We start from the raw sequence: 54,219 nt of genomic DNA, 5'->3' as shown, positions 1-54,219 counted from the left end.
CGCCTTTCTGGCGCAGGGCTGGATCAGTCGCGGTCCGATTGACCTTCTCTATCTGTTGCCGGTGATCGTCAGCGCCAGTCTTTACGGATTTCGCGCCGGTCTGATCGCCGCGATTGCTGCCGGGATCGCCTATAACTTCTTCTTCCTTCCACCGTTCTACACCGTCATCATCTACGGACCTGCGAATATCATCACGGCTGTCTTGCTCGTGGTCGTCGCGATCATCACCGGGCAGCTTGCGGCACGCGCCCGCGCTGCCGCCGCTCTTGCCATGCGCAGCGCTCGTGAGAATGCGGGCCTTGCCCGGTTCGCCACACGGCTCGGGGCCGCAAGCAATACGCAAGAGACAGCGCAGCTCATCCGCGATGAATTGCGATCCTTGCTGGCGGTGCAGACCATCGTGCTGCACCCCTCCGCCGACGGCGTGACGATATCGGCTTTTGGTCAGACAAAGCCACAGCTGAGCCCGGTGGACCGCGCTGCGGCGGAATGGGTGATGGATCATGGCGAGGAGGCTGGCATCGGCACCAATACCCTCACCGCCAGCGCGTGGCAGTTCCGCCCGCTCAAGACCTCGCTCGGGACCCTGGCGGTCCTTGGGTTTCGTGGGCCACATGGCCGTGATCCCATCCCGACCGAGCGTGCGGCGCTGGCCGAAAGCCTGATTGATCAGGCCGCTCTTGCCCATGAGCGCCTGAAGCTGGAGGCCGACATGCGCGATATGGAGGTGGTCCGTCAGCGCGACAACCTGCGCGCGGCCTTGCTCGCCTCGCTCAGCCATGACCTGCGCACTCCGCTCACCGCCGTGACGGCAGCGGCCGAGGCGCTTTCGGCAACAGGCGATGAGGCCGAATTGGTCGAGACGGTGCGCAGCGAGGCGCGCAGGCTGAATCGCTTTCTGTCGGACCTGCTGGACCTGACCCGGATCGAGGAAGGCGCGGTCACGCCTGATCTTGTGCCCACGGATCTGACCGATGTGATCGCCTCTGCGCTGGGCGACCTGAGCAAAAGCCTGACTGGGCGAAAGGTGCTGACCTCGATCGACCCGAACCTGCCACTGGTGCGGGCCGACGCGGTTCTCCTCAACCATGCCTTGCTCAATCTGGTCGACAACGCGGCCAAGTATTCGCCGCAGGACGCACCGATCGAGATCATCGCGCGGATGGGCCGGCGCGGGCCGGTGATCGACGTGCTCGACAGCGGGCCCGGCATTCCACAGGGCAGCGAACAGCGGATCTTTGACCGCTTTGCGCGCGGCGAGACATCGGATCGCACCGGCGGCTCGGGGCTGGGCCTTGCCATCGTCAAGGGGTTCGCCGCAGCGATGGGCTTTACCGTCGAAGCGGCGCGGCGTCAGGGGGGCGGATCGCGCTTCACGATCCGCATCCCGTCGACCGCAATCATACAGGTTTCACTGGAGGATATCGCATGACCGGGCCAGTCCTGATCGTCGATGATGAAATGCCAATCCGGCGTCTTCTGCGCGTCGCGCTGGAGCGCAGCGGCTATGCAACCGTCGAGGCCGAGTGTGCCAAGGCCGCGCTTGCTGCGCTCAGGACGCCCCTGCCTCAACTCGTTCTGCTTGATCTCGGTCTGCCTGACCGCGACGGGCTCGAGCTGATCGGCGCGTTCCGCGAACAAGGCGTGCCGATCATTGTATTGACCGCCCGTGATGCGTCGGTTGAGAAAGTCGCGGCTCTCGACCTTGGCGCGGATGACTATGTCACCAAACCGTTCGACAGCGAGGAATTGCTGGCGCGCATCCGGTCCTGCCTGCGTCGGACGGATCAAACGATGGGCCGCCTGCGCAAATTGACCGTCGGGCCGGTGCAGGTCGATCTCGACGCACATGCCGTGTCTAAGGCGGGCATCGAGGTAAAGTTGACCCCCAAGGAGTTCACGCTTCTGGCGGCGCTTGCCAGCCATCCCGGCAAGGTTCTCACCCATACCCATCTGCTGCGAGAGGTCTGGGGGCAGGCGCATACCGACCACGTCGAATATCTCCGGGTCACGGTGCGGTCGTTGCGAAAGAAGCTTGAGCAGGATCCGTCAAGCCCGGTTCTCATCCAGAACGAGCCCGGTGTCGGGTATCGGTTCCATGATCCCGGCGGTGCTGTGCCTGCACCCACGTAAAGCCGCCGCACGACGTCTCTGACCGTCCAATGACTGCTCCGCGTTTGGCAAGGTGCCGTCACGATCAGGCAGTTTCAGGCCCAGACCGGTCGGCATGCAGATATAGCAACGCCAGCAGTCGGTGACCAAAGGGTCTTTTATCCTGAAAGATCCACCGCAGGTTTTTCAACTGTAGCGGCAGTGAAGCGATGCGGGATGGTCAATTCAGCCTGTGGGACTGCAATGGTGGTCTTATCTGCTTTCAAACACGCACCAGACGCAGTAGGCATCCCAATCTTTGAAGATTTGGGACACGTCATGGCGCAGAATGCCACCATCTATAAAGTTGAGTTATCGGTCTCTGACATGGATCGTCACTATTATGAGACCCATAAACTGACCATTGCCAAGCATCCCTCGGAGACCGAGGAGCGGCTTATGGTGCGCATCGTTGCGTTTGCGCTGAATGCCCATGAGCATTTGGAAATGACCAAGGGCCTATCAACGGATGACGAGCCGGACATATGGCAGAAAAGCCTCAGCGGCGAGCTCGATGTGTGGGTGGCCCTTGGGCTTCCCAGCGAAAAGGTGATGCGTCAATCCTGTAGCAAAGCCGCCAAGGTGATTGTCTATCCCTATGGCGGCAGGACAGCCGAGATGTGGTGGGACAAGGTCAAGAACAGCACCACCCGTTTTGACAATCTTCAGGTGATAAGTTTTTCCGAGAAGGACACCGGCGACCTGGCAAAACTGGCAAGCCGCGCGATGAAGCTTCAGATCAATATTCAGGACGGCGATGTGATGGTCAGTGTTGGGGACAGTGTCGTTTATGTGACGCCGCTGAACTGGAAGACTGCGGCGTAAGTCACGGCCGCCCGGGCGCTACGTCGCCGAGCCGCCCACCGTCAGCCCGCCGATCAGCACCGTCGGCTGGCCGACGCCCACCGGCACCCATTGGCCCTGTTTACCGCAATTGCCCATGCCGGGATCAAGCGCCATGTCATTGCCCAAGCCGCGGATCTGCTGGAGCGCAGTTGCGCCATCGCCGATCAGGGTAGCGCCCTTGACCGGCGCACCCACCTTGCCGTCTTTGACGCGGTAGGCCTCGGTGCAGGAAAAGACGAATTTGCCGTTGGTGATATCGACCTGACCGCCGCCAAAGCCCACGGCATAGATGCCGTCCTTCAACTCGGCCACCAGATCATCCGGCGTGGCCTCCCCGCCCATCATATAGGTGTTGGTCATGCGCGGCATTGGGGCATGGGCATAGCTCTCGCGGCGTCCGTTGCCGGTGGGGGCGACACCCATCAGGCGGGCGTTCTGACGGTCCTGCATATAGCCCACCAGAATGCCATCCTCGATCAGCACATTGCGGCCTGAGGGCGTGCCTTCGTCGTCGATGGTGATCGAGCCGCGCCGGTCGGGGATGGTGCCGTCGTCGAGCACGGTGACACCGGGGGCGGCAATGCGCTGGCCCATGAGACCGGCAAAGGCGGAAGAGCCCTTGCGGTTGAAATCGCCCTCAAGCCCGTGACCGATGGCCTCGTGCAGCAAAATGCCGGGCCAGCCGGGGCCAAGCACCACATCCATCATGCCCGCAGGGGCCGGTTCGGCCCTGAGATTGACCAACGCCACGCGCAGCGCCTCGCGGGTCTTGGCCTGCCAGTCGGCGGGGTCAAGAAGACCGTCCAGCCCGACGCGCCCGCCTCCACCGGCGCTGCCATTCTCGCGGCGGCCATTCTGTTCGACAATCACCGACACATTGACGCGGGTCATGGGGCGCGTATCGCTGACCTCGGTGCCATCGGGGCGCAGGATCACCACCTCTTGCAGGGAGGCGGCGATCGAGGCTGTGACCTGCACGACGCGGGGGTCGAGATCGCGGGCAAAGGCATCCATCTCGCGCAGGGTGTCGAGCTTGACCGGAAAGCTGGCCCCGGCGATGGGGTCGGCATCGGTGTAGAGGCGGCGATTCGTGCGCAAGGGACCGTCGGCAAGCGTGCCGCCGCCCGCGCCCACCGCGAGCCGTGCCGTTTCCACCGCGCGCTTGAGGGCCGCGTCGGTCACCTCTGAGGAATGGGCATAGCCCGTGACCTCGCCACGCACCGCGCGCAGGCCAAAGCCCTCGGAGGCGTCATAGGAGGCTGTCTTGACCCGGCCATCGTCGAACATCAGCCCCTCGGCGCGGCGGCGTTCGAGAAAAAGCTCGCCATCGTCGGCGCCCTCGGTGGCATCGCGCAGGCGCGAAAGGGCGGTTGCGCGGTCGAGCAGGGTCTCGAAGGGACGAAAAGATGTGTCGGTCATTGGGTTCTTTCTCTGCGGCGCGGTCTCGGACGGGCCTAAATTTGATTTAAATCAAAAAAGCGTCCGTTTGCCGCAATGGTCTTTCTTGTCGTTTCAGGCAGAATATGGTTTTAGACGACACCGAGACAATGGGATTCCGCCCGGTGGCGGGGTGTCCCTCGCAAAAAGACATGAACCGCTTCAACCGATCAGGGTGTAAAATGCGACTAACTTCCAGCCTTACGGCGGCTCTGACCGCCTTCTTCACCCTTCCTGCCATGGCTCAAGAGGGCCTCGAGATCGTAGGGAAACCTGTGCAGGGCAAGATGGGCTTTCAGCCAGCGGCGACCGAGCTTGCGCGGGATTTGCAATGGCTGGACGGAACGATCAACGTCATCATCATCGCCATCGTGCTGTTCGTGACTGCGCTGCTCGCGATTGTTGCGGTGCGGTACAGTCGGCGGGCGAATGCGAATCCGGCGACCTTTACCCATAATTCGCCGGTCGAAATCGCTTGGACGATCATCCCGATTGTGATCCTTGTGTTCATCGGCGCGTTCTCGCTGCCGATCCTGTTCAAGCAGCAAGAGATCCCTGAGGGTGAGATCAACATCAAGGTCACGGGTTATCAGTGGTACTGGGGCTATGAATACACCGACCACGATTTCGCCTTTGACAGCTATATGATCGGCGCACCGGCGACGGGCGGCGAGAACCGGATGAGCCCCGAGGTCGAGGCGCAATTGGTCGAGGCCGGGTTCAGCAAGGATGAGTTTCTGCTGGCGACCGATACCTCTGTTGTCGTTCCGATTGGCAAGACCGTGGTCATGACCGTGACCGGGGCCGATGTGATCCACAGCTGGGCCATGCCCGCCTTTGGCGTGAAGCAGGATGCGGTGCCGGGACGTCTGGCGCAGCTCTGGTTCAAGGCCGAGAAGGAGGGCATCTATTTCGGTCAGTGTTCGGAACTCTGCGGTCAGGCGCATGCCTATATGCCAATCACCGTCAAAGTGGTGAGCGAAGAGGCCTATGCCGAGTGGCTGGATGGGGCAATCGAGGAATATGCCGGAACGCCGCGCAGCGTTGACGTGGCGCAGGCTGACTAAGACGAGAGCGGTGCGCGGTCCCCGCGCACCCTATCCAGCAAGTCCGGGGTGCGCAGATCCTGCGCATCGTGGCGGGAGACCGAAATGAGCGATGCGAGCCTGAATACAGCCAGCCCCGTAAGCCACACCCAAGAGGGTGAGGCAGGCTTTGGCGATTTCTTTGCCCTGCTCAAGCCGCGCGTGATGACGCTGGTGGTGTTCACAGCACTGGTGGGCCTCTTGGCCGCGCCGGTGGGGGTGCATCCTGTGATCGGTTTTGCCGCAATCCTGTTCATTGCCGTGGGCGGGGGCGCCTCGGGCGCGCTCAACATGTGGTGGGAATCCGATATTGATGCGCTGATGAAGCGGACGCAGAAGCGGCCCATTCCGGCGGGCAAGGTCACGCGGGACGAGGCCTTTGCCTTTGGCATCACGCTGGCGGTGATGTCGGTTGTGATGCTGTGGCTGGCCACGAATGCGCTGGCCGCAGGCATCCTTGCCTTTACGATTTTCTTCTACGTGGTGATCTACACCATCGGGCTCAAACGCTGGACGCCACAGAATATCGTGATTGGCGGCGCGGCGGGCGCGTTTCCTCCCATGATCGGCTGGGCGGCGGCGACGGGCACGGTAAGTCTTGAATCGGTGCTGATGTTTGCGCTGATTTTCATGTGGACACCGCCGCATTTCTGGGCGCTGGCGCTGTTTATGCGCGGCGATTACGACAAGGCGGGTGTTCCCATGCTGACCGTGACCCATGGGCGTCGCGCCACGCGGGTGCATATCCTCGTCTACACGGTGCTTTTGGCGGCGTTGGCGATTGGCGCTGCGTTCACAGGCATCGGCGGGCCGGTTTATCTGGCGGTTGCGGTGATCTTTAACGCGCTTTTCCTGCGGGACGCGATTGCGATCTGGCGGCGCGATGAGGATCAGGCGGAGGCGGATAATTACCGGGTTGAGAAGCGGGCGTTCCGGCTGTCGCTCTGGTATCTCTTTGCACATTTCACCGCCATTCTGGCCGAGGCGGCGCTGAGCGGTCTGGGCCTTGGGGGATGGACATGAGCTTTCGCGAGGAACATGAGCTGCACAAGCGCCGGTTTGGCCGCAATCTGGGCCTTGGTCTTGTGCTGGCAGGATTTGTGGCGCTGGTGTTCGGGATGACGATTGCCAAGGTCTCAAACGAAGATTTCGCGGTGCCCAAGATCGAACAGGGGGCGGACTGATGGCGTTGGACCCAAAGCTCAAGACGGTAACCCAAACCGTGGGTGTGGTTGTGCTGATGGGCGGCCTCGCTTGGGCCTCTGTGCCGTTCTATGACTGGTTTTGCCGTGTGACCGGCTTTGGCGGGGCCACGGGCGTATCGGAAGTGGCAAGCGACGATGTGCTGGAGCAGACCGTCAAGATCCGGTTCGACGCCAGCAAGGAACGCGGCATGCCGTGGGAGTTCAAGCCGATGGAGCGCCAGATGGAGCTGCGCATCGGCGAGACCGGGCTGGCGTTTTACGAGGCGTATAACCCGACCGACCGTGTCGTGGCCGGATCGGCCAGCTATAACGTGACACCTTACGAGGCGGGCGGCTTTTTCACCAAGATCGACTGTTTCTGTTTCGAGCAACAGGTGCTACAGCCGGGTGAGCGGGTGCAGATGCCCGTGACCTTTTACGTTGACCCCGAGATTGTCAGCGACCGTGAAGGACAGTATGTCCACACGATCACGCTGTCCTATACGTTTCACGAGATTGACCTGCCCGAGGAGCAAGCCGCTCTTGAGCAGGGGACCAACAATGATAAAAACCTGAACTGAGCCTTCGACGAGGGATAAGATAAAGATGGCACACGAAAAGAACCACGATTACCACATTCTGCCCCCCTCCGTCTGGCCGCTGCTGGGCGCGCTGGCGGGGTTCGTTATGCTCTTCGGGGCTGTCCTGTTTTTCCATGACCACGGGCCCTGGATGCTGCTTGCTGGCGTCGTCGGCGTGATCTACGTCATGTTCGGCTGGTGGTCCGATGTTGTGAACGAGGGTCAAACCGGCGATCACACGCCCGTCGTGCGGATCGGCCTGCGGTACGGCTTCATCATGTTCATCATGTCCGAGGTGATGTTTTTCGCCGCGTGGTTCTGGAGCTTTTTCAAGCATGCCATGTACCCGATGGGTGAAAACTCACCGATGGTCGATGGGGTCTGGCCGCCCGCCGGGATCGAGACCTTTGATCCCTGGCACCTGCCGCTGATCAACACGCTGATCCTGCTCTGCTCGGGCTGTGCCGCCACTTGGGCACACCATGCGCTGGTGCATGAGAACAACCGGCAGGACGTCAAGCGCGGCCTGATCATCGCGATTGCGCTGGGCGCGATCTTTACCGTGTTCCAGGCCTATGAATACAGCCACGCGGCCTTTGGCTTCTCCGGCAATATCTACGGTGCCAACTTCTTTATGGCGACCGGGTTCCACGGCGCGCATGTGGTGATCGGCACGATTTTCCTCTTTGTCTGCCTGCTTCGGGTGATGAAGGGGCATCTCACGCCCGAGCAGCATGTGGGCTTTGAGGCGGCTGCCTGGTACTGGCACTTTGTCGATGTGGTCTGGCTCTTCCTCTTTGCTGCGGTCTATATCTGGGGCAGCTAACCAGTGTTCTGAGCAAGATCAGTGCTCGGCCCGTCCGAGGATTTGAACCAAGAAGAAGATGCGGGGGGTTTCCTTTCCCCGCATTTTCCTTTTGAGAGTGAAACATGCGGAAAAGCATTCTGATCCCCCTGATCTTTGGCATCGCCGGTGTGGCGGTGCTGATTGGCTTGGGTAAATGGCAGGTCGAACGGCTGGCGCGGAAAGAGGCTATTCTGGCCGATATCGCGGCGCATATCAGCGCGCCGCCGGTGGCCTTGCCAGACGCGGTAGAGCCTGAGGCGGATCGCTATCTGCCGGTCGCGGTGACCGGTCAGATTGGCGACGCGGCGCTGCGGGTGCTGGTCAGCCAAAAGCAGATCGGTGCAGGATATCGGGTGATCTCCGCGCTCGATACAGACACGCGGCGGGTACTGTTGGACCGGGGGTTCATCAGGGTGAGCGCCGATATTCCGGCCCCGCCCGCAGGCGAGATCACCGTGACCGGCAATCTGCACTGGCCTGATGAGCGGCTGAGTTCAACGCCGGAAAATGATGTGCCGGGCAACATCTGGTTTGCCCGCGACATCGAGCAGATGGCGGAGGTGCTGGAGACCGAGCCGGTGCTGATCGTTGCGCGCGCCCTGTCGGTGCCAGAGGTGGGCGTGTCGCCCTTGCCGGTAGACACCAGCGGCATTCCGAACGATCACCTCAGTTACGCGATCACATGGTTTTCGCTGGCCGCCATATGGGCCGCGATGACCGGGGTTTTCATCTGGCGGCAGGTCAAGGGGGGCCGAGCGGCATGAATGAAAACTTAACGGATGGCGGGCGCGCGCTGGAGATCATCGAGATTCGACTGAATGAGATGATCATTATGGGCATGATGGCGTTTATCGTTTGCCTGCTCTCGCTTGGTGTGCCGATGGTCCGGCGGACACTTGATACCTCCGAGGTAGTCCTTTTTTGTTTCGGAACGGCACTGGGTGCCGCGTTCATCGCTGTAGCGATGCGAACGCGCTACATGGTCATCGATGACGATGCGTTGACATATTACCCGGCGGGGGCGTCGATCCTCTTCGCGGATGTCACGCAGATGCTGCCCCCAACCTTTGACAGTATCCAACGGCAGCGTGACATTCGGCTGGAAATGAAGCAAGCGAGCCTTCGGTGGTATCCGCTGCGCTATCACAGTCTTGGAAAAACTTTGCATATCGGCCTGTTTGGCGTGGACAAGGCGGCGCTCTATCGTGCGCTTGAAACGCGTCTTGGCAAGGCGAGCGAATAGAAGGGCAGGGGCATGAAATACATCTCGACACGGGGCCGCGCGCCCACGCTTAGTTTTGAAGAGGCGATGCTGACCGGGCTTGCGCGCGATGGCGGGCTTTACCTGCCCGAAAGCATTCCGCAGATGAGCCATGAGGACATCCGCGCGCTGGAAGGGGTGAGCTATGAGGAGGCCGCGTTCCGAGTGATGCGGCCCTTCATCGGCGATGCCTTTACCGACGACGAATTTCGCGGGATCATCGCGCGGGCCTATGAGGGGTTTGGCCATGCCGCGCGGGCACCCTTGAAGCAGTTGGCACCGGGGCATTTCCTCCTCGAGCTGTTCCACGGCCCGACGCTGGCGTTCAAGGATTTCGCCATGCAGCTCATCGGGCAGATGTTCGAGTTTTCGCTCAAACGTTCGGGCAATCGGGTGAGCATCGTGGGCGCGACAAGCGGCGATACCGGCTCTGCGGCGATCGAGGCGTTTCGCGGCTTGGATGCGGTGGATGTGTTCATCCTCTATCCGCATGGCCGCGTATCAGAGGTGCAGCGGCGGCAGATGACGACGCCGGCTGAGAGCAATGTGCATGCGCTGGCGATTGACGGGCATTTCGACGACGCACAGGCGCGCGTCAAGGATATGTTCAACGATTTCGAGTTCCGCGACGGGGTGCGTTTGGCAGGGGTCAACAGCATCAACTGGGCGCGGGTTCTGGCGCAGGTGGTGTATTATTTCACCTCTGCCGTGAGTCTCGGCGCGCCCGACCGCAAGGTGAGTTTCACCGTGCCCACGGGCAATTTTGGCGACGTCTTTGCGGGCTATATCGCCAAGCGGATGGGGCTGCCGATTGACCGGCTGGTGGTGGCGACCAATCAGAACGATATTCTGCACCGCTGTCTGAGCACCGGCGACTATCGGCCCGATGGGGTTGCCCCCTCGATCAGCCCCTCGATGGATATTCAGGTGAGTTCCAACTTTGAACGCGCGCTCTTTTATGCCTATGGGCAGGATGGCGGCGCTGTGGCGCAGGTGATGGACGAGTTGAAGGCGGGCGGATTCACCGTGAGCCAGGGCGCGCTGGAGGCGCTGCGCGAGACATTCGATAGCGGGCGTTGTGACGAGGACGAGACCCGCGCCGCGATCCGGCGGACTTGGGCGACGAGTGGCGAATTGCTCTGCCCGCATTCCGCCGTGGGCGTGCATGTGGCAGAGGCAGAGCGTCGCGCGGGCGTTCCGATGATCACGCTGGCCACCGCGCATCCCGCCAAGTTTCCGGCGGCGGTGGAGGACGCAAGCGGTATTCACCCCCCCTTGCCCGAGCGTATGGCGAACCTGTATGAGCGGGATGAGCGCGTGACGCGGGTCGCCAATGACCTCGACGCCATTGAAACATTGATCAAGGAACGGATTGCCCATTGAGTGTCCAACTGACCACCCTGCCCAACGGGTTTCGCATCGTCTCGGAGTATATGCCCGGCCTGCAATCGGCGGCGATTGGCGTCTGGGTGCTGGCAGGCGCGCGCCATGAAGAGGCCAGCCAGAACGGCATCGCGCATTTTCTGGAGCATATGGCCTTCAAAGGGACCAAGCGGCGCTCGGCCTTGCAGATTGCCGAGGCGATCGAGGATGTGGGCGGCTATATCAACGCCTATACCTCGCGCGAGGTCACGGCCTATTACGTGCGCGTGCTCAAGGAGGATGTGCCGCTCGCGCTCGATGTGGTGGCGGATATCCTGCGCAATCCGGTGTTCGACCCGCGCGAGATCGAGGTGGAGCGCGGCGTGATCCTGCAAGAGATCGGGCAGGCGGCGGATACGCCGGACGACATCATTTTCGACTGGCTACAGGAAAAGGCCTATCCCGATCACCCGCTGGGACGCACCATTCTAGGGGCGGAAGAGCGCGTGCGCGGCTTTGACCGCCCTGATCTGGAGCGGTTTGTGGATCAGTATTACCGGCCCGGTCAGATGGTTCTGTCGGCGGCGGGAGCGGTGGATCACGAGGCGCTGGTGCGTATGGCCGAAGGCATGTTTGGCGATATGATCCCAAGCGATGCGATTGAGCCGCCCGTCGCACGGTTCGCGGGCGGCGAGACGCGGCACGTCAAGGATCTGGAGCAGGCGCATTTCGCGCTGGCGTTCGAGAGCCCGGATTACGCGCATCCCGATATCTATACCGCGCAGATCTATGCCTCTGCCCTTGGTGGGTCGATGTCGTCGCGGTTGTTTCAGGAGATCCGCGAGCGGCGGGGCCTCTGCTATTCGATCTATGCGCAGGCCGGGGCCTATTCCGACACCGGGATGATGACGATCTACGCAGGCACTTCGGCCGAGCAACTGGGCGATCTGGCAGGGATCACGGTCGATGAGATGAAGCGTGCCGCCGACGACATGAGCGTGGCCGAAGTCGAGCGGGCGCGGGCACAGATGAAGGCCGGGTTGCTGATGGGGCTGGAGAGCCCGAGCAACCGCGCCGAACGTCTGGCGCGGATGCTGCAAATCTGGGGCCGGGTGCCGGACCTGCCCGAGGTGGTGGAACGGATCGACGCGGTGACGCTGGCGGATGTCAAGCGGCTGGCCGAGAGCACAGTGGCGCGTGCCCCCTCTGCTTTGGCGCTCTATGGCCCGGTCGAGCAGGCCCCGACACTGGCCGCGCTTGATGCGAGGCGCGCTGCCTGATGATGCTCTTGCCGCGCCGCAAGCTCAGGATCGAGACAGAGCGTCTAACCTTGCGGCAGCCGGTGATCGGTGATTTTCGCAACTGGAGCAGTTTGCGGGCAGACAGTGCGGATTTCCTCACCCCGTGGGAGCCGCTCTGGGCTTCGGATCATCTGGCGCGCAAGGGGTTTTCCAATCGGGTCTGGTGGGCGCAACGCTCGATTGCCAGCGGCAGTGCAATGCCGCTCTTTTTGATCCGACGCGAGGATCAGGCGCTTTTGGGAGCAATCACTCTGGACAATATCCGGCGCGGACCGGCGCAGGCGGGCACGCTGGGTTATTGGATCGGACAGCCCTTTGCGCGGCAGGGCTATATGCAGGAGGCCATCGCAGGGGTGGTGCATCATGCCTTTGATCGGCTGGATCTGAGCCGGATCGAGGCGGCCTGTCTGCCGGAAAACCAAGCGTCGCGGGCGCTGCTGGAAAAATGCGGGTTCAAGTACGAGGGCGTCGCGCAAAGCTATTTGCAGATCAACGGGCGTTGGCGGACGCATGTGCTCTATGCCGCGTTGCGTGCGGATCGGCGGGGGCGGACAGATGTGGGGTGATTTGACCTTGAGCGGGCGTTGGCCCCAATCATCAAAGCGCGGAATCAAGGTGCCATAGGCACCGCCGCGCGGCGCCCGACCGCCCCCCGGGCGGGTGCCTTTGCAACGTATCAACATACGTATAACGCGGGAGTGTTTTGCTGGCATAAAGTGCCATCCTTCACCGCTTCAGCACCCTCCCGCGGACGGGCACCGCGCGGCTCATCGCACAGGTCCATCCGTCCCCTTCAGGCCAATAGCGGCTGATTTTCCAGCAGCGTCGATCCCGTCCCGCCGCGTTTCGCCGCCAAACCCCTGACCGCGCGCCAATCCGTGCTATCTTCCCCTCCACAAAAGGGAGGAGTGCCGATGATCCGACTTGTCTTGTTTGTCCTGGTGCTGGCCGCACCCGCTACCGCGCAGGACCGCCGCCCGAGCCATTGCATCGCCTTGGCCGATGCGACGCCGGGGCTGGAATATCTGCACCGGGCCAGTTTCCGCGCGCCCTTGCCCGAGTATACCGTGCGGCTGCGCTATATCGCCCATGCCTCGTTTCTCATTCAGGCGGGCGGGTATAATGCGATCACGGATTTCACCGGATTTATTGGCAGTGCCGATCTGATCCCCGATATCGTCACCATGAACCATGCCCATGACACCCATTGGACCGCCTTTCCCGATCCGGCGATTCCGCATGTTCTGCCGGGGTGGGGCGCGTATGGCGAGGGGATCGAGCATCACCTTGATCTGGACACGCTCCTCGTGCGCAATGTCTCGACCGACATCCGCTCGGGCGGTGGGGTCGAGGCCAAGGGCAATTCGATTTTCGTGTTCGAGGCCGAGGGGCTCTGCATCGCCCATCTGGGCCATCTGCATCACGAGCCGTCGGATGATCAATATGCAGCACTTGGCCGGATGGATGTGGTAATGGCCCCGGTCGATGGCGGGTTCACGATGAATATCGCGGATATGATGAGCGTGCTGAGGCGGGTGAAGGCCTCGATTGTTTTGCCGATGCATTGGTTTGGCGACAGCACGCTTGAGCGGTTTCTGGCGGGGATGGAGGCGGATTTCGCCATCGCGCGCCCCGGTGTGAGCGATATTGAAGTCTCCTTGCGCACCCTGCCGGACCGACCCACGATTGTCGTCCTGCGCCCAGCGTGGCTGCGGGATAACGAATGAGGCTCAGGCCGGTTGACGCAGGATGCGGGGCACCGTGAACTCAACCGTTTCCTGCGCGGTTTCGATCACCTCGACCGAGATACTGTGGTGGCGCGGGGAACACGAATTTGGGCTATTGGTTGGTGCGGTGGTGTGTGTCTGATGTGCGGACTTTGCTGCCGTTCAATGGTGCCGTCTGAATGGCCGCTACCGGACCATTGAGATAGGTAAGCTTTGCGGAGTAATGAGTTGACTCCAACTCATCGCAAATCCAATCTAGTCAGATGTTTAGGATATTCATGTCGGTATGTTTGGTTTTCGTTGCGGCTCCGAGCCTGACCAGGGCGGATCTCGATTTGCCAACGCCGGACGTTGTCGACTGTTTAAAAGCCATTGAGCCTCTAGATTTGCGTTACCGTGGTTGGATGCAGCAGCACTGTGTAGTTGTCGCGGGAGACATTTGTATAGCTGTGGACAAAGGAACTGGCTCCTGTCTGTCTGACGTCGTGGCCTCAATGCGCACTTTTTATGAGGAGTTACTACCGCTTTTGCCGCCAACGATAGAAGGAAACGGTTATGCACCTAAAGGATACGAACGCGCCTTGGAGCGAGCCGTTGATACGTTCGAAAACGTTCCTGAATGTTCTGGGCTGAACGGCTATGAACTCACGACATGCGAATATGTACAACTTGGTGTCGCAACATTGGATTTGTTTTATCGGGCCAGACTAGCGAACGTTTCCCTGCCTTAAGTAAGGGTGCAGTCTTGGCCCCCAAGGTAGTGACTGAAATGAGTAAGACGACATTCGTTTACTGCGCAGCATCCGCCGCTCAGGGCTCAAACCGACCATCCGACACGTCACCCAATCCCCCTCATACCTTCTCCCGCAGCACCCTCGGCACCTTGAACTCAACCGTTTCCTGCGCGGTTTCGACCTGTTCGACGGTGACGTCATAGCGGGCGTGGAAGGCGTCGATCACCTCGTTGACCAACACTTCCGGCGCAGAGGCCCCGGCGGTAATGCCGATAGAGGCGATACCGTCCAGCGCGCGCCAGTCGATGTCGGTGGCGCGTTGCACGAGCTGGGAGTACGTGCAGCCCGCCCGCGCGCCGACCTCGACCAGACGTTTGGAATTCGACGAATTGGGTGCGCCCACGACCAGCATCGCCTCGGCCCGTTCCGCCATGGCCTTGACCGCCTCTTGCCGGTTGGTGGTGGCGTAACAGATGTCTTCCTTATGCGGGCCGACAATCGCCGGGAACCGCGCCTGAAGCGCCGCGACCACCTCGGCAGTGTCATCGACCGAGAGGGTGGTTTGAGTGACAAAGGCAAGGCGGGCCGCGTCGCGCACCGCAAGCGTGGCGACATCGGCGGGGGTCTCGACCAAGAGCACCTCGCCTGTCGGCAATTGCCCCATGGTGCCCACGGTTTCGGGGTGCCCGGCATGGCCGATCATCACAATTTGCAGCCCGTTCTCATGGTGCCGCTCTGCCTCGATATGCACCTTGCTGACCAGCGGGCAGGTGGCATCGACATAGAGCATCTGGCGCGCTGCGGCCTCCGACGGGACCGATTTCGGCACGCCATGGGCGGAAAAGATCACCGGTCGGTCGGTAGGGCACTCATCCAATTCCTCGACGAACACCGCCCCCTTGGCGCGCAGGTCATCGACCACGTATTTGTTATGCACGATCTCATGGCGCACATAGACCGGCGCCCCCCATTTCGCGAGGGCCATTTCGACGATCTTGATGGCGCGGTCCACACCGGCGCAAAAGCCGCGCGGCGCGGCGAGGTAGAGGGTGAGGGGGGGCTTGGTCATCGCGCGTCTCCTGCTTGGGTCTAGAGGTAAGGCAGGGGAGGCGGCAGGTAAAGGGTGAGGCGGGAAATTGCGGGGTGTCCGCCGCCGCCTCATTCGCCCCAGTTACCCCAGCAGCCGACGCGCGATCACCTGCGCCTGAATCTCGGCCGCGCCCTCGAAAATATTGAGAATGCGCGCGTCACAGAGAATCCGGCTGATGGTGTACTCCAGCGCAAAACCGTTGCCGCCATGGATCTGCAATCCGTTATCCGCCGCAGCCCAGGCCACCCGCGCCCCCAAGAGCTTGGCCATCCCCGCCTCAAGGTCACAGCGCCGCCCGTGATCCTTTTCCCAAGCCGAGAAATAGGTCAATTGCCGCGCCACCATGATCTCGACCGCCATCATCGCCAGCTTGCCCGACACACGCGGAAACTCGATCAACGCGCGGCCAAACTGCTTGCGGTCCTGCGCATATTTCATCGCCACATCGAGAGCGGATTGCGCGACGCCCACGGCGCGGGCGGCGGTCTGAATGCGAGCAGACTCAAAGGTCTCCATCAACTGCTTGAAGCCCTTGCCTTCTTCACCGCCCAGCAGGTTCTCGCCCTTGATGTGAAAATTATCGAACCCCAGTTCATATTCCTTCATGCCACGATAGCCCAGAACCTCGATCTCGCCGCCGGTCATGCCGGGGGTCGGGAATGGTGCGTCATCGGTGCCGGGGGTTTTCTCGGCCAGAAACATCGACAGCCCCCGGTGATCGGTGGTGTCGGGCACGGTGCGCGCCAAGAGCGTCATCACATGGGTGCGCGCAGCATGGGTGATCCATGTCTTGTTGCCCGTGACTTTCCAGTCGCCAGCCTCGTCCTTGACAGCGCGGGTGCGCAGACTGCCCAGATCCGATCCGGTGTTGGGCTCGGTAAAGACCGCCGTCGGCAGGATCTCGGCGCTGGCCAGCTTGGGCAACCAATGGGCCTTTTGTTCCTCAGTACCACCACACAGGATCAACTCGGCGGCAATCTCGGACCGGGTGCCCAGAGAGCCCACCCCGATATAGCCCCGGCTCAACTCTTCCGAGACCACAACCATCGACGCCTTGCTCAACCCAAAACCACCGAATTCCTCGGGAATGGTCAGGCCAAAGACGCCCATTTCCGCCAATTCCTCGATGATCTCCATCGGAATGAGCTCATCCTTGAGATGCCACTCATGCGCATAGGGCTCGACCTTCTCGACCGAAAACCGCCGGAACTGCTCGCGGATCATTTCCAGCTCATCATCCAGCCCTGTCCGCCCCACCGTGATCTCGGCGGACCGCTCCTGCATCAAATCCACCAACCGGCTGCGGGCGGCTTGGGTATTGCCCGCCTGCATCAGCATTGTGGCGGCGGGGTCCATCATCAGATGTGCATCGTCGGGGCTCAGGCCCAGATCCTGAAGCCGCACCATCTCGCCCTGATTCATCTGGATGCCACCCGCGATCTGGCTCAGATATTCTCCGAATGCGATTTGCAGGATCAGTTGCTCGACCTCGCCAAATTGATCCTTTTCCTCGAGCCGCGTGGCCCAGGCCTGCATTTGCCGTAGCGCCTCGACATAGGTGGCCAACCACGCCAGCCCATGTGCTGCGGTCTGATGCGCCTCGATGGCTGCCCCCGACACGCGCCCCTCGACAGTGACCAGCGCGCGCACGGCGTCAGTGGCCCGCTCCAGCAAGGCTTCGGTCGGGGCAAGTGCCACACTGGTCAAGGCCAGAAGGTCGCCCAGAATAATCGGCTGTGCCATCGCAAGATCCTGTCCGTCATGTGCCATGAATCGCATCCTTTTCCTGATCTGGTGCCTTTTATCTATTATGCAGGTGCAGCGCAACTATTATGCTTTTTGTCGCAGGGTTTTGTTCTAAAATTGCGTGTTGAAATACTGCACTGCGGCGCTATGCCCCACAGCGCCTGGTTTCAGACGGCACCTGTCCCTGCGTGTTGCCAAAAATGCCTTCAATCCCGCACGCCGCAACATTTCCCTGTTTCGCGCGATTCCGGAAATACCCTAAGACGGTTCCATGGAAGCGTTTTTCGACATAGACCCAATGTGGGGTTGGGCCATGGCCTTTACCGTGGCGGTCTGCGCCGGGATGGTCAAGGGGGTGGTGGGCTTTGCCATGCCCACGGTGATGATCGCGGGTCTCAGCACGATGATGCCCCCCGAACTGGCGCTGGCAGGGTTGATCCTGCCGACGCTGGCGACAAATCTCTGGCAGGCGCTGCGCCAAGGTGCTCTCGCCGCCCTCGCCTCGATCACACATTTCCGGGTGTTCCTGATTGCAGGTGGCGTGATTATGGTCTTTGCGGCACAGCTGGTGCCGGTGCTGCCGCCCTCTGCGATGTTGCTCTTCATCGGCCCACTTATCACGCTTTATGCGGTCTCCACGCTCATGGGACGCGGATTGCGTCTGCCGCCGGAGCCGGGGATCAAGGGTGAGGCGGGCATGGGGGCGCTTGCCGGTCTTTTCGGCGGCCTCTCGGGGATCTGGGGGCCGCCCACCGTCGCCATGCTGATCGCGCGCGGCACCGAGAAAACCGACCAGATGCGGGTGCAGGGCGTGATCTATGGTTTGGGTGCGCTGGTGCTGCTTGGCTCGCATATCGGATCGGGCGTCTTGCGCGCCGAAACGGTGCCGCTCTCTCTGGCGATGGTCGCCCCGGCGCTCTTCGGAATCTGGATCGGCTTTCGCCTTCAGGACCGATTCGATCAGGCGACCTTTCGCAAGATCACCCTCTGGGTGCTGCTGATTGCGGGGCTCAACCTGATCCGGCGTGGCGTCATGCTGCTCTGATCCAGAAGACCTTACAAAACTCGGCCGAAACCTTACAGAGCTTACAGGCGCCTCAGCCCCGATTGACCCGCGCCGCCATGCGCGCGACGAACCTCTCGCGCGCCTCGGGCAGCGGCTTGTTTCTCATCTGCGGTGCCAGATGGGTGCGCAAAAAATGGCCCGTGACCGTCAAGCCTTGCAGGATTTCGGCATCCGGTGCGGGCCCATGTCCCATCAGACAGGGCGGCAATGGCAAGAGCTTGTCCACCCATTCCCCCGCCCCAGCCCGCGACACCGCACGCCCGGTCCTTGGTGATATGTAGCTGAGATCATTTGCCTTTTCCCCCATCACCGCACAGGTGCTCAGGTCCAGACCAAATCCCAGATCCTCCAATAGCGCCAGTTCCCAATGCAGATAGGCTAGGGGCCAGACCTCGGATTCGGCCAGAAGATCGAGCAGAGTCTCTGTGCGCTCATAGAGTGCACCATGCGCTTCGCGCTCGGGCAGGGCAAAGAGCAACAGCGCACAAACGGCATTCAACCCCGCCAAGGTCAGCGGATTCCCCAAAACCCCCGCCCGGGATCGAACAGGTTCCACCCTAAAAGTGCCGATATGATCCTCCAACCGCGCCCGCCATTCCAGATCAAGCTGCGCGCCGGGTTGCAGGATCGGGGCCATTTTGCGCGATGCACCACCGCGCACAACGCCTGCGTGACGCCCGCGCTCTGGCGTGAAAACTTCAATGATTACAGCACTTTCCCCGTGGCGGCGGCTGCTCAGAAGGATACCCTGATCGCGCCAATCCATCGGTCTCTCACGCCTCCAGCCCGTCTTGATCAAGCAGGTGACGACCCTCCCGGTCCTCCACCTCGATCACCCAGAGGTCGGGATCATAGCCCCGCTGCCGGCGAATTGCGGCATCGACACCAGCCTCGTCCCCCTCGGCCAACACAACCCAAACCCGCGCGCCGCTCATCAGGTCAAACGACCGCTGCCAGACCCGCGCCTGACCGTTCAGCGTGTTGAGCTTGACCAGAACTGCGCCGCCGGTGTCATCGCCATGCGCCACCACAAAGGCGGGAATCTCCGCCAATCTGAGCCGTGCCAGATAGGCATCAACCCAGAAGCGCGCGGTCAGCCGGGCCATGCGCCCTCGGTTTCCGCCCCTGCTGCGCGGTTGGATTTGAGTACTTTATCCAAGAAAAGCAGAAACATACGCCTAGTTTCCGTCCTTGAAATCCAGCCCCATTTCGGAATAGCGCTCGGATTCTTCCTGCCAGTTCTCGCGAACCTTGACCTGTAGGAAGAGATGAATGCGGCGGCCAAGGAATTCTTCCAACTCCTCACGCGCCGCCTTGGAGACAGCCTTGATCGTCTCGCCCTTGTTGCCCAGAACGATGCCCTTGTGCCCGTCGCGCATCACATAGACCACCTGATCAATCCGGGCCGAGCCATCCTTGCGCTCTTCCCAGTGATCGGTCTCGACGGTCAATTGATAGGGCAATTCCTGATGCAACCGCAGCGTCAGCTTTTCGCGCGTCATCTCGGCGGCGATCATCCGCATCGGCAGATCGGCGATCTGATCCTCAGGATAAAGCCATGGTCCCGCGGGCACTTCACCCGCCAGCCAGTGCCGCAGATCATCGACGCCATGCCCCTTCTCGGCGGAAATTAAGAACGTCTTTTCAAAGGCAAAGCGCTCGTTCATGTCCTTGGTCAGCGCCAGCAGTACCTGCGCTTGCACGCGGTCGATCTTGTTGATGGCGAGTGCCACCTTGCGGCCCTTGGCAATGCCGCTCAACCCGTCCAAGATGCGCTCCACACCTTCGGTCACGCCGCGATGCGCCTCAATCAGCAAGATCACCACATCGGCATCCGCCGCGCCCCCCCAGGCGGCGGCGACCATCGCCCGATCCAGCCTGCGGCGTGGCTGAAACAGGCCCGGTGTGTCGACGAACACCAGCTGGCTCTGCCCCTCCATCGCCACGCCCCGAATGCGCGCGCGCGTGGTCTGTACCTTGTGGGTGACGATGCTGACCTTGGCCCCCACCATGCGATTGAGCAGGGTGGATTTGCCCGCATTGGGCTCTCCGATCAGGGCAATGAAGCCGGCGCGCGTGGTCATGGATTGGGTCTCGACTGTTGTGATTGACAGGCTCTAGCCGATTTGCCGCGCCACGACCAGAGCCGAGCGTCAGTTCCCACAGCCAAAGGAAACAAAGGTGTGGCCACAGCCTCATTCATGACCATCAGGTGGGGCCGTCGGCAAACGCGTCGTCTTGCAGGATTTGGGGTAGATACCGCGCTGTGCGACACGTTCCCAGGTGATCTCGGCACGTTTTTCTGCGGATGCCGAGATCGCAGCCCCGCGTAGGGTCTCAATCGGTCTGCAGCCGGGCCAAGAGCGCCTTGGCTGCCGTTTGCTCAGCCTGCCGCTTGGAGCCGGCGGTTGCCTCGGCGCTTTCACCGCTCTTCAACTGAGCAGAAATAGTGAAAACCGGCGCGTGATCCGGTCCCTTTCGGCGCAGCTCAATGTAGTCGGGCGGCGGAAGGCCCCGCGCTTGCGCCCATTCCTGAAGTGCTGTCTTGGCGTCGCGCGCGTCATCCTTGACCTCGCCGATCCGCGCCCCCCAGAGCCGGAGAACAACCGCGCGCGCCGCGTCAAATCCGGCGTCGAGATAGATCGCGGCAATCACCGCCTCCATCGCATCACCCAAGAGCGCCTCTTTGCGCCGCCCGCCAGAAAGCATTTCGGAGCGCCCGAGCTTGAGCACAGCACCAAGGTCGATCTCGCGCGCCACGTCGGCGCAGGCCTCCTTGCGCACCAGTGCATTGAATCGCGGCGCAAGTTGCCCTTCGGTCGCGCCTTTGTCCTGCGACAGCAGCGCCTCGGACATCACCAGCCCAAGCACGCGGTCGCCCAAAAACTCCAGCCTTTGATTGTCATCACGGTTGGGCGTGACCATCGACGAATGGGTCAGCGCCCGAATGAGAAGTTCAGTCGCAGTGAACTCATGCCCAAGCCGCGTCTGAAACGCCTTTATCTCGGCCGAAAGCTTCAATCCAACCTCTTGAAGAAGCGGTCGCTGCGCCATGTCCAAAATGCCAACATGGAACGGCCTGCCGATGAGAACACCACCCGATTGGCCCGCCCGATCAGGTTCTCGTAGGGAACAAAGCCCACGCCGCCCACCGCCTGCGGAAAGCGTGAATCCGTGGAATTGTCGCGGTTGTCGCCCATGAAGAAGTAATGCCCGGCCGGAACGGTAAAGACGCCCGTGTTATCCGCCCGCTGATCGCCGATATTGAGGATCGCATGCGATCGGCCATTTGGCAAAGTCTCGATCTGGCGCGATTTGATGCAATCGGCCCCTTCTCCCACCACGCCATTCTCGCAGCGCGGACGGATACCCATTGGCCCTTGGCGTGCGAATTCTTCAACGAAATCACCAGCCGGTTCCAGGCCGACGGCGGCCTCGTTGATATGCAGCACGCCATCCTTCATTTGAATGCGATCTCCTGGCAGGCCAATAACCCGCTTGATGAAATCGGTGCCATCCGTCGGCTGGCGGAAGACGATGATATCACCGCGCTCGGGCTCTGACCCAAAGATACGGCTGTTATCGCCGTCAATGAAACCACAGATATCCTGTGCATCAATATTCAGCCCCGCGAAGCGGATCGAGGGGCAGGAGGCGTAGGAATAGCCATAGGCCATCTTGTTGACAAAGAGGAAGTCACCGATCAGCAGCGTGTCCTTCATCGACCCTGAGGGAATCCAGAACGGCTGAAAGAAAAGCGTGCGGAACAGCCCCGCGATCACAAGGGCCCAGAACACCGTCTTGACGGTTTCCCAGATAGAGCTCGATGTCTTGCCTGTGGCGGCCATTTGGCGTCCTCCGCTATCTCTCCGGCGCTACATGCGGGGCCGGGGCCAAGGTGTCAAGCAGACCGTTCAACGGGCCGCGCCTCGATCACCACAAAGGCCTGCGCCCAAGGGTGATCGTCGGTCAATGTCACATGGATGATGGCCTCATGTCCCGGCGGCGTCATCTCGGCCAGACGTGTCGCGGCCCAGCCCGAAACCTGCATCACCGGCTGGCCCGTGGGCAGGTTGGTGACCGCCATATCCTTCCACGCGATGCCCATGCGTAGTCCGGTGCCAAGCGCCTTGGAACAGGCTTCCTTGGCTGCCCACCGCTTGGCATAAGTGCCTGCCACATCGGCGCGGCGCTCGGCCTTGGCCTGTTCCACGGGCGTGAAGACCCGGTTGCGGAACCGGTCACCAAACCGCTCGAGCGTGCGTGCGATCCGCTCGATATTCGCCAGATCCGTGCCAATCCCCAAGATCATCCCGTCACCCCCGGTGCAAAGAGCGGAAAACTTACCCCAAGCGCCCAGGCGAGGATGAGACCAAGAGCCACACCTGCGCTCGTCCCCCCCGCCCGCGCCGCCACCCAACGGCCCATCAGCCCGAATATCAGGAAAAAGAGGAGGATCACCGGCGCAATCATCGCAAGGAAGAACAACCGCTCGGTGTCGAGCAGGATGGCCAGACCCAGCGAGAGTATAAACATCAACCGCGCGCCCAACCTCTGCCAGAGCGGCGCGCCGCGCGTCAGCACCGCATCTGCCAGCATGAACGGCAGCGCCCCGAGGCTGAGTGTCGCGATGATCGTCAACCGCTCAGGTGTGGGCCAGAAATTTGCGCTATAGCGATCCAGAAAAAGGCCAAAGAAGCCAAGGCCCCAGACCAGCAGCGCCACCACCGCCACGGGTCGCAGCCGGTCAGGACGCAGCCCAAATCCCCACAGGAGCGCAAGTTGGCAAACTCCGTAGAGCGCCAGATGCAGCATCAGATAATCCGCCACCAACACTGGCAGCAGCCGTGTTTCCACCTGCACCGCCAAGAGCGGCGCAAGACTGGCCGGCACCCCAAGCACGAGTGCGAACTGCCGCATCGAGAGCGTGCCCGGAACAGGCGGCGCGTGCTGCGGCAAGAGCCGCGACAATGGCCAAGCCAGAGCCACTATCGCCCCCATCAACACCATGATCCATGGGCCCGTGGCCCGCACCGCAACATCACTCTCGCGCCCAGAGGCTGTATCGAGCCAGTCAATCGCCTCGGTGCGCCCCACACGGCTATGCAGCACCGCCACATGCTCGGCCAAGGGGGCCACAACCGCGCGTCGGGTCACATCCCCTGAGCGCGCAGTCTGGCCTTCGCCCGCCTCTGGGTCCACCATCGCCACCGCCTGCCGGGCAAAACCGCGCAGGCCCGCCTCCCACGCGCCGCTGATCAGCAAGAGGGTATCCGGCTCGGTCCCCGTCACCGCCTGAGAAAAGGCCGATATTGCCACCACCGGCCCAACCCGGTCCTCCTCCAGCGCGGTGCGGATGATGATATCGGTCGCCATGGAATGCCCCAAGAGCGCGACCTCGCCGTTGTAACCCTCTTGCGCCACCGCCGCCGCGACCACGCGGCGCGTCTGCTCGATCAGCAGCCGCGTCGTGCCGTCGATGCGCGTCACATCGCCCGACATCGGCACGCGGTTGCGCCCATGCCCTTCGAAATCAAACGCCCAGACCCGGTATCCCGCCCGCGCCAGATCAAGGCTATAGGACTGCATCATCTGCCGCGACCCGGCAAAGCCATGCGCCACGACAACCACCGGCCCGTCAGCACCGGGCTGCGCTTCACGCGTCACCGGCGTGTCAGAGACCGTAAAACTGGTGATTTCCACCCCGCGCCGCTGCCCCTCTAGCTGCCAGAGCGCGAGGGCGGCGACGCATAGCAGGGCTACGACACGGAACATCAGCCCAGCCTCATTGAGAGGCCGACGACCGAAGCAGGGACACACCCGCCGCACCAAGCAACAGGCCGACCGTCGCGTCAATCCAGCGGCGCGCGCGCAGATAGCCCCGCATCATCACCCCGGTTGAAAAGAGCGCGACCCAAACAACGTAATTGATCAACCCGATCAAACCACAGAGCAGCATGAGCGGCAGAAATTCCTGCCCGCTGCCGCCAATCCCCAGTGACAGCGTCGCCATCCAGGCAAAGACGGCCTTGGGGTTCGAAAGGTTCAGCATCAGACCGGACCAGAACAGGCGGCGCGGCGCGGCGCGGACAGCCATCGTGCTGTTTCCAAGCCGCGCGGCCCGCAAGGAGTGCAGGGCCAACCAGAAAAGATAGCCCGCCCCCAGAATTTTGAGGATGCTCAACGCCCATCCGCTAGATTGCAGGACGGCCCCAAGCCCCATCGCGGCCAGCACCCCCCAGAAAAAGAGACCGAGTCCCAGACCAAGCGCAAACCGCATGCCCTTGGCCCGCCCAGCCGCCATGGCCACACTCGCCGCCGCCAGATTGGCCGGCCCCGGAGAGGCCGCAATCACGGTAAAGGCAAGCGCGGCGGAGAGAAATCCCAACGGCTCAGCCATCGCGCGCTTCGTCCATCAGTCGCCGCATTTCGGAAATCGCCGATTGCAACCCGCGAAAAATCGCCTCGCCAATCAGGAAATGCCCGATGTTGAGCTCCATAACCTCGGGAAAGGCTGCGACCGGCTTGACGGTTTCATAGTTCAAACCATGCCCCGCATGCACCTCAAGCCCCAGCGAATGGGCATAGGCCGACATTTCGCGCAGCCCCTCCAACTCACGGTCTCGGGCCTCAAAATGCCCCTCGGCATGGGCGTCGCAATAGGCGCCGGTGTGCAATTCGATCACCTCGGCCCCGATCCGGTGCGCGGCGTCAATCTGGCGTTTGTCGGCAGCAATAAAGATCGACACCCGGCAACCTGCCGCACGCAATGGTGCTAAGTAATGCGCCAGCCGGTTTTCCTCGCGTGCCACTTCCAGCCCGCCTTCGGTCGTGCGCTCCTCGCGTTTTTCCGGCACGATGCACACCGCATGTGGCTTATGCCGCAGGGCGATACGCTGCATCTCCTCGGTCGCCGCCATCTCAAAGTTGAGCGGCACCGTCAGCACCTCCATCAACCCATCAATGTCTGCGTCCGAGATATGCCGCCGGTCCTCGCGCAGATGCGCGGTGATGCCATCCGCCCCGGCCTCTTCGGCCAATTTCGCGGCGCGCAAAGGATCAGGATAGGCCCCGCCACGTGCATTGCGCACTGTGGCCACATGGTCGATATTGACGCCAAGGCGTAGCTTCTTTCCTGCCGACATCGGCCTCTCCCGTGATTGATCCGCGACTCGAGGCATAACCTAGTCTGGTTTTCGCGCCTCGTCAGCCTTGTGCGCCTGTTTTTCCTTGGCGATCTTTTTTTCCTTCATCGCTGTCCATTTTGCCTTTAGGACGCCCTTGCGTCGGTGCTGATAGGCGGTGATCACAGGCAGGCTGATGTAATAGGCCGCAAGCGCCGTCACGATTCCCGGCACGATGCCCCCCACCAAATACGGCAAGAACACCTCGTCATAGAATACTTTCAGGTTATGCCAATCTGCCGTGTGATCCATGAAGATGGCAAGAAAGTTGTTCTTGAGGTCATCGCCCGCATCGAGAAACTTGCCCCCGAGCGAGCGGCTGATTTCATCCTCTGCCAGCGTGGTGCGACCAAGGATCGCGTGCCCCGTCTGAAGCGAAATCACCCCAATCGGCACATAGGTCAGCGGATTGCCAAAGAACGTGCCCAACAAGGCCGCAGGGATATTGCCGCGCAGAATGAGAGCAATCGTGCCCGCGACAATGAAGTGCAGACCGTAAAACGGTGTGAATGTGGTGAAAACCCCGGCAAATATTCCGCGGGCGATACGCTCGGGTGGATCAGGCAGGCGGTGCAGCCGGTGTTTGACATAGGTAAATGCGCGCGCCCACCCGCCTTTGGGCCAGAAAAAATCGGCTATCACCTTCCACAAGGGGCGTCTGTCACGACGTTTGAAAACCACTTGTGCGGCTCCTAGGGTTAATGGCTCAGCCCGCCCCCACGCGGGACGGATCTCGATAGCGCTCTACTGCGGCGACATCGCTTTCCGCATCTAGCGCCGAGAGCACGCCGTGCAAATGCTCGGCATCGCGCAACTCGACATCAATCAATAGACGATAGAAATCCGGTTTCCGGTCAACGAATGTCAGATCCGAGATATTGGCCTTCTGCTCGCCGATCAAGGTGCAAATCCGCCCCAGCACCCCGGCATCGTTGCCAATGGTGAGGTCAAGTGTCACGTCATAGGCTGCCGGATGCGTACCGGTGTGCCAATGCAGGTCCATCCAACGATCCGGCTGTTGGTCATATTGCGACAGGGTCTCGCAGTCGATGGCATGAATCACCACGCCGCGCCCGCGATAAGTGATGCCGACAATCCGCTCGCCCGGCAAAGGCTGGCAACACCGCGCCCGCTCAAAGCTCTGATCCGCCCCAAGGCCGATCACCGCGCGGTCACGCGTCACCTCATTCCCCGCCTCAGGCACCAGATCCGGGTAAACGGCGTTCAGCACCTGATGCGCAGTCAATTCGGCGCTGCCCAATCGCGCGCGCACCTCATCGGCGTTTTTCAGGCGCAGCGTGCGCGCGGCGGCTTCGAGTGCCTTGTCGGTTGCCTTTTTGCCGACATGCTCAAAGGCCGAGCGCGCCAATTCCCGCCCGAGTTTGATATAGCGGTCGCGGTCCAGTTCGCGCAGGGCGCGGCGGATGGCAGCGCGCGCCTTGCCGGTGGTGGCAATATCAAGCCAAGTGGCTTGCGGCGTCTGCCCGTCAGCGGTGATCACCTCGACCGATTGGCCGTTCTTGATCCGCGTCCAGAGCGGCACGCGCATGCCGTCCACCTTGGCCCCAACGCAGGCATGGCCGATCCGTGTATGAATGGCATAGGCAAAATCAATCGGTGTCGCCCCGCGCGGCAACTTGATCACATCGCCTTTGGGCGTGAAACAAAACACCTGATCCGCATACATCTCGAGCTTGACCGCCTCGAGAAAATCCTCGTGATCCTCTTCGGCGTCGAACTGTTCGCTGACGGAGGAAATCCACTTGGCGGGATCTACGGCAAATGGGTTCTCGGAGCGCACCCCGTCGCGATAGGACCAATGCGCGGCCACGCCCGTTTCGGCCACGTCATGCATTGCCTGCGTGCGAATCTGCACCTCGACCCGCTTGCCATCGCGGCCCGACACAGTGGTGTGAATGCTGCGATAGCCGTTGGATTTTGGCTGGCTGATGTAATCCTTGAACCGCCCCGGCACGGCACGCCACCGCTGATGGATTGCCCCCAGAGCGCGGTAACAGTCATTCTCGGAGCGGGTGATCACGCGAAAGCCATAGATATCCGACAGGCGTGAAAAGCCCATCTCCTTTTCCTGCATCTTGCGCCAGATCGAATACGGTTTCTTGGCACGGCCAAAGACATCGGCCATGATCCCGGCCTTGTCCAACTCGTGCCGCATATCGCTGGTGATCCGTTCGACCACATCGCCGGTTTCGCGTTGCAGGGTAATGAAGCGACGGATGATGCTGGCCCGGGCCTCGGGGTTGAGCACCCGAAACGCCAAATCTTCCAGTTCTTCGCGCATCCACTGCATACCCATGCGGCCCGCCAGCGGCCCATAGATATCCATGGTCTCGCGCGCCTTTTGCGCCTGTTTGTCCGGGCGCATGGCCTTGATTGTGCGCATGTTGTGCAGGCGGTCGGCGAGTTTGACCAGAATGACCCGCAAATCCTTGGACATCGCCATGAACAGCTTGCGGAAATTCTCGGCCTGTTTGGTCTCGGAGCTACTGAGTTGCAGATTGGTCAGCTTGGTGACGCCATCCACCAGATCGGCCACTTCACGACCAAATTTGTCTGCGACAATCTGATAGGACGCTTTGGTGTCCTCAATCGTGTCATGCAAAAGAGCGGTGATGATCGTCGCATCATCCAGCCGTTGCTCAGTCAGGATCGCAGCCACGGCAACAGGATGGGTGAAATAGGGCTCGCCCGAGTGACGAAATTGCCCCTCATGCATCGCGCGGCCAAAATCATAGGCCGCGCGAATGAGAGCCTCGTCTGTGCGGGGATTGTAATGGCGCACCAGCGTGATCAGGTCGTCAACGGCGATCATCTGCTATGCGCCTTGGCTGAGCGGGCAACGAGGGTCGAGGCTCAGCCCTGACCCTGTGCTTCCATCAGGGCGCGCAGCAGCTTTTCCTCCGACATGTCGTCGGTGTCGGGCTTGTCCACGTCGCCACCCATCAAGAGGGCCATGGAATCTTCTTCCGGTTCATCCACCTCAATCTGGGTCTGATTCGATTCGATCAGACGCTCACGCAGGTCGTCCGCCGACTGGGTTTCCTCGGCAATTTCGCGAAGCGCCACGACCGGGTTCTTGTCGTTGTCGCGATCCACCGTCAGCGGCGATCCGGACGCAATTTCGCGGGCACGGTGTGCAGCAAGCATCACCAGATCAAAACGGTTCGGAACCTTGTCAACGCAATCTTCTGTGGTAACGCGGGCCATACGACCTCCGGAAGGGTTAGGGGCAGATTTTAAGAAGCCTTGTATTTAGGCTGTCAAGCCGGGATTTACAAGCAGAGAATCAAAGCACTTTCACCTCATCCCGCTGGGCTTGCGGCAGGTCGTCCAACATCTGCCGTACCGTGCGCCCCAAGACCGGATGCACCCAATCCGGGGCCACATCCGCCAACGGCACCAGCACAAACGCGCGCTCGTGAACGCGCGGATGTGGCAGGATCAGATGGTCGGGTGCTCGCGCCTGCTGCGCCTTGAGCGAGAGACCGCGCCACGCCTCGAATCCGGCCCGGTCCGGCAGGATTTGCGGTCCGATGGCGATCAGATCAAGGTCGAGCGTACGCTGTCCCCACCGGGTGTCCCGTCTCCGCCCAAACGCCGCCTCGACCCGGTGCAAGAGGGCCAGCACGGCCTCTGCGGGGCCGGGGTGGCGCAGGACTGCCGCCGCATTCACGAAATCCGGCCCTGCCCCCGCAGGGAAGGCAGGGGTGCGAAAATAGCGGCTGACCGCGAGGATTTCAGCCCCGTTCTCGCGCAAGAGCGCAAGCGCGTCCGACAGGGTAACGTCGGGGCTCACCTCGCCGAACGGCAAGTTTCCACCCATGGCGATCAAGCAGTGTTGATCTAACGTCATCAGACTCATATCCTTTCAGGATGTAACATGCACTTGCATGCAGAATTCGAAACCCCTAATTCATCGAGTTACTTGTTCTGCCTTCATCACTCACACCACTCACCACTCCCAGGCATGACATGACCATTCGGAAGGACATTTAAGATGTTTTACAAGGACGAGCGTTTGGCCTTGTTCATTGATGGCTCAAACCTTTACGCGGCTGGCAAGGCGCTTGGGTTTGACATTGATTACAAGTTGCTGAGATCCGAGTTCATGCGTCGCGGCAAATTGCTGCGCGCCTTTTACTATACCGCCCTGCTTGAGAATGACGAGTATTCGCCAATCCGGCCTTTGGTCGATTGGTTGCATTACAACGGCTATTCCATGGTCACCAAACCGGCCAAGGAATATACCGACAGCCAAGGACGCCGCAAGGTCAAGGGCAATATGGATATCGAACTGACCGTGGATGCGATGGAACTCGCGCCGCGCGTCGATCATATCGTGCTCTTCTCGGGCGATGGCGATTTTCGCCCTCTGGTCGAGAGCCTTCAGCGTCAGGGCGTGCGCGTCTCGGTCGTGTCGACCATCCGCAGCCAACCGCCGATGATCTCGGATGAATTGCGCCGCCAGGCGGATAATTTCATCGAATTGGCGGATCTCAAGGATGTCATCGGCCGCCCGCCGCGTGACGTTCCGAGTGACCGACAAGAGGCCTATGCCGAACAGGAGTGATCTCCCGAGCTGGCCTTTCAGTACCGCCCGGACCTGTCACGTATGATCGTGATGGATTCGGGCGTTTTCGCGCAATTGGCCGGGTTGTTCCTGGCAGCCTTTGGCGCGGCAACCATCCTGCCCTTTCAATCCGAAGTGGTGTTTGTCGGGCTGCAACTGGCTGGCACGGTATCACTCACGTGGCTTATCGTTGTGGCCAGCATTGGCAACACGCTGGGGGCCGTGGTCAATTATGTCATGGGCAGAGGAATCGAGCGATTTCGACATCGGCGCTGGTTTCCGGCAACTGACACGCAGATGGCGCGCGCTCAGGGCTGGTACGCGCGATGGGGCGTCTGGACGCTGCTGCTCAGTTGGGCCCCCTTGGGTGACGCTTTTACGGTGATCGCCGGGGTCATGCGCACACCGATCTGGCTCTTCGTGCTACTCGTTACTCTGGCCAAGACCGGGCGCTATGTCGTGCTCGCGTGGATCACGGCGCAGGCAACCGGCTGAGCTTTAACCCGAGGATATGACTGCAGAGGAACGGGTGGGTGCTTGGCCCAGCCGTTCAATCGGGTTGAAAGATCACGCCGGCGCGCAGGGCTTTGAGCGTGCGCCACAGAAGGCCAGCGATGATCACGCAGAGGGCCATGAGAAGGGCAAGACCGATCAGGCGGTGTCCCGGAGAGCCGACAGCGTTTGCATAGGTGAAGCTGGCGATGGTGACGCCTGCCATGGGAAAACTGAGCGCCCAGAAGGCCAAGGAAAACTGCAACTTCAAGAGCTTGGGGAGTTGCACCGCGACAATAAGCGTAAAGAGATAGGCGCAATTGAGCAGCACGCGGGCAAAGGGATCGACGCCGCCCACCAGTTCCACCCAAGCGAGAAATCCCACCGACGGCGGGGCGATCAGGATGACCAGCGAGGGTTGCAGGCGCTCTGGCAAGGGATCGTGGAAAATCAGCCGGTTCATCACAAGCGTGAGCAGGACAATCCAGAAGATGAGGCCGACGCTGGTGAAGAACCAGCTTATTTCCGGGTAGCCGAGTGGCACCCCGGCGATGGCCACGATGACATTGCCCACCGCCGGAATGAACCATGCGGGCGAGAGGTGGCCATGTTGGAACGCGCGGGCGCTGATCCAGCCGCTGACCACGGCGAGGGTGAGGACCAGTTGCATCGGCACGGCGATCAGCCACATCACATGGGCGATGCCCGGTGCCGGGGCGAGCATGACGATCGACATCAGCACCAAGGCGATGGAAATCGCCGGAAAGAACGCGAGTTTGACCGGGTGTCGCCATTCGGCGGACACCGCAGCGGGGTGGCGGATCGCCTTGGCGAGATAGGCAAGTGCCACGGCGGCAAAGACCGCCATGGTCAGCCAATGCGCCGCCCAAGAGGCAGCGTGGCCAAGGCCCAAAGCCGCCTCGCCCGCACGGAGCGCGAGGGTAAAGCCGCAAAGGCCCATGACAATGGTAAAGAGCGTCACCGGCACATATTGCAGGCGGCCTTGGTCTGGTTCGGTCATGGGGTCTACTCTGCGGCGGTGATGGTCAGGTGCAGGGGGGCGAGACCGTCGATCTCGCCCAAGAGTGTGTTGCCGGGCAGCACGGGGCCGACGCCTGCGGGCGTACCGGTGTAAATCAGGTCGCCGGGGGCGAGGTGATAAAAGCGCGACAGGTGGGCGATGATCTCGGGGACCGACCAGATCATGTCGGCGAGTGTCGCCTCTTGCACGGTGCGCCCGTCCACCGAGAGGCGGATGGCCTGATCGGCGATGTCGCCAAATTCGGCTTTGGGGGTGAGCGCCGAGATGATTGAGGCGTTCTCGAAATCCTTGCCGATGTCCCAGGGGCGGCGTTTTTCCTTGGCGACACCTTGCAGGTCGCGGCGGGTGAGGTCGATGCCGCAGGCATAGCCATAGACCGCATCCATCGCATCAGCCGCGCTGACGCGAAAGGCGGGGGCGCTGAGCGCTACGACGAATTCCATCTCGTGATGGCAATCCGAGGTTTCCAGCGGATAGGGGATGCTGGCGCCGCTGAGGCACAGGGTTTGTGGCGCTTTGTTGAAATAGAACGGCGCTTCGCGGTCTACCTCATTGCCCATTTCAAGCGCATGGGCGGCATAGTTGCGCCCGACGCAGAAGATGCGCTGCACCGGGTAGCCCTGATCCGTGCCGGTGATCGGCACGAGCGGCGTTGCGGGCAGGGAAAACAGCGGTTGGGTCATCGGGGCCTCCGGGGCAAGCGATTGAATTCGCGCCCGTTATGCGCGCCGATTCCCCCCTTGTCAAAGCGGGTTCAGGCGACGCGGCGGCCCTGTGACCAGACACCGCGCAGCGCTGGCGCGCCGCTGCGCAGGCGAAAGCGGATCAGGTCTGCGCGTGCGCCGGTCGTGAGCGTGCCGCGATCCGCCAGACCCACTGCGCGGGCCGGATTGGCGGTGACGGTGGCGAGGCCCCGCGCCATATCGCCCCAGCGTGCGCCCAGTTGCACCGCACCGAGCAAGAGCGCGGAGGGCACGTAATCCGACGACAGGATGTCAAGATAGCCGACGTCCGCCAGTTCCCCCGCCGCGACATTGCCGGAATGCGAGCCGCCCCGAATGAGGTTGGGCGCGCCCATGATGACCGCGATATCGTGGCTGTGACAGGCTCGCGCCGCCTCGACCGTGGTGGGAAATTCGGCCAGCCGGATGCCATAGCCGCCGGACACCGCCACCTGTTCGGCGGTGGTGTCATCATGGCTGGCCAGCACCGCGCCATAGCGGGCGGCGTGGGCCACCGCCGCCGCTTCGTGGCGCGCGCCATTGGCGGCGCGCAGAGCCCTGAGTTGCGCCACATGTTCGGCGAATTCCGCATCCGAGAGGGCGTGTTTGCCCTTCATGTATTCCTCGAGCTTGGTCAGGTCGCGGAATTGGCGCTGCCCTGGCGTGTGGTCCATCAGGCTGACGATGCCGACGCGGTCCTCTGGGCCGAATTGCTCCATTTCCTCTTCCAGCGTTTCCGAGCAGACCTCGGCGCGCAGGTGCAGAAAATGGCTGATCTTGAGCGCATCCTCGGCGCGCAGGCTGAGCAACTCATCGGCCAGACCTCGGGCATATTTGCTATAGCGCCCGACGCCGGTGGGGATTGAGCCCACGCGCATCGCGTCAAAGACGGTGGTGATGCCCACGCTGGCCAGTTCCGCATCATGGGCGAGGATGGCGGCATTATGCGGCCAATCGACCTTGGGGCGGGGTTGGATGTGCCGCTCCAGATTGTCGGTGTGCAGCTCGATCAGGCCGGGGGCGAGGTAATCGCCGCCACAATCGACCGCACCGGGCGGCACGGCGGTGCCGCTGTCGATGGCGGTGATTGTACCGCCCCGAAGGTGGAGCGCGCCGGGCATCACCGCATCGGGCAGGATGAGGAGGGCATTGGCGAGAATGATGTCTTCTGTCATTGGGATGTCACGCTTTCTTGGCACGTCACGGCAACCCGACGAGAGACCTCATGGATTTTCACCGCTACGCTGTTTATTTCACGCCCCCCGAGGGGGAATTTGCCGCCCTGGGCGCGGCGTGGTTGGGGTGGGATTGCGCGCGGGGCTGTGCCGTCGCGCACCCCGAGGTGCCGGGCCTGCCCGCGCCGGTGGCCGAAATCACCGAGACCCCACGCAAATACGGTCTGCATGCCACGATCAAGCCGCCCTTTGCCTTGGCCGAGGGGCAGGGAGAGGCGGGATTGATTGGGGCGTTCGAGCGGTTTTGTGCAGGGGAGGCGGCGGTCACGCTGGCGGGGCTGGAGATCGCGGCTCTGGGGCGGTTTCTGGCATTGGTGCCGGTGGGAGATCAGGGTGGGCTGAACGGGTTGGCGGCACGGGCCGTTGCGGCGTTCGAGCCGTTTCGCGCGCCCTTGACCGAGGCACAATTGGCGCGGCGTCGGGCCGGGGGGCTGACGCCTGCGCAAGACGCGCACCTGTTGCGTTGGGGCTATCCCTATGTGATGGAAGAGTTCCGATTTCATATCACGTTGACCGGCAAGCGGCCAAAGGCGGAATTGCCCGTGATCAAGGCGGCGCTTGACGCGCGGCTTGGCCCGATTGTGCCGCGTCCGTTCCAGATCGACGCGCTTTCGCTGGTGGGCGAGGATCGGCAGGGGCGGTTTCATGTGCTGCACCGTCATACCTTGACCGCATAGATTGCTTTGAGCGCGGTTTTGGTGAGCCGGGGGAGGGCTGCGTCGGTGTCGAGCGTGATCACGGGACCCACGCCCTCGGGGAGGGCCAGATCGGCGCCGCTCAACCGCTCCGCAATATCGGTATGGGTTTCGCGGCCGCGCCCGGCGAGGCGGGCAGCCAATACCTCGGAGGTGGCGGTCAAATGCAGGATGACAAAAGGCTGAAACCGCGCCTGTGCCTCGGGCAGCACGCTGCGCGACAGGTTCACCAGCAGATCGCGCCCCGCCGCCAGATCAAGGCAGATCCCCACCGGCACGCCGTAGCGTAGCCCGTGCGCACGCCAATGCAGGGCAAAACCGCCCTCCTTGAGCCGGGCGTCGAATTCGGTCTCGCTCACGGCCTCATGGCCCTCGCCTTCGGGGTCGGGGGCGCGGGTGATGACGCGGCGGGCGCGGCGCAGACCGGGGTGGCCTGCGATCATGGCGCGCATCAGCGTGTCCTTGCCCACGCCAGAGGGGCCGACCACGGCGATGAGGCGGCCCCGCGTCATGCCGCGCGCGCCGGGGTAAAGGTGGCGACGTCCACCTCTCGGTCGCAGACGCGTGCGCGTGCGGCCTCGTCGTGGAAAATGCCGATGATGGCCGCGCCGCGCGCCTTGGCCTCTTCGATCAGGGTCAGGACGACCTCGCGGTTGGTGGCATCGAGGCTGGCGGTAGGCTCATCCAGCAGGAGGGCGGGAAAGTCATGGGCAAAGCCGCGTGCGATGTTGACACGCTGTTGCTCGCCGCCGGAAAACGTCGTGGGGCTGAGCGACCAGAGCCGGCCGGGGATGTTGAGGCGCGCCAGCAGCGCCTCGGCGCGGTCGAGCGCCACATCGGGCGGGGTTCCGAGGATCAGGAGCGGTTCTGCCACCACGTCGCGTGTCGGCACGCGGGGCACGACGCGCAGGAACTGGCTGACATAACCCAGGGTGTGACGGCGGAGTTGGATGATCTCGCGCGGGGTGGCGCGGGCGACATCGGTGTCCCCCACCATGATCCGCCCGGTGTTGGCACGGTAGTTGCCGTAAATCATCCGCATGAGGGTAGATTTGCCCGCGCCCGAGCTGCCGGTGAGCGCCACGCATTCGCCGGGGGCGGCATTGAGATGCGCGCCCACCATCACCGGAATGATCGCGCCACCCTGATTGTGCAGGGTGAAGCTCTTGCTCAGGCTGTCAATCTCGATCATTGCCGGGTCTCCATGGGGTTAAAGCCAGCCGCGACGGCGGAAAAGCCAGAGCGGCACCAGCGCCGACAGCGCCATCAGCCCCAAGGCCAGCGGATAGCCGAAGGGCCAGGACAATTCTGGCATCACCTCGAAATTCATCCCGTAGATGGACGCCACGAGGGTGGGCGGCAGAAAGGCCACCGCCGCGACCGAGAAAATTTTGATGATGGCATTTTGCTCGATGGTGATGAGGCCAAGCGCTGCATCCAGCATGAAGCCGGTTTTCTGTTGCAGATAGCCCGCCTGTTCGGTGATCGTGCGCACATCGCGATATTGCGATTTCAGCGCGCCGCGCAGTGGCTTGGCGCCGCGCCGTGCCTCCATCACCGGCATGAGAAAGCCCAGCAGGCGCTCCAGTGTCATCAGGCTCTCGCGGATTTGCATGACGCGCCCGTCGGCCTGACCGATGTCGCGCAGGGCGGTGCGATAGGCCTCGGTATTGAGGGGTTTGTCGCCAAAGATGCGTTTGGAGAGCGCGTCGATGTCGCGCCCGGTCTGTTCGATGATATCGGCCAGTCGGTCGATGATTTCCTCGATCAAACCGATTAGCACTGCCTCTGTGCTGGCGCAGCCGTAAGAGGATTTCCCGGCCTTGTCGGGAAAGGTGGTAAAGGGGCGCGGGGTGTGGTGACGCAGTGTCACCAGCCGGTCGGCCATGAGCACGAAAGACACCGGGCCGACGATGGTTTCGCCCGCGTCATTGCGCGCAGGCAAGAGGGCTGTCATCACCGGCACGCCGTCCTCAAGATAGAGGCGGGAGGATTGCTCGATCTCGTCCTGATCCTCGCGGCTGGGCAGGGCGATGCCCAAACGCCCCGACATTTGCGCGAGTGCCTGTGCGTCGGGTGCGAGCATGTCGATCCACAGCACAGGCGCGCCGTTCAGGTCTGGCACCGGATGCAATCCGGTCTCGTGTTTGGCGTAATAGGTGATCATGCTCTGCTCCTGCTCATGGCGTCAGACCTGCAATACGCTGGAGACCAGCAGTTGCGTGTAGCCATGTTGCGGGTCGTCGAGCACCTGATCGGTGAGGCCGTCTTCGACCACGCGGCCATCCTTCATCACCATGAGCCGATCCGCGAGCAGGCGCACCACCGCCAGATCATGGGTGACGATAATTGCCGAGAGGCCCATTTCGCGCACGAGGCCGCGCAAGAGATCGAGGAGCCGCGCCTGCACGCTGACATCAAGCCCGCCGGTGGGTTCATCCATGAACACCAGACGCGGGCCGGTGACGAGGTTGCGGGCGATTTGCAGGCGTTGCTGCATGCCGCCTGAAAACGCCTGCGGTTTGTCATCGACGCGGTCGGCGGCAATTTCGACCCGGCCCAGCCAGTCAATCGCCTGTGCGCGGATATCACCATAATGCCGCGCGCCCACGGCCATCATCCGTTCGCCCACATTGCCACCGGCGCTCACCCCCATGCGCAGCCCGTCGCGGGCGTGCTGATGGACAAAGGCCCAATCGGTGCGCATCAGCATCCGCCGTTCAGGTTCGGACATGGTGAGCGTGTCGCGGGGCCCGTGGCCGTGCGTGTCAAAGATGACCTCGCCCCGGTCGGGGGGCAGATGCCCGGCAAGGCAGCTCAGAAGCGTGGATTTGCCTGATCCGCTCTCGCCGACAATGCCCATCACCTCGCCGGGGTAGAGATCAAAGCTGACGCCCTCGCAGCCGCGCCGGGACCCGTAGAATTTGGCGAGATCGCGGACTTGCAGAAGGGGGGTCATGCGGTGGCCTCTTCATAGGGGGCGCCTTGGGCACCGATATGGCCCGCTGCGCGGCGGGCGCGGCAATAATCGGTGTCTGAGCAGACGAACATGCGCCCGCCCGCATCATCCATGATCACCTCGTCGAGATAGCTGTCAGCGGCCCCGCAAAGGTCGCAATCATGCGCGGCCTTTGTGGGCTCGAACGGGTGATCCTCGAAATCGAGACTGACAACCTTTGTATAGGGCGGCAGGGCATAGATGCGCTGTTCGCGCCCTGCACCAAAGAGCTGGATCGCGGCCATGCTGAGTTTGGGGTTGTCGAATTTGGGGATCGGTGAGGGGTCCATGACATAGCGCCCCTCGACCTTGACCGGATAGGCATAGGCGGTGGCAATCGCGCCATGCTGGCTGATATCCTCGTAGAGTTTCACATGCATGAGGCCATATTCCTCAAGCGCGTGCATCTTGCGGGTCTCCACCTCGGAGGGTTCGAGAAACCGCAGCGGTTCGGGGATCGGCACCTGATAGACTAGGATCTGATCCTCGCTCAGGGCCTCCTCGGGGATGCGGTGACGGGTCTGGATGATGCTGGCCCGTGCGGTTTCCTCGGTGGTGGCGACACGCGCGGTTTTCTCAAAGAATTTGCGGATCGAGACCGCGTTGGTGGTGTCATCGGCCCCTTGGTCGATCACCTTGAACGTATCGCCGGGCGTAAGACAGGCGGCAGAGACCTGCACGCCCCCCGTGCCCCAGCCATAGGGCATCGGCATCTCGCGGCTGGCAAAGGGCACCTGATAGCCGGGGATTGCCAATGCCTTTAGAATGGCGCGGCGGATCATCCGCTTGGTCTGCTCATCGAGATAGGCAAAGTTGTAATCGGTCATAAGAGCCCCCGGTCGCGCAGGTCTGCATGCAGGCCCTCGGGCCCGGTGAAGTGATGCGCCTGCCAGCCTGCGGCGCGGGCACCGGCCACGTTGCTGGCGCTGTCGTCAATGAAATAGCACTGCTCCGGCGCGGCATCGGCGCGGGTGCAGAGGAGGTCGAAAATCTCACGGTCGGGTTTGACCATACGCTCATGCCCCGACACGAGGATCCCCTCAAAGAGCGTGGTCAGGTCGGGATGCAGGTGCCGCGCGGCGGGCCAGGTATCGGCTGAGAAATTGGTGAGCGCCCAGAGGCGATAGGCGCGCACCTTGAGGTTTGCGGCAATGTCCCATGACCCTTGGATGCGGTCGCGGATGGTCAGGCCGAAGCGGTCGAAATAGCCGTCCATCAGGGCGGCATGTTCTGGCCAGCGGGCGGCAATCGCCGCCACCGCCTCGGCGCGTGGGCGGCCCCTGTCCTGCTCATAGTTCCAGTCATAGAAGCCGACCTCGTCCAGCAGCGCGTCAATCTCGGCGTCGCTGGCAAAGGCATGGCGAAAGGCCGCCTGCGGGTCCCAGCGCAAGAGGACATTGCCGATGTCAAAGACGATGAGGGTCATCGGCGCCCCTGCTTTTTCTTGGCAAAAATACTCATTCCGCCGCCTCCCGATGCGCCGCGCCCTCTGCCTCGCGGCGGAGTTTGCGCACCAGTTCCAATTCGCTTTGGAAATCGACATAATGCGGCAACTTGATATGCTCCAAAAAGCCGGTGGCCTGAATATTGTCGGCATGCATGAGGACGAATTCCTCATCCTGCGCGGGCGCGCCCTGGTCCTCTTCGCCGAGTTCGCGCCAGCGTAGGGCGCGGTCCACCAGCGCCATGGCGATGGCCTTACGCTCGGTCTGGCCAAAGACCAGCCCATAGCCCCGCGTGAATTGCGGCGGTTCGGTTTTGGAGCCTTTGAACTGGTTCACCGTCTCGCATTCGGTGAGGGTGATTTCGCCCAGTTCGATGGCAAAACCCAGTTCTGGAATGTCCATTTCCACCGCCACCGCGCCGATGCGCAACTCCCCCACAAAGGCGTGGTTGCGGGCATAGCCGCGCTGGGTGGAATAGGCGAGCGACAGGATGAACCCCTCGTCGCCGCGCGTGAGCGCCTGAAGCCGCAGCGCGCGGTCTGCAGGCAATTGCATCGGTTCGCGGGTGAGGTCGGGGGGCGTGCTGTCACTCTCGGGTTCCTGTTGTATGAGCCCCTCACGGTCGAGATAGCCCATGATATGCGGCGTGGGGCCGGGGGTGGGCGCGGCTGTTGGCGCCTCGGGCGTCTCGCCCTCTGCCGCCAGTTTGAAATCCAACAGGCGATGGGTGTAGTCAAAGGTCGGACCCAGCACCTGCCCGCCCGGCGCATCCTTGAACGTGGCTGAGATGCGCCGGTCACAGCGCATGGCGGCGGTGTCCACCGGGTTTGAGGCCCCAAAGCGGGGCAGGGTGGTGCGATAGGCGCGGATGAGAAAAATCGCCTCGATCAGATCGCCGCGGGCCTGTTTGATCGCGAGCGCGGCAAGGTCGGGATCATAGAGCGACCCTTCGGCCATGACGCGGTTGACCGCGAGGCTGAGTTGTTCGCGGATCTGCGCCACGCTGAGTTCGGCCACGTCCGTATCGCCGCGCCGCTCCTCGGCGAGCCAGGCATGGGCGTTGTCGATGGCGCGTTCGCCGCCTTTGACTGCGACATACATCTAGTGGCCCTCCACGCGGGTCGAGCGCGGCAGCGCCGCGAGGTGATCGCCTGAGGTGAAGAGGAAATCGAGCCCCAAGGGATAGAGCGCTGCGTTGCGCTGAAAGGCGGTGCCCTCGGGCAGCGAGAGGGCGGCGGTGGTTTCAATCCCCGGCCCGGTCAGGCGCGCGCCGGTTTGGCTGAGCTGTGGCATCTCGACGATCAGGGTGGTCGAGCGGTCGGGATATTCGGCGCTGCCGATGGGATAGGAATCGAGCGGCAAAAGCGCCTGCCACGTGCCAAGCGCAAAGCTGGCGCGGGCGCGCTCGACCAGCGGCGCGCCGGTGTGAAAGGTGATCCAGTCGCGAACGGCCGGGGTATCGGCCGCGCCCGCCAGATGCACCGGCGTTTCGGGATCACAAAGGGTGAGGATCACAGCCCCAGCGGCGTTTGAGAGCGGCGCGGGGGGCAGAGCGCCCATGATCCGCTCGATGGTGCCGGGGCGGGCCATGACGCGCATTACCGCGCGAAATGCCTCTGCCGATTGGGTTGGTGTATCGGCAAAGCCGCCGGTCAGGGCCTCGGTCTGCATCAATCCTCTCCTCGCACAAGGGTGAAGAAATCCACCTTGGTCGCGGCGGCGTGGGCGGCGCGGGTCTGGCGGCGGGTGGTCTCTGCCTCGGCCAGAGGGTCGAGAATATGGGCGCGGATCATCGCTGCCTCGGCCCCCTGCATCAGCGCGTCAATCAGAGCGGCCTCAGTCGCGTGGCGTTTGTCGCGGCCCTGCACATAGCCGTGGCCGACGCGGCCGTCGCCCAGTTGCAGGGCGCAGCGGGTGACGGTCATCTCTCCCAGGTTGAAGGCGGTCCCCGTGGCCCCGGCGCGACCCCGCACCATGACGCCACCCACTTCTGGGGCGCGCAGATAGGCGTGATCGGGGGTCAACCCCGTGTCAGACCAGAGCCTGTGCAGAGCCTCGGCGGGCGCGCGCGCCAAGAGGCCCATCCAGCCCTTGCGTTCGGTTTCTTTGCTCATGCGGGTCCCTTGCTGGACATCTTGCGAAGTTGTCGATATCACTATACAACTAGACAAATCTATACGCGAAACCCCGGCCCCTAGCAAGCCAGTCAGCAATGAAACTTATGTGACATGCCCCGAGAAAAACCCGATGCCCTGTGGCGGGCGATCCATGACAGTCTGAGCAATGACATCGCGGCAGCGCGCTATGGCCCCGGGGATAAGCTGCCGACCGAGGCGGTGCTGGCGACGCGTTTTGGCGTCAACCGCCATACGGTGCGCCGGGCGTTGGCGGCCTTGGCCGAGGCGGGCGTGATTTTTAGCCGGCGCGGGGCGGGGGCCTTTGTCGCGCATCGCCCGACCGAGTATCCGATTGGCCGACGGGTGCGGTTTCATCAGAATTTGCAAGCCGCCGGGCGCTTGCCGACCAAGGAAATCCTCGCCCTTGAGACGCGCAGCGCCGATGCCGCCGAGGCAGAAGCGCTGAGGCTCGCGCCGGGGGCGATGGTGCATGTCTGTGACGGGCTGTCGCTGGCAGACGGCGTGCCGGTGGCGGTGTTTCGCAGCAGCTTTCCGGCGGCGCGGTTTCCCGCCCTGCCCGAGGCGCTGAGGCGGCTGACGTCGGTGACGGCGGCGCTGGCCGCAGAGGGGGTCGCGGATTTCACCCGCGCCTCGACCCGGCTCAATGCGAAACTGGCCAGCCCGATGCAGGCGGTGCATCTGAGCCTCAGCCCCGGCGCACCGATCCTGCGCACGATTGCGGTCAATGTGGATCCAGAAGGTTGGCCCATCGAATATGGCCGCACCTGGTTTGCCGGGGACCGGATCACGCTGACGCTTGCGGATTTGTGAAAAACGGGCCAGCCTGTCACGGGGATGTCATATGGCGCGCCTATCAGCAGGGCTATTCTCGCTGCCCTTTTCAGCCCGCGATTTCAGCATCCCAAGGCGGCCCCGCAAGGCCGCCTTTTTTTGTGCTCAGCCGCCGTGCTTTTCGAGAAACTCCTCGGCACTCAGGCTGCGAAAATCATCCAAGGTTTCCCGCAGGTGGGCGTGATCCCACTCCCACCACGCGAGCGCCATCATGCGCTCTGCCACGGCAGGGGCGAGGCGCGGGCGCAGCGGCTGGGCGGGGACGCCCGCGACGATGGTATAGGGGGCCACGTCATGCGTGACCACAGCGCCCGCAGCAATCACCGCGCCATGGCCCACGGTGATTTCGGGCTTCACTTGCGCATTGTGGCCGATCCAGGTGTCATGGCCGATCCGCGCCACCCGCGCGCGGCGTTTGTCGAACCAATCCGTGTCGTCAGTTGCATCGTCCCAATAGCTGGCCGAGCGATAGATAAAGTGGTGCAGGCTGGCGCGGTCGAGCGGGTGATCGGTTGCCCCCACCCGGACGAAGCTGGCGATATTGGCGAATTTGCCGATTTCGGCATTGGCGAGGTCACAGCACCGGTCGCAATAGGAATAATCCCCCATCGCCACATGCGCGAGGCGGCTGCCGCGCCCGATCTCTGTATAGATGCCGAACTCGCAATCTGTGATCTCGCACTCGGGGTGGATCAGGGCTTTGTCGGCCTGCAATCGGGGCATGGTGCGCTCCATAAGGGTTTTGGGCCTCCGGCGGGAGTAGTTGATCCAAGAAAAAGCACGCGGGTTACCTTTTCTTGGATCAAGTACTCAAAGTCCGCCCTCTCAATGCCCGCCGTCATCCGAGGTGATCAGCTTGCGGCGCAGCCAGCCTGACACCGTGTCCATCAGCATCACCATCAGCAGAATGAGAATGATGTAATAGCTGACCTCTTCCCAATCTTTTTGCGTGATCATGGCCTGTGTCAACAAAAGGCCGATCCCGCCGCCGGTGATCGCGCCGATGATGGTGGCGCTGCGGGTGTTGGATTCGAGGTAATAGAGAAGCTGGCTGAGCAGCACGGGGGTGATCTGTGGGATCACGCCGAAACGGTAGCGTTGCAGCGGCTTGGCCCCCGTCGATTGCACGCCTTCAATCTGTTTCTTGTCGACGTTCTCCAGCGCTTCGGAGAAGAGTTTACCAAAGGTGCCGGTGTCTGTGAGGAGGATGGCCAGCGCGCCGGTCATCGGGCCGGGGCCGAAGGCGCGGGCCAGAACCAGTGTCCATATCAGGGCATCAACCCCGCGCAGGAGGTCGAAGATACGGCGCATGGCCCCGCGCACCGCCATGAAGGGCGAGAAGTTGCGCGCGGCGGCAAAGGCCAGCGGCAGCGCCACCAGCCCCGCCCCCATGGTGCCGAGAAAGGCCATGAGGATAGTCTCGAAGATGGCCCACATGACATCCTTGTGTTGCCACATGCGATTGTTCCAGACGTCATGCGCCATGGCTGCGAGGTTGCTCTTGCCGTCGACAATCCGGTCGGAGGAGACTGCAAGCGCTGCCAGTTCACCCAGGCTCTTGCCATAGAACGGGCTGTCGAGGGTGAACCAGAAGAGTTCCCAGCCGAAGTGGTAGCGCATCACTTCGGTGCGCGCCCGTGTCAGGGTCACGCGGCCTGCGTCGGTGGTGATATCTACGCGGGCCTCGCTGGCGCTGATCCAGTCGGGGATTGTGTCGCTGGGCAGGTCGAGCGTGACGCCGTCGCGGCGCGTGACCTCTGCTGTGATCAGCCCATAGCCCGGCACAACATAGCGCATTGTGTTGCCGTCGAGCAGCACCTCTTGGCCGTGTTTCAGGGTCACAAGCGTGCGTTCGGGGCTCTGGATATCGACCCAATCGGGGCTGGTGCCGTCGGGCCATGTGCCCTTGTTCTCGCCTTCGACCGCGATGCTGAGCGCGCCGCTGCGGTTGTCGCGGGTGACATGGGTCTTGTAGCTATAGCTGTCGGCGACGAGAATCTTGGCGTTGTCCAATCGGGCGCGCTCGGCCAGACCCATGATGTCGAAGGCAAAGAAGATATAGGCGAAATAGGCAAGGATCACTGCAGGGAACGCAAAGGCCAGCCGCCGCTTGCGTTCAAAGTGCGCTGTGGCATCAAAGTGGGTGGGAGTGATGTCGATCATCATGCTCATGGTCTTAGCCCTCGCCGATCAGCTTGTTGCGGAAGTGGCTGGAAATCTGGTCGAAGAGCACGATGGTTCCAAACAGAAGCAGAAAGATCGCGGCCACCTCGTCATAGCGCCCCTGTCCCCAACTGAAGGCGTTTTTGAGGTCATAGCCGATGCCGCCGGAGCCCACGAAACCGAGGATGGCGGAAGCGCGGATGTTGATCTCGAACCGCAGGAGGGCGTAGCTGAGATAGTTCGGCGCGACCTGCGGGATGACGCCCAGCCACATACGCTGGCCCCATGTCGCGCCCACCGATTGCAGCCCCTCGACGGGTTTGAGGCTGGCGTTTTCATTGACTTCGGAAAAGAGTTTGCCGAGCGCCCCCATTGTGTGAATGGCGATGGCGATCATTGCAGGCACCGGACCGCCGCCCAAGATGAAGATCAGCACGAGGGCGATGACAATTTCGGGCACCGCGCGCAGGATGTCCATGATCCGGCGAAAGAGGCCAATGAGGCGCGGCCATTTGGCAAGGCCCCGCGTGGCCAGAAGTGAGATCATCACCGCGCCAAGCGCGCCCAGAAGCGTCGAGGCGGCGGCGATATTGACTGTCTCTATCAGCGAGGGCAGGAATTTCCACATCAGCCCCGGCAGATTGGCGATTTTCTGGCCTGCCTCGGACAGCACTTCTCCCGGAAACTGAAAGATATTGCCGATCCCGTCCCAGAAGCCGCCCGCGTTGCGCGCATCGGCCACCTGAAAGCCGGATACTATCAGAGCCACGAAGACGATCAGCATCACCGCGCCATAGGTGCGTTTGCGGCGGGTCATCTCCATGTAGGCGGCTTGCATGGACTGCACGCGCGCGGCGGCCTGTCCTGCGGTCAGATCGGTCATAACTGTCCCCCGTCATGCGAAACCGGGCCTGCGGCGATGCAGGCCCGGTCTGGTGTCAGCCGCTTGGGCTTAGTTCGAGGCCTTGCGCGCCTCGATGATCGAGAGATAGGCGTCGTGGTTGATCGGCTGGAAGCCGAGCGCCTCACCGGCCATGAAGTTATAGGCGCAATCGGCGTCCATATAGGGCAGCGAGGCCGTCAGGGTGGTGATGTCCAGCTTGACGCGCTCGGGCAGGGATTTGCGCAGCACGATGGGGCCTTCGGGGATCGGCTTCGACTTCCAGATCTCGACGATCTGGTTCATGTCGACGAGGCCCGCATCGGCGGCCTTGCGCAGCGCGCCGGAGTTATAGCCGTCTTCCCACGCGCCCATGCCATCGGCCCAGGTCACGCCGGCGTCAACATCGCCATTGGCGACGGCAACGATGGTCTGCTCGTGGCCGCCGGTGAATTTGACCTCACCGAAATAAGCGCCCGAGTCCATGCTGGCGCCGGTAACGGTCGGAATTTCGATCGAGGGGATCAGGTAGCCCGAGGTCGAGTTGGGATCGCCAAAGCCGAACACCTTGCCTTTGACGTCCTCAAGCTTGGTGATGCCGCTGTCCTTGCGCGCAAAGCCGATGGCATAATAGCCGTAGGATTTGTCGAGATTGGTCTTGACCATGATCGGCTCGACCGCCTCGGGGTCGGTGAGATAGGCCTTGGCATAGGCCGAAGCCCCAAGCCACGCCATGTCGAGCGTGCCGCCCAAGAGGCCCTGAATGACGCCGTCATAATCCGCGGGGGTGAAGAGCTTGACCGGCACGCCGAGCAGTTCTTCGGCCTTGGCGCGGTAGCATTCGTTCGACGACATGCGGTCCTGTGCGTTTTCGCCGCCCAGAATGCCGATGCGGAATTCGTCGATCTTGGCATGGCTGTGGGTGTCAGCAAAGGCCGCGCCGCTGAGCGCGGTGGTTGCGAGAATGGCAGCAACGAGGTTCTTCATGGATTTCTCTCCGGTTGGATTACGACCCGCCACCCCCGGCGGGCCTTGGGTGGTGGGGGACGGTCAGACCGCCGCCTCGGCCGCGCGCAGGGCGCGGGCGGTGCTGCGGTCGAGCGTTTCGATGGAGGTCGAGGTGCTTTCTTCGGAAAAGCTGTTATCGGCTCCGTAAATGTCGCGGGCAACGCCAGTGGTCAGTTGCTCGGGCGTGCCGTCGAACACGACACGGCCATGCAGCATGCCGATCACCCGGTCGCAGTAGCGCCGCGCGGTGTCGAGCGTGTGCAGGTTGGCAATCACTGTGCGCCCGTCCTCTTCGTGGATGCGGCGCAAGTCGTCCATCACCAGTTGCGCATTCATTGGATCGAGGCTGGCGATGGGTTCATCCGCGAGGATGATCTTGGGGTCTTGCATTAAGGCGCGGGCGATGGCTACGCGCTGCTGCTGCCCGCCCGAGAGCGCCTCGGCGCGTTTGGGAGCATGGTCTGCGATGCCAAGCCGGTCGAGGATCTCGATGGCGCGGTGAATGTCGGCATGGGGGTAGAGGTTGAACATCGTGGCCAGCGTCGAGCGGCGATTGAGCGTGCCATGCAGCACGTTCGAGACCACATCCATGCGCGGCACGAGGTTGAATTGCTGAAAGATCATGGCGCAGTCGGATTGCCAACTGCGTTTGTCGGCCCCTTTGAGGGCGGTCACGTCGCGCCCCTCAAAGAGAATCTGACCCGAGGAGCAATCGGTTAGGCGGTTGATCATCCGCAGCAGGGTGGATTTGCCCGCGCCCGAGCGCCCGATGATGCCGATCATCATAGGTTTGGTTACGGTGAAGGTCACCTTGTCCACCGCCGTATTGCGGCCGAATGTCTTGGTCAGCGTGTCGATACTCAGCACGAAGAATGCTCCCTTGGTTTGCGACCCACGTAACCGGCGTTCTCAAAGAGTTTGCGACAGGCGCGTAAAACTTTTGCGACAGAGGGTTGAGGTGTATGGGGAGAGCACCGTGACAGCGCCACCCCTTGCAGCCCGAGGGCTGGCTGCGTATGGCTGAGCCATGAGTGCGATCCGCCGCCCCCGTTTGACGCAGACTGACTGGCTTTGGGCCGGATTCGAGGCCCTGTGCGAGGCGGGTCCGGCGGCGCTGGGGGCGGAGCCTCTGGCACGGCGGCTGGGGGCAACAAAAGGCTCGTTTTATTGGCATTTCGCGGATGTGCCCGCCTATCACCAAGCACTTCTCGCGTTGTGGCAGGCTGAGGTTGCAGTGGCGCTTGACGCGGCGTCAGAAGCTGGCACGGACACCGTGAGGCTGCGTGACACTGCCCAGAGCATAGCGGCGACGGTGCAAGGCGATAGCCTGTCTTTGCGCGCCGAATCGGCAATCCGGACTTGGGCTGGCGCTAATCCAGTCGCGGCAGAGGCGGTGGCACAAGTCGACGAGATGCGTCTGACGCGGTTGCATCGGCTATTGTCCGCCTGTGACATCGGCAATCTGGAAATGGCGCGGATTCTCTATGCGTCTGCGATTGGCATGCAAGCGATGCGAGACACGGCGCAGGATCAGGCGGCGCCCGCCATCGGATCGCTGGTCGATCTCATACTGGCGCTGAGGTAAGGCCGATGCGGCTGGTTTTGGCGGTCATGGCGCTGTCTGTGCTGGGCTATTGCAAGGATGAGAGTGTGACGGGTCATGGTGGGGCCGATCCGGTGTGGCATCTTCAGAGCATTGACGGGGCGGCGTTTGCGGCAGAGGCGACGTTGACGTTTCCGGCAGAAGGGAAATTGGCGGGTGCGGCCCCCTGTAACGGCTATTCCGGGCGGCAGACCGCACCCTATCCGTGGTTTTCAGCCGAGAATGTGGCGGCAACCAAGCGCGCTTGTCCAGAGTTGGCGGCAGAGGCGCTGTATTTCGCTGCACTCGGCGAAATGACCTTGGTCGAGGTTCTGGGGGATGTGTTGATCCTGTCCAATGACGCAGGGCGCGAGATGGTGTTTCAGGGGGGCGATGGGGCGGAGTAGGACGGCAACGGGAGAGTGGCCGCGCGGCGGCGCGTTCCGCGCAGGCATGGTTGTGGGCTAAGCCAATCGCCTAGACCGTGTTCTTTGTCCAAACTTGTCGAGTCGCCCCGTCAGATCAGCGCGCCCTCGCGGCTGATCATCGCGGCATGGGCGCGGTTGCGGGCGCCCAGCTTTTTGCAGATCGCGCGCATGTGCATTTTCACGGTCACCTCGTTGGTGCCCATGTCGCGGGCGATTTCCTTGTTGGTCAGACCATCGGCGGCAAGACGCAGCACAAAGAGTTCCTTTTCGTGTTAATTGCCACTGAGAATTGACCCGCCGGGTCAATTCTCAGTGGCAATTAACAGGCGGTGCTGCGTGCCCATCCCGACACGGATCTGGAGCGGATCGCGCCACTGTCCACGGCACCTGTGGCGGCGGCGCTGGATTATAACACGCTCACGCGCGGCCAATCGCTGCCTGCTGCGGGGGATCATCGGATGAACCAGAGCATCACTGTGGAGCGACAGGGCAAGACGCTGCGTCTGGCGCTGGAGGTGGCGGTGATCGGGCCGGATGGCAATGGCGTGCGACGCCGGATTGAACGTCAGGCGGCGGTGCCGCGCGGTGGGGTCGCGGGTCTTGTTGCCGGGCAGAGTCGCAGCAGCGCCGAGGCGGGTCTTACCGCTGGGGTGTTGCAAGAGGTGCGCGCGATGCTCGATGGTCTGGCCTGTCAGCCCGCCGAGGCGCGTCTGGCGCTCGGGTCTGACGGGCTGAGCGTGCCGCTGGGGCGGCGGCACGGCCTGACGCGGGCCAGCCTTGCGTTTGTGGATGATCCCAATGACGGCTTTGGTCTCTTGGAAGTGGTTGCGCTGGACAATAGCCGGACCACGCTGCGTCCGCTGGACCCAAGCCGCGCGCTGGCGAGTTTCAATGGTTTGCGGGTCTATTTCGTCGAGGCGGGCTTATGATCCGGATCGGATTTGGGTTGGCTTTGGCGTGTCTCGTGCCGATGGCGGCGACGGCTCTGGACGGGCGCGAGGTTCGGGTGCTTGTCGAGCAGGCGCTGACGGCGGCTGGGCAGGGGGGGCAGCCGGTGCTGTCGGTGCATCGCGCCTTTCCCCCCTGTCCGGTTGCGCCAAAGATTGCACCGCATCAGGGTGGCTGGCAGGCGGTGAGCCTGAGCTGTGACGGGCCGGGCGGTTGGACGCGCGTGATCCGCATTGAGGGTGGCGAGGCCGCGCCGCGTTTGCCGGGCGTCTCTGGCGACAGGGCGCAGCGGGTCGCGCTGGTGCTGGCCGAGAGCCTGCCACGCGGCACGGTGTTGCGGGCAGAGCATCTGCGCGAGGTCGAGATTGCCACGACGGGTCAGAGTGATCTGGTGGAGGCCGTTGAAACGGCGATCGGTCGCCGCCTCAAGAGCAATCTGGGTGCCGGGCAACCTCTCTTGGTGCGGCATCTGGAGCATGACTGGCAGGTGGAGGAGGGCGGTCCCGTGACCATTGTCACGGCTATGGGCGGCATTCGGATCGAGGCGGCCGGTGTCGCGCTTGAGGCCGGACAGGTGGGGCAGGCAATCCGTGTGACCAATGCCGGGAGCGGTGACGTGGTGCATGTGACGGTGACGGGGCGCAACAAAGTGACAGTTCGGCCTAACATCCGCTGAGCTCCCGCCGTTCTTGACTATAAGAACCGCGCCCTGATGGCGTCCCACCGGAGAGATCCAATGGTCGATTCAGTCAACTCTTCCCACGCCGCGCGACCGCGGCTGATGCCGGTTTCGACCGAGAGCGCGCCGGGCGGTGCCAGCGGCACGCGAGCGCATCAGCCTGTGAGTTCCGTGGATTCCGTCAAGCTCAGCACGTCTGCCTCGATCGGAGTGATCGAGCGCATGGTCGACCAAGGCCCGCCGTTTGATGCCGAACGCGTCTCGCGGATCAAGGACGCGGTCGCCAATGGCAACTATCCGGTGGATGCCAAGCGCATCGCCGACAGTATTTTTCAGGATTACAGCGCGATGATGCGCTGAGACGAGGGCAGACATGACTAATTTTGAGATTACCCTCTATGCGCTGACGGTGCTTTGCATGATCGCGCTGCCGCTCTTGCTTGCCGTGTCGCTCCGGATGGCGCGGATGGTGGCGCATTTGAGCGGCCAGGTGCTGCGGCTGAGCGAGGCCGAGATCGAGCATATCGCCCGTCGCTTGGGGACCCGGCTTGGGCTGGGAGAAGAGGCGTCCTTGGTCAGCATCGCGGATCGCATGGACGAGATGCGCCGTGATTTCGACTGGCTGGTGAGTGACCGTATGATCGAGCAGGCCATCGACATGGCGCGGTTTGGGCAAAAGCCCGATGCCATCACACGCAATACCGGGATCAGTGCCTCGGAACTGGAGGCAATCCGGAAGTTGCGCAAGCATTGAGGTCCGGGCAGGGGGGCCTGTCTGGACCATGAAGTGATGCGCCCCGGCCAAGTGCCGGGGCGTTTTTTTGGTATTAAGTCTGCGCCGCCAACCCATCGAATTTTCGGGCGAGTTTCACGTCCAAGCTGCTGAGACCGCTCACGTCATGGGTGGTGAGCGTCACCTCGACCCGGTTGTAGACATTGAACCATTCGGGATGGTGGTTCCATTTCTCTGCCCAGAGGGCGGCGCGGGTCATAAAGCCCATGGCCTCGACAAAATCGCCAAACTTATAGGTTTTGTGGATCGCGTCGCGGCCCTCGGTCATGGCCCAGCCATTCCCGAGCAAGGGCTCTAGGGTGGTCTTGCGGGCGGTGTCGCTGAGTTTTTCGGTCATTCGTGATCCTCCTGTGTCGTCTTGCGGAAGGGCCCATAGCTGGTGAGGATGTCGATATCCTCGTCGACGGCGGCACGTTCGGCCTTGAGATACTGCGCGACCGCCTCGGCAAAGCCCGGATCGCGCAGCCAGTGCAGCGAATGTGTGGCCACTGGCAGATAGCCGCGCGCCAGTTTGTGTTCACCTTGTGCTCCAGCCTCTACCCTTTGCAGGCCCTGTTCAATGGCGAATTCGATCGCCTTGTAATAACAGAGTTCAAAATGCAGGCAGGGGTGATCCTCGATGCAGCCCCAGTAGCGGCCATAAAGCGCCGATGCGCCGATGAAGTTCAGGGCGCCGGCCACGGGCTGTCCGTCGCGCAGGGCGAGGACAAGCAGGATATCGTCGCGCAGGGTGTCATGGGCCCGGTTGAAAAAGGCGCGGGTCAGATAGGGCGTGCCCCATTTGCGCGCCCCGGTATCCTGATAAAAGGTCCAGACCGCATCCCAGTGTTCGGGCTGGATCTGATCGCCGGTGAGGGTCACGATCTCGCCGCCGAACTCTGCGGCGCGGGAGCGTTCCTTGCGGATCGCCTTGCGTTTGCGAGAGGACAGATCCGCGAGAAAGCTGTCAAAATCGGCGTAATCGCGATTGAGCCAGTGATATTGCTGGGTGCGGCGGGGCATGAGGCCATGGGCGGCACCTGTCTCGACCTCTTGTCCGGTGCAAAAGGTGATGTGCAGTGAGGAGAGCGCATTGCGTGTCGTCACATCGACCGCGCCCTCGATCAGCGCGGCCCGGCCTATATCCTCATATCCGGGACGGGTGAGCAGGCGGCGGCCTGTGGCCGGGGTGAAGGGCACGGCGATCTGGAATTTCGGATAGTAGCGCCCGCCCGCGCGCTCATAGGCATGGGCCCAGTTGTGATCGAAGATATATTCGCCCTGAGAGTGGGATTTCAGATAAAGCGGCGCGCAGGCGATGATCTGGCCGTTCTGTTCGGCGCTCAGGTAATGGGGTTGCCATCCGCTGCCGGTGCCGACCGAGCGACTGTCCGCCAACGCCGCGAGAAAGCGATAGGTGGTGAAGGGATCCTCTGGCCTGCCTGCTGCGGCCTCGGGGCAGGCGCAGGCGTCCCATGCGGCCTGCCCGATGTCGGACAGGCGATTGTGCAGGGTGATGGTGATCTGATCGTTCGTCATCTGCGGTGACTGCCCTTGCCCCGATTGCCATTGTCCGCTGGGTTATCTGGACTGCGCCGGAGGCGGTTCAAGCGGGGAAATCCGGCAGGTAGCCCTCAAAGGTGATATTGTCTGCACGTTTGCGGGCTTCTGCCTCGGCTTGCGGGCTGCGGACGGTCCAGCAAAGGAGTGTCGAGCCGTCAGAGCGCAGAGCGTCAAGGCGGGCTCTGTCCAGATCGGCGATGTCATGGCTGACAAAGCAGGCGCGGGTGGCGTCATAATCGGGAATGTCGCGCAGGCGGGTGCGGATTGCCTCGGGCAGGAGCGGCCAATCTTTGGCCGTATAGGCGCAGGTAACGATGCCGCGCGGAATGTCCGGGGCGCGCGTGAGCATCCGCGCCACCATATGCGGGTTGAAAGACATGACGGCGACGGGACCGTCATAGTGGGTGAGGGCGGCGGCGGTCGCGGCCTCGAGCGTGCCGCAGCTCTCGCCCATCTGGCCGTGCTGATCCTTAAGTTCAATCAGCAGCGGCACGCGACCCCCGACAAGGCTGAGGATTTCGGGCAGGTCGGGAATGCCCTCGTCGCCGCCCAAGAGCGGAATCTGCGCCAGATCAGCGGCGTCGCGTTGGCGAATGGGGCCTTTGGCAGCGGTGAGACGGCCAAGGTCGTAATCGTGAAACACCATCGCCTGATTGTCGCGACTGAGTTGCAGGTCGATCTCGATCCCGTAGCCTGCGGCGATGGCCGCCGTGAGGCCTGCGCGGGAATTCTCGGGGCGGCCTTGGGTCAGATCATGCAACCCGCGATGGGCGAGGGGAAGGCGACGGAACGCGTCGGGGAGGGCGCTCATTTGATCTGGAATATCCCGTCGATTTCCACCGCGACGCCAAAGGGCAGCGACGGGGCGGACACCGCGGCGCGGGCGTGTTTGCCCGCCTCTCCCAATGCCTCGCCGATGAAATCGGACGCCCCGTTGATCACGGCGGGTTGCTGGGTGAACTCGGCGGTGGAATTGACGAAACCGGTGAGTTTCACGACGCGCACCAGGCGGTCGAGATCGCCACCGCAGGCCGCCTTGACCTGAGCCAGAAGCGCAATCGCGCAGGCGCGGGCAGCCGCGGCCCCGGCGGGGATATCGAGATCAGCGCCGAGTTTGCCGGTCAGCAGAGTGTCGCCGTCCTTGGCGATCTGACCTGAGACAAAGAGCATGTCGCCCGCGAGAACATAGGGCACGTAATTTGCGGCAGGAGCCGGCGCTTTGGGCAGGGTCACGCCCATTTCGGCAAGTTTCTTCTCGAACTGGCTCATCTCTCTGTCTCCCTTGTGGATGTGTCGCGGCGACGCTAGCCGCAGAGCGCGGGGAAGGAAATCGAAAATCCTGACTCTGTCTGAATTGCGCGGCGGGTTTCGTTTTGGCGGGTCGCGGTGCGGGGGACTTTTGGGCCTGAAGGGGACTTTAGCCCTAATCTCCAAAGCGCGGAATAAAGGCGCGGCACGCGCCGCCGCGCAGCGCCCGTCCGCCCCCTCGGGCGGGCGCTTTTGCAACGTTGCAGTCTCTTGAAATCGCGGGAGTCTTTGGCGGATATAAAGTGCCAGCCGACGAAGACGCAGCGCCCACCCGGCGGACGGGCACCGCGCGTCTCACCAGTTGGGACCAATGTCAGCAAAATGCCAAAACCTGCCGTCACAACGTCGCTTCTACTCTCGAAATGCCTTGGCCAGATAGTCGGTGAATGGCTTGACCAGATAGGCGATGGGGGTGCGGTCGGCGGTGCGGATGAAGGCCTCGACCGGCATGCCGGGAATGAGGGCGGTGCCCTCGGGCAGACGGGCCTGTTCGCCTTCGCTCAGCACGATTTCAGCGCGGTAATAGCTGGCGCGCGTCGCCTCGTCCTCGAAGGCATCGGCGGAAATCTGGGTGACACGCCCAAAAAGTTCTGGCGTGGTGCGTTGATCGAGCGCTGAGAAGCGCAGGGTCACTTCCTGCCCGACAAAGAGTTTGTCGACATGGATGCTGTCCACGCGGGCGTTGATCACCAAAGGGCGGTCCTGTGGCACGATGAAAAGGACCGGATCAGCCGGGCGGATCACCGAGCGCAGGGCAAAGACCTGAAGGTTGTAGACCACGCCCGAAACCGGGGACGGGATGTCGAGCCGTCCCATTTGTTCGATCAGGGCACGGCGCTGTTCGCGCAATTCCAACTCGCGGAATTGCAGATCGCGCAGGGTGGTGATCGCTTCTTCGCGCCGGTCGGTGCCGAGTTTGAGGATGGTGATCTCAATTTCGGTGATGCGGCCCTCTGCCTCGGCTTTTTGGGCGGCAAGATCGCCCATCGTGCCGCTGAGCCGCGCCTGTTCGCGTTGCAGGTTGAGGACGCGACTGGCCTGTGCGAGGCCACGATCCAAGAGTGATTGCTGGTCGGTCAACTCGAGTTCGATCAGGT

At 62.5% G+C, this 54,219-nt stretch carries 64 protein-coding genes (2 of these 64 cut by a window edge); 25 read left to right on the top strand and 39 right to left on the bottom strand.

Annotated elements, in window-relative coordinates; translation table 11 throughout:
- From ROS217_RS00905 to ROS217_RS00895, 3 genes are all read left to right on the top strand, one after another.
- A protein-coding gene (locus ROS217_RS00905; protein ID WP_009815746.1) for a sensor histidine kinase crosses the window boundary here: on the top strand, positions 1-1,432 show its 3' portion. The gene continues 1,223 nt to the left of window position 1, outside the view; the window shows 1,432 of its 2,655 coding nt (coding positions 1,224-2,655); the start codon falls outside the window, past its left edge; it ends in the stop codon at positions 1,430-1,432.
- Positions 1,429-2,133, top strand: a complete 705-nt coding sequence (locus ROS217_RS00900; RefSeq protein ID WP_009815745.1) for a response regulator — start codon at positions 1,429-1,431, stop codon at positions 2,131-2,133. Before ROS217_RS00905 ends, ROS217_RS00900 begins: the two co-directional genes overlap by 4 nt.
- A gap of 297 nt (positions 2,134-2,430) precedes the next feature.
- Positions 2,431-2,976: a YaeQ family protein gene (locus ROS217_RS00895; protein ID WP_009815744.1), complete on the top strand. Its 546-nt coding sequence runs from the start codon at positions 2,431-2,433 to the stop codon at positions 2,974-2,976.
- A gap of 18 nt (positions 2,977-2,994) precedes the next feature.
- On the opposite strand, the gene tldD is transcribed toward ROS217_RS00895, so the two are convergent.
- A complete protein-coding gene (gene tldD, locus ROS217_RS00890; protein WP_009815743.1) occupies positions 2,995-4,416 on the bottom strand; it encodes a metalloprotease TldD in 1,422 nt (473 codons plus the stop codon).
- Between the two features lie 200 nt (positions 4,417-4,616).
- Between tldD and coxB the strand changes: the two genes are divergently transcribed.
- The 11 genes from coxB (at position 4,617) to ROS217_RS00835 (ending at position 13,782) form a co-directional block, all read left to right on the top strand.
- Entirely contained in the window at positions 4,617-5,501 is an 885-nt protein-coding gene (gene coxB, locus ROS217_RS00885; RefSeq protein WP_040650270.1) for a cytochrome c oxidase subunit II, read from the top strand.
- Between the two features lie 84 nt (positions 5,502-5,585).
- Positions 5,586-6,542 (top strand): heme o synthase, encoded by a 957-nt coding sequence (gene cyoE / locus ROS217_RS00880; RefSeq protein ID WP_009815741.1) that lies wholly within the window; start codon positions 5,586-5,588, stop codon positions 6,540-6,542.
- Positions 6,539-6,703, top strand: a complete 165-nt coding sequence (locus ROS217_RS24255; protein ID WP_040650841.1) for a hypothetical protein — start codon at positions 6,539-6,541, stop codon at positions 6,701-6,703. Before cyoE ends, ROS217_RS24255 begins: the two co-directional genes overlap by 4 nt.
- Positions 6,703-7,284, top strand: a complete 582-nt coding sequence (locus ROS217_RS00870) for a cytochrome c oxidase assembly protein (RefSeq protein WP_009815739.1) — start codon at positions 6,703-6,705, stop codon at positions 7,282-7,284. The genes ROS217_RS24255 and ROS217_RS00870 overlap by 1 nt, the downstream gene beginning before the upstream one ends.
- A 25-nt stretch (positions 7,285-7,309) precedes the next feature.
- Positions 7,310-8,110, top strand: a complete 801-nt coding sequence (locus tag ROS217_RS00865) for a cytochrome c oxidase subunit 3 (protein ID WP_009815738.1) — start codon at positions 7,310-7,312, stop codon at positions 8,108-8,110.
- A gap of 104 nt (positions 8,111-8,214) precedes the next feature.
- On the top strand, positions 8,215-8,895 hold the full coding sequence (locus ROS217_RS00860) for an SURF1 family protein (RefSeq protein ID WP_009815737.1): 681 nt from the start codon (positions 8,215-8,217) through the stop codon (positions 8,893-8,895).
- Entirely contained in the window at positions 8,892-9,374 is a 483-nt protein-coding gene (locus ROS217_RS00855; RefSeq protein ID WP_009815736.1) for a hypothetical protein, read from the top strand. The genes ROS217_RS00860 and ROS217_RS00855 overlap by 4 nt, the downstream gene beginning before the upstream one ends.
- A gap of 12 nt (positions 9,375-9,386) precedes the next feature.
- The gene (gene thrC, locus ROS217_RS00850; RefSeq protein ID WP_009815735.1) at positions 9,387-10,775 is read left to right on the top strand and encodes a threonine synthase; all 1,389 of its coding nucleotides are present in this window, start codon (positions 9,387-9,389) and stop codon (positions 10,773-10,775) included.
- Positions 10,772-12,034, top strand: coding sequence for a M16 family metallopeptidase (locus tag ROS217_RS00845; RefSeq protein WP_009815734.1), 1,263 nt, complete (start codon positions 10,772-10,774; stop codon positions 12,032-12,034). Before thrC ends, ROS217_RS00845 begins: the two co-directional genes overlap by 4 nt.
- Positions 12,035-12,036: 2 nt before the next feature.
- Positions 12,037-12,621, top strand: coding sequence for a GNAT family N-acetyltransferase (locus tag ROS217_RS00840; RefSeq protein ID WP_198134906.1), 585 nt, complete (start codon positions 12,037-12,039; stop codon positions 12,619-12,621).
- A gap of 348 nt (positions 12,622-12,969) precedes the next feature.
- Positions 12,970-13,782: an MBL fold metallo-hydrolase gene (locus ROS217_RS00835; RefSeq protein WP_009815732.1), complete on the top strand. Its 813-nt coding sequence runs from the start codon at positions 12,970-12,972 to the stop codon at positions 13,780-13,782.
- 852 nt (positions 13,783-14,634) lie between these two features.
- Here the strand turns inward: ROS217_RS00835 and ispH are convergent.
- Both ispH and ROS217_RS00825 read right to left on the bottom strand, forming a co-directional pair.
- Positions 14,635-15,585, bottom strand: a complete 951-nt coding sequence (gene ispH / locus ROS217_RS00830) for a 4-hydroxy-3-methylbut-2-enyl diphosphate reductase (RefSeq protein ID WP_009815731.1) — start codon at positions 15,583-15,585, stop codon at positions 14,635-14,637.
- A 102-nt stretch (positions 15,586-15,687) separates the two neighbouring features.
- Positions 15,688-17,376, bottom strand: a complete 1,689-nt coding sequence (locus tag ROS217_RS00825) for an acyl-CoA dehydrogenase family protein (protein ID WP_040650269.1) — start codon at positions 17,374-17,376, stop codon at positions 15,688-15,690.
- 247 nt (positions 17,377-17,623) lie between these two features.
- Here ROS217_RS00825 and ROS217_RS00820 point away from each other — a divergent pair, with 247 nt between their 5' ends.
- Positions 17,624-18,397, top strand: coding sequence for a sulfite exporter TauE/SafE family protein (locus ROS217_RS00820; protein WP_009815729.1), 774 nt, complete (start codon positions 17,624-17,626; stop codon positions 18,395-18,397).
- Positions 18,398-18,449: 52 nt separating this feature from the next.
- Here ROS217_RS00820 and recO read toward each other — a convergent pair whose 3' ends face one another.
- The 13 genes from recO to folK all read right to left on the bottom strand — a co-directional run bounded on the left by recO (position 18,450) and on the right by folK (position 29,476).
- Entirely contained in the window at positions 18,450-19,184 is a 735-nt protein-coding gene (gene recO / locus ROS217_RS00815) for a DNA repair protein RecO (protein WP_009815728.1), read from the bottom strand.
- 7 nt (positions 19,185-19,191) lie between these two features.
- Positions 19,192-19,524, bottom strand: coding sequence for a DUF1491 family protein (locus ROS217_RS00810; protein WP_009815727.1), 333 nt, complete (start codon positions 19,522-19,524; stop codon positions 19,192-19,194).
- Positions 19,525-19,596: 72 nt separating this feature from the next.
- Positions 19,597-20,502 (bottom strand): GTPase Era, encoded by a 906-nt coding sequence (gene era / locus ROS217_RS00805; RefSeq protein ID WP_009815725.1) that lies wholly within the window; start codon positions 20,500-20,502, stop codon positions 19,597-19,599.
- 253 nt (positions 20,503-20,755) lie between these two features.
- On the bottom strand, positions 20,756-21,439 hold the full coding sequence (gene rnc, locus ROS217_RS00800) for a ribonuclease III (protein ID WP_040650839.1): 684 nt from the start codon (positions 21,437-21,439) through the stop codon (positions 20,756-20,758).
- Positions 21,436-22,266: a signal peptidase I gene (gene lepB / locus ROS217_RS00795; protein ID WP_009815723.1), complete on the bottom strand. Its 831-nt coding sequence runs from the start codon at positions 22,264-22,266 to the stop codon at positions 21,436-21,438. Before lepB ends, rnc begins: the two co-directional genes overlap by 4 nt.
- Positions 22,267-22,319: 53 nt before the next feature.
- On the bottom strand, positions 22,320-22,730 hold the full coding sequence (acpS, locus tag ROS217_RS00790) for a holo-ACP synthase (protein ID WP_009815722.1): 411 nt from the start codon (positions 22,728-22,730) through the stop codon (positions 22,320-22,322).
- A complete protein-coding gene (locus ROS217_RS00785; RefSeq protein WP_009815721.1) occupies positions 22,727-24,193 on the bottom strand; it encodes an alpha/beta fold hydrolase in 1,467 nt (488 codons plus the stop codon). The genes acpS and ROS217_RS00785 overlap by 4 nt, the downstream gene beginning before the upstream one ends.
- A 10-nt stretch (positions 24,194-24,203) precedes the next feature.
- Entirely contained in the window at positions 24,204-24,818 is a 615-nt protein-coding gene (locus tag ROS217_RS00780) for a LysE family translocator (RefSeq protein WP_009815720.1), read from the bottom strand.
- Positions 24,811-25,563 carry a pyridoxine 5'-phosphate synthase gene (locus tag ROS217_RS00775; RefSeq protein WP_009815719.1) on the bottom strand — a complete coding sequence of 251 codons (753 nt, stop codon included), beginning with the start codon at positions 25,561-25,563 and terminating at the stop codon, positions 24,811-24,813. The genes ROS217_RS00780 and ROS217_RS00775 overlap by 8 nt, the downstream gene beginning before the upstream one ends.
- A gap of 39 nt (positions 25,564-25,602) precedes the next feature.
- Complete coding sequence (locus ROS217_RS00770; protein ID WP_040650268.1) at positions 25,603-26,283, bottom strand: DUF2062 domain-containing protein; 681 nt, start codon at positions 26,281-26,283, stop codon at positions 25,603-25,605.
- Positions 26,284-26,308: 25 nt separating this feature from the next.
- Positions 26,309-28,435 carry a RelA/SpoT family protein gene (locus tag ROS217_RS00765; protein ID WP_009815717.1) on the bottom strand — a complete coding sequence of 709 codons (2,127 nt, stop codon included), beginning with the start codon at positions 28,433-28,435 and terminating at the stop codon, positions 26,309-26,311.
- Positions 28,436-28,476: 41 nt separating this feature from the next.
- Positions 28,477-28,830, bottom strand: a complete 354-nt coding sequence (gene rpoZ / locus ROS217_RS00760) for a DNA-directed RNA polymerase subunit omega (protein WP_009815716.1) — start codon at positions 28,828-28,830, stop codon at positions 28,477-28,479.
- A 79-nt stretch (positions 28,831-28,909) separates the two neighbouring features.
- The gene (folK, locus tag ROS217_RS00755) at positions 28,910-29,476 is read right to left on the bottom strand and encodes a 2-amino-4-hydroxy-6-hydroxymethyldihydropteridine diphosphokinase (protein ID WP_040650838.1); all 567 of its coding nucleotides are present in this window, start codon (positions 29,474-29,476) and stop codon (positions 28,910-28,912) included.
- A gap of 144 nt (positions 29,477-29,620) precedes the next feature.
- On the opposite strand from folK, the gene ROS217_RS00750 reads away from it, so the two are divergent.
- Both ROS217_RS00750 and ROS217_RS00745 read left to right on the top strand, forming a co-directional pair.
- A complete protein-coding gene (locus ROS217_RS00750; RefSeq protein WP_009815714.1) occupies positions 29,621-30,193 on the top strand; it encodes a LabA-like NYN domain-containing protein in 573 nt (190 codons plus the stop codon).
- Positions 30,194-30,235: 42 nt separating this feature from the next.
- A complete protein-coding gene (locus tag ROS217_RS00745) occupies positions 30,236-30,688 on the top strand; it encodes a YqaA family protein (RefSeq protein ID WP_009815713.1) in 453 nt (150 codons plus the stop codon).
- A 55-nt stretch (positions 30,689-30,743) separates the two neighbouring features.
- On the opposite strand, the gene ROS217_RS00740 is transcribed toward ROS217_RS00745, so the two are convergent.
- The 3 genes from ROS217_RS00740 to ROS217_RS00730 all read right to left on the bottom strand — a co-directional run bounded on the left by ROS217_RS00740 (position 30,744) and on the right by ROS217_RS00730 (position 33,624).
- Positions 30,744-31,706 (bottom strand): SLAC1 anion channel family protein, encoded by a 963-nt coding sequence (locus ROS217_RS00740; protein ID WP_009815712.1) that lies wholly within the window; start codon positions 31,704-31,706, stop codon positions 30,744-30,746.
- A 5-nt stretch (positions 31,707-31,711) separates the two neighbouring features.
- On the bottom strand, positions 31,712-32,410 hold the full coding sequence (locus ROS217_RS00735; RefSeq protein ID WP_009815711.1) for a fumarylacetoacetate hydrolase family protein: 699 nt from the start codon (positions 32,408-32,410) through the stop codon (positions 31,712-31,714).
- A 71-nt stretch (positions 32,411-32,481) separates the two neighbouring features.
- Positions 32,482-33,624, bottom strand: a complete 1,143-nt coding sequence (locus tag ROS217_RS00730; RefSeq protein ID WP_009815710.1) for an alpha-D-ribose 1-methylphosphonate 5-triphosphate diphosphatase — start codon at positions 33,622-33,624, stop codon at positions 32,482-32,484.
- A 50-nt stretch (positions 33,625-33,674) separates the two neighbouring features.
- Between ROS217_RS00730 and ROS217_RS00725 the strand changes: the two genes are divergently transcribed.
- Positions 33,675-34,361 (top strand): DUF1045 domain-containing protein, encoded by a 687-nt coding sequence (locus ROS217_RS00725; protein WP_009815709.1) that lies wholly within the window; start codon positions 33,675-33,677, stop codon positions 34,359-34,361.
- Here ROS217_RS00725 and phnN read toward each other — a convergent pair.
- Genes phnN through phnG form a run of 9 tightly spaced genes read right to left on the bottom strand, consistent with a single transcriptional unit; the run spans position 34,343 to position 40,936 of the window.
- Positions 34,343-34,891 (bottom strand): phosphonate metabolism protein/1,5-bisphosphokinase (PRPP-forming) PhnN, encoded by a 549-nt coding sequence (phnN, locus tag ROS217_RS00720; protein ID WP_009815708.1) that lies wholly within the window; start codon positions 34,889-34,891, stop codon positions 34,343-34,345. The two genes, ROS217_RS00725 and phnN, sit on opposite strands and share 19 nt — an antisense overlap.
- Positions 34,888-35,571, bottom strand: coding sequence for a phosphonate C-P lyase system protein PhnL (gene phnL, locus ROS217_RS00715; protein ID WP_009815707.1), 684 nt, complete (start codon positions 35,569-35,571; stop codon positions 34,888-34,890). Before phnL ends, phnN begins: the two co-directional genes overlap by 4 nt.
- 18 nt (positions 35,572-35,589) lie before the next feature.
- Positions 35,590-36,546 carry a magnesium transporter CorA family protein gene (locus tag ROS217_RS00710; RefSeq protein ID WP_009815706.1) on the bottom strand — a complete coding sequence of 319 codons (957 nt, stop codon included), beginning with the start codon at positions 36,544-36,546 and terminating at the stop codon, positions 35,590-35,592.
- A gap of 21 nt (positions 36,547-36,567) precedes the next feature.
- Positions 36,568-37,338 carry a phosphonate C-P lyase system protein PhnK gene (phnK, locus tag ROS217_RS00705; RefSeq protein WP_009815705.1) on the bottom strand — a complete coding sequence of 257 codons (771 nt, stop codon included), beginning with the start codon at positions 37,336-37,338 and terminating at the stop codon, positions 36,568-36,570.
- Positions 37,335-38,204: an alpha-D-ribose 1-methylphosphonate 5-phosphate C-P-lyase PhnJ gene (locus ROS217_RS00700; protein ID WP_009815704.1), complete on the bottom strand. Its 870-nt coding sequence runs from the start codon at positions 38,202-38,204 to the stop codon at positions 37,335-37,337. The genes phnK and ROS217_RS00700 overlap by 4 nt, the downstream gene beginning before the upstream one ends.
- Positions 38,201-38,803 (bottom strand): HAD family hydrolase, encoded by a 603-nt coding sequence (locus ROS217_RS00695; RefSeq protein WP_009815703.1) that lies wholly within the window; start codon positions 38,801-38,803, stop codon positions 38,201-38,203. The genes ROS217_RS00700 and ROS217_RS00695 overlap by 4 nt, the downstream gene beginning before the upstream one ends.
- A gap of 31 nt (positions 38,804-38,834) precedes the next feature.
- Positions 38,835-39,923: a carbon-phosphorus lyase complex subunit PhnI gene (locus ROS217_RS00690; RefSeq protein ID WP_009815702.1), complete on the bottom strand. Its 1,089-nt coding sequence runs from the start codon at positions 39,921-39,923 to the stop codon at positions 38,835-38,837.
- Positions 39,924-40,493, bottom strand: a complete 570-nt coding sequence (gene phnH / locus ROS217_RS00685) for a phosphonate C-P lyase system protein PhnH (RefSeq protein ID WP_009815701.1) — start codon at positions 40,491-40,493, stop codon at positions 39,924-39,926. It abuts the gene before it with no gap.
- Positions 40,493-40,936 (bottom strand): phosphonate C-P lyase system protein PhnG, encoded by a 444-nt coding sequence (phnG, locus tag ROS217_RS00680; RefSeq protein ID WP_009815700.1) that lies wholly within the window; start codon positions 40,934-40,936, stop codon positions 40,493-40,495. The genes phnH and phnG overlap by 1 nt, the downstream gene beginning before the upstream one ends.
- Before the next feature lie 114 nt (positions 40,937-41,050).
- Between phnG and phnF the strand changes: the two genes are divergently transcribed.
- On the top strand, positions 41,051-41,770 hold the full coding sequence (gene phnF / locus ROS217_RS00675; RefSeq protein WP_009815699.1) for a phosphonate metabolism transcriptional regulator PhnF: 720 nt from the start codon (positions 41,051-41,053) through the stop codon (positions 41,768-41,770).
- 126 nt (positions 41,771-41,896) lie between these two features.
- Here phnF and ROS217_RS00670 read toward each other — a convergent pair whose 3' ends face one another.
- From ROS217_RS00670 to phnC, 5 genes are all read right to left on the bottom strand, one after another.
- Positions 41,897-42,514, bottom strand: a complete 618-nt coding sequence (locus tag ROS217_RS00670; protein WP_254656358.1) for a chloramphenicol acetyltransferase — start codon at positions 42,512-42,514, stop codon at positions 41,897-41,899.
- Positions 42,515-42,616: 102 nt separating this feature from the next.
- Positions 42,617-43,963 (bottom strand): phosphonate ABC transporter, permease protein PhnE, encoded by a 1,347-nt coding sequence (phnE, locus tag ROS217_RS00665; protein WP_009815697.1) that lies wholly within the window; start codon positions 43,961-43,963, stop codon positions 42,617-42,619.
- 4 nt (positions 43,964-43,967) lie between these two features.
- A complete protein-coding gene (phnE, locus tag ROS217_RS00660) occupies positions 43,968-44,837 on the bottom strand; it encodes a phosphonate ABC transporter, permease protein PhnE (protein WP_009815696.1) in 870 nt (289 codons plus the stop codon).
- Between the two features lie 69 nt (positions 44,838-44,906).
- Positions 44,907-45,821, bottom strand: coding sequence for a phosphonate ABC transporter substrate-binding protein (gene phnD / locus ROS217_RS00655; RefSeq protein ID WP_009815695.1), 915 nt, complete (start codon positions 45,819-45,821; stop codon positions 44,907-44,909).
- Positions 45,822-45,884: 63 nt separating this feature from the next.
- The gene (gene phnC / locus ROS217_RS00650) at positions 45,885-46,709 is read right to left on the bottom strand and encodes a phosphonate ABC transporter ATP-binding protein (protein WP_009815694.1); all 825 of its coding nucleotides are present in this window, start codon (positions 46,707-46,709) and stop codon (positions 45,885-45,887) included.
- A gap of 160 nt (positions 46,710-46,869) precedes the next feature.
- Here phnC and ROS217_RS00645 point away from each other — a divergent pair, with 160 nt between their 5' ends.
- The gene (locus ROS217_RS00645; RefSeq protein ID WP_009815693.1) at positions 46,870-47,427 is read left to right on the top strand and encodes a TetR/AcrR family transcriptional regulator; all 558 of its coding nucleotides are present in this window, start codon (positions 46,870-46,872) and stop codon (positions 47,425-47,427) included.
- Between the two features lie 5 nt (positions 47,428-47,432).
- A complete protein-coding gene (locus ROS217_RS00640; protein WP_009815692.1) occupies positions 47,433-47,831 on the top strand; it encodes an META domain-containing protein in 399 nt (132 codons plus the stop codon).
- 110 nt (positions 47,832-47,941) lie between these two features.
- On the opposite strand, the gene ROS217_RS23295 is transcribed toward ROS217_RS00640, so the two are convergent.
- Positions 47,942-48,106: a helix-turn-helix domain-containing protein gene (locus ROS217_RS23295; RefSeq protein ID WP_009815691.1), complete on the bottom strand. Its 165-nt coding sequence runs from the start codon at positions 48,104-48,106 to the stop codon at positions 47,942-47,944.
- A 75-nt stretch (positions 48,107-48,181) separates the two neighbouring features.
- Between ROS217_RS23295 and ROS217_RS00630 the strand changes: the two genes are divergently transcribed.
- The 4 genes from ROS217_RS00630 to ROS217_RS00615 are packed head-to-tail and all read left to right on the top strand — an operon-like array spanning position 48,182 to position 50,233.
- On the top strand, positions 48,182-48,781 hold the full coding sequence (locus ROS217_RS00630; RefSeq protein ID WP_009815690.1) for a hypothetical protein: 600 nt from the start codon (positions 48,182-48,184) through the stop codon (positions 48,779-48,781).
- Positions 48,778-49,476, top strand: coding sequence for a flagellar basal body P-ring formation chaperone FlgA (gene flgA, locus ROS217_RS00625; protein ID WP_009815689.1), 699 nt, complete (start codon positions 48,778-48,780; stop codon positions 49,474-49,476). Before ROS217_RS00630 ends, flgA begins: the two co-directional genes overlap by 4 nt.
- 60 nt (positions 49,477-49,536) lie before the next feature.
- Positions 49,537-49,839 (top strand): flagellar biosynthesis anti-sigma factor FlgM, encoded by a 303-nt coding sequence (flgM, locus tag ROS217_RS00620; protein WP_009815688.1) that lies wholly within the window; start codon positions 49,537-49,539, stop codon positions 49,837-49,839.
- Positions 49,840-49,852: 13 nt separating this feature from the next.
- Complete coding sequence (locus ROS217_RS00615) at positions 49,853-50,233, top strand: hypothetical protein (protein WP_009815687.1); 381 nt, start codon at positions 49,853-49,855, stop codon at positions 50,231-50,233.
- Positions 50,234-50,306: 73 nt separating this feature from the next.
- On the opposite strand, the gene ROS217_RS00610 is transcribed toward ROS217_RS00615, so the two are convergent.
- The 5 genes from ROS217_RS00610 to ROS217_RS00590 form a co-directional block, all read right to left on the bottom strand.
- On the bottom strand, positions 50,307-50,609 hold the full coding sequence (locus tag ROS217_RS00610; protein ID WP_009815686.1) for a 4a-hydroxytetrahydrobiopterin dehydratase: 303 nt from the start codon (positions 50,607-50,609) through the stop codon (positions 50,307-50,309).
- Complete coding sequence (locus ROS217_RS00605) at positions 50,606-51,790, bottom strand: GNAT family N-acetyltransferase (RefSeq protein ID WP_009815685.1); 1,185 nt, start codon at positions 51,788-51,790, stop codon at positions 50,606-50,608. The genes ROS217_RS00610 and ROS217_RS00605 overlap by 4 nt, the downstream gene beginning before the upstream one ends.
- Before the next feature lie 67 nt (positions 51,791-51,857).
- Positions 51,858-52,625, bottom strand: coding sequence for a glycerophosphodiester phosphodiesterase family protein (locus tag ROS217_RS00600; RefSeq protein WP_009815684.1), 768 nt, complete (start codon positions 52,623-52,625; stop codon positions 51,858-51,860).
- Complete coding sequence (locus ROS217_RS00595) at positions 52,622-53,083, bottom strand: RidA family protein (RefSeq protein ID WP_009815683.1); 462 nt, start codon at positions 53,081-53,083, stop codon at positions 52,622-52,624. The genes ROS217_RS00600 and ROS217_RS00595 overlap by 4 nt, the downstream gene beginning before the upstream one ends.
- A 390-nt stretch (positions 53,084-53,473) precedes the next feature.
- On the bottom strand, positions 53,474-54,219 hold the 3' portion of the coding sequence (locus ROS217_RS00590; protein ID WP_009815682.1) for an HlyD family type I secretion periplasmic adaptor subunit. It continues 562 nt past the right edge of the window; only the last 746 of its 1,308 coding nucleotides appear in the window; its start codon lies off the right edge, out of view; the stop codon is at positions 53,474-53,476.

Source organism: Roseovarius sp. 217, from assembly GCF_000152845.1.
In the GTDB taxonomy this organism is placed as follows: Bacteria; Pseudomonadota; Alphaproteobacteria; order Rhodobacterales; family Rhodobacteraceae; genus Roseovarius.
Note: the sequence above shows the minus strand (reverse complement) of the source record. Positions and strands in the feature narration are given on the sequence as shown.

Coding starts and splice junctions, on each gene's coding strand:
- ROS217_RS00900 (WP_009815745.1), top strand. CDS start 1,429: ATGACCGGGCCAGTCCTGATCGTCGATGATGAAATGCCAATCCGGCGT.
- ROS217_RS00895 (WP_009815744.1), top strand. CDS start 2,431: ATGGCGCAGAATGCCACCATCTATAAAGTTGAGTTATCGGTCTCTGAC.
- tldD (WP_009815743.1), bottom strand. CDS start 4,416: ATGACCGACACATCTTTTCGTCCCTTCGAGACCCTGCTCGACCGCGCA.
- coxB (WP_040650270.1), top strand. CDS start 4,617: ATGCGACTAACTTCCAGCCTTACGGCGGCTCTGACCGCCTTCTTCACC.
- cyoE (WP_009815741.1), top strand. CDS start 5,586: ATGAGCGATGCGAGCCTGAATACAGCCAGCCCCGTAAGCCACACCCAA.
- ROS217_RS24255 (WP_040650841.1), top strand. CDS start 6,539: ATGAGCTTTCGCGAGGAACATGAGCTGCACAAGCGCCGGTTTGGCCGC.
- ROS217_RS00870 (WP_009815739.1), top strand. CDS start 6,703: ATGGCGTTGGACCCAAAGCTCAAGACGGTAACCCAAACCGTGGGTGTG.
- ROS217_RS00865 (WP_009815738.1), top strand. CDS start 7,310: ATGGCACACGAAAAGAACCACGATTACCACATTCTGCCCCCCTCCGTC.
- ROS217_RS00860 (WP_009815737.1), top strand. CDS start 8,215: ATGCGGAAAAGCATTCTGATCCCCCTGATCTTTGGCATCGCCGGTGTG.
- ROS217_RS00855 (WP_009815736.1), top strand. CDS start 8,892: ATGAATGAAAACTTAACGGATGGCGGGCGCGCGCTGGAGATCATCGAG.
- thrC (WP_009815735.1), top strand. CDS start 9,387: ATGAAATACATCTCGACACGGGGCCGCGCGCCCACGCTTAGTTTTGAA.
- ROS217_RS00840 (WP_198134906.1), top strand. CDS start 12,037: ATGCTCTTGCCGCGCCGCAAGCTCAGGATCGAGACAGAGCGTCTAACC.
- ROS217_RS00835 (WP_009815732.1), top strand. CDS start 12,970: ATGATCCGACTTGTCTTGTTTGTCCTGGTGCTGGCCGCACCCGCTACC.
- ispH (WP_009815731.1), bottom strand. CDS start 15,585: ATGACCAAGCCCCCCCTCACCCTCTACCTCGCCGCGCCGCGCGGCTTT.
- ROS217_RS00825 (WP_040650269.1), bottom strand. CDS start 17,376: ATGGCACATGACGGACAGGATCTTGCGATGGCACAGCCGATTATTCTG.
- ROS217_RS00820 (WP_009815729.1), top strand. CDS start 17,624: ATGGAAGCGTTTTTCGACATAGACCCAATGTGGGGTTGGGCCATGGCC.
- recO (WP_009815728.1), bottom strand. CDS start 19,184: ATGGATTGGCGCGATCAGGGTATCCTTCTGAGCAGCCGCCGCCACGGG.
- ROS217_RS00810 (WP_009815727.1), bottom strand. CDS start 19,524: ATGGCCCGGCTGACCGCGCGCTTCTGGGTTGATGCCTATCTGGCACGG.
- era (WP_009815725.1), bottom strand. CDS start 20,502: ATGACCACGCGCGCCGGCTTCATTGCCCTGATCGGAGAGCCCAATGCG.
- lepB (WP_009815723.1), bottom strand. CDS start 22,266: ATGGCCGCCACAGGCAAGACATCGAGCTCTATCTGGGAAACCGTCAAG.
- acpS (WP_009815722.1), bottom strand. CDS start 22,730: ATGATCTTGGGGATTGGCACGGATCTGGCGAATATCGAGCGGATCGCA.
- ROS217_RS00785 (WP_009815721.1), bottom strand. CDS start 24,193: ATGTTCCGTGTCGTAGCCCTGCTATGCGTCGCCGCCCTCGCGCTCTGG.
- ROS217_RS00780 (WP_009815720.1), bottom strand. CDS start 24,818: ATGGCTGAGCCGTTGGGATTTCTCTCCGCCGCGCTTGCCTTTACCGTG.
- ROS217_RS00775 (WP_009815719.1), bottom strand. CDS start 25,563: ATGTCGGCAGGAAAGAAGCTACGCCTTGGCGTCAATATCGACCATGTG.
- ROS217_RS00765 (WP_009815717.1), bottom strand. CDS start 28,435: ATGATCGCCGTTGACGACCTGATCACGCTGGTGCGCCATTACAATCCC.
- rpoZ (WP_009815716.1), bottom strand. CDS start 28,830: ATGGCCCGCGTTACCACAGAAGATTGCGTTGACAAGGTTCCGAACCGT.
- folK (WP_040650838.1), bottom strand. CDS start 29,476: ATGACGTTAGATCAACACTGCTTGATCGCCATGGGTGGAAACTTGCCG.
- ROS217_RS00750 (WP_009815714.1), top strand. CDS start 29,621: ATGTTTTACAAGGACGAGCGTTTGGCCTTGTTCATTGATGGCTCAAAC.
- ROS217_RS00745 (WP_009815713.1), top strand. CDS start 30,236: ATGATCGTGATGGATTCGGGCGTTTTCGCGCAATTGGCCGGGTTGTTC.
- ROS217_RS00740 (WP_009815712.1), bottom strand. CDS start 31,706: ATGACCGAACCAGACCAAGGCCGCCTGCAATATGTGCCGGTGACGCTC.
- ROS217_RS00735 (WP_009815711.1), bottom strand. CDS start 32,410: ATGACCCAACCGCTGTTTTCCCTGCCCGCAACGCCGCTCGTGCCGATC.
- ROS217_RS00730 (WP_009815710.1), bottom strand. CDS start 33,624: ATGACAGAAGACATCATTCTCGCCAATGCCCTCCTCATCCTGCCCGAT.
- ROS217_RS00725 (WP_009815709.1), top strand. CDS start 33,675: ATGGATTTTCACCGCTACGCTGTTTATTTCACGCCCCCCGAGGGGGAA.
- phnN (WP_009815708.1), bottom strand. CDS start 34,891: ATGACGCGGGGCCGCCTCATCGCCGTGGTCGGCCCCTCTGGCGTGGGC.
- phnL (WP_009815707.1), bottom strand. CDS start 35,571: ATGATCGAGATTGACAGCCTGAGCAAGAGCTTCACCCTGCACAATCAG.
- ROS217_RS00710 (WP_009815706.1), bottom strand. CDS start 36,546: ATGATCACCTATTACGCCAAACACGAGACCGGATTGCATCCGGTGCCA.
- phnK (WP_009815705.1), bottom strand. CDS start 37,338: ATGACCCCCCTTCTGCAAGTCCGCGATCTCGCCAAATTCTACGGGTCC.
- ROS217_RS00700 (WP_009815704.1), bottom strand. CDS start 38,204: ATGACCGATTACAACTTTGCCTATCTCGATGAGCAGACCAAGCGGATG.
- ROS217_RS00695 (WP_009815703.1), bottom strand. CDS start 38,803: ATGACCCTCATCGTCTTTGACATCGGCAATGTCCTCTTGCGCTGGGAC.
- ROS217_RS00690 (WP_009815702.1), bottom strand. CDS start 39,923: ATGTATGTCGCAGTCAAAGGCGGCGAACGCGCCATCGACAACGCCCAT.
- phnH (WP_009815701.1), bottom strand. CDS start 40,493: ATGCAGACCGAGGCCCTGACCGGCGGCTTTGCCGATACACCAACCCAA.
- phnG (WP_009815700.1), bottom strand. CDS start 40,936: ATGAGCAAAGAAACCGAACGCAAGGGCTGGATGGGCCTCTTGGCGCGC.
- phnF (WP_009815699.1), top strand. CDS start 41,051: ATGCCCCGAGAAAAACCCGATGCCCTGTGGCGGGCGATCCATGACAGT.
- ROS217_RS00670 (WP_254656358.1), bottom strand. CDS start 42,514: ATGCCCCGATTGCAGGCCGACAAAGCCCTGATCCACCCCGAGTGCGAG.
- phnE (WP_009815697.1), bottom strand. CDS start 43,963: ATGAGCATGATGATCGACATCACTCCCACCCACTTTGATGCCACAGCG.
- phnE (WP_009815696.1), bottom strand. CDS start 44,837: ATGACCGATCTGACCGCAGGACAGGCCGCCGCGCGCGTGCAGTCCATG.
- phnD (WP_009815695.1), bottom strand. CDS start 45,821: ATGAAGAACCTCGTTGCTGCCATTCTCGCAACCACCGCGCTCAGCGGC.
- ROS217_RS00645 (WP_009815693.1), top strand. CDS start 46,870: ATGAGTGCGATCCGCCGCCCCCGTTTGACGCAGACTGACTGGCTTTGG.
- ROS217_RS00640 (WP_009815692.1), top strand. CDS start 47,433: ATGCGGCTGGTTTTGGCGGTCATGGCGCTGTCTGTGCTGGGCTATTGC.
- flgA (WP_009815689.1), top strand. CDS start 48,778: ATGATCCGGATCGGATTTGGGTTGGCTTTGGCGTGTCTCGTGCCGATG.
- flgM (WP_009815688.1), top strand. CDS start 49,537: ATGGTCGATTCAGTCAACTCTTCCCACGCCGCGCGACCGCGGCTGATG.
- ROS217_RS00615 (WP_009815687.1), top strand. CDS start 49,853: ATGACTAATTTTGAGATTACCCTCTATGCGCTGACGGTGCTTTGCATG.
- ROS217_RS00610 (WP_009815686.1), bottom strand. CDS start 50,609: ATGACCGAAAAACTCAGCGACACCGCCCGCAAGACCACCCTAGAGCCC.
- ROS217_RS00605 (WP_009815685.1), bottom strand. CDS start 51,790: ATGACGAACGATCAGATCACCATCACCCTGCACAATCGCCTGTCCGAC.
- ROS217_RS00600 (WP_009815684.1), bottom strand. CDS start 52,625: ATGAGCGCCCTCCCCGACGCGTTCCGTCGCCTTCCCCTCGCCCATCGC.
- ROS217_RS00595 (WP_009815683.1), bottom strand. CDS start 53,083: ATGAGCCAGTTCGAGAAGAAACTTGCCGAAATGGGCGTGACCCTGCCC.